General features: G+C 71.9%; 48 protein-coding genes (1 of these 48 cut by a window edge). 21 read left to right on the top strand and 27 right to left on the bottom strand.

Translation table 11 applies throughout. The features are described from left to right. Positions 1-448: the 5' end (the start) of a polyprenyl synthetase family protein gene (locus AB0E19_RS18960; protein WP_360601058.1), read on the bottom strand. The gene continues 563 nt to the left of window position 1, outside the view; the window shows 448 of its 1,011 coding nt (coding positions 1-448); its start codon is at positions 446-448; its stop codon lies off the left edge, out of view. 196 nt (positions 449-644) lie between these two features. Between AB0E19_RS18960 and AB0E19_RS18955 the strand changes: the two genes are divergently transcribed. Both AB0E19_RS18955 and AB0E19_RS18950 read left to right on the top strand, forming a co-directional pair. Then, positions 645-2,150: a peptide MFS transporter gene (locus AB0E19_RS18955; protein WP_362181011.1), complete on the top strand. Its 1,506-nt coding sequence runs from the start codon at positions 645-647 to the stop codon at positions 2,148-2,150. 9 nt (positions 2,151-2,159) lie between these two features. Beyond that, positions 2,160-4,169, top strand: a complete 2,010-nt coding sequence (locus AB0E19_RS18950) for a CocE/NonD family hydrolase (RefSeq protein ID WP_362181007.1) — start codon at positions 2,160-2,162, stop codon at positions 4,167-4,169. A gap of 31 nt (positions 4,170-4,200) precedes the next feature. Here the strand turns inward: AB0E19_RS18950 and AB0E19_RS18945 are convergent, their stop codons facing one another. Next, entirely contained in the window at positions 4,201-5,547 is a 1,347-nt protein-coding gene (locus AB0E19_RS18945) for a PT domain-containing protein (RefSeq protein WP_362181004.1), read from the bottom strand. A 285-nt stretch (positions 5,548-5,832) separates the two neighbouring features. On the opposite strand from AB0E19_RS18945, the gene fahA reads away from it, so the two are divergent. After that, entirely contained in the window at positions 5,833-7,062 is a 1,230-nt protein-coding gene (gene fahA / locus AB0E19_RS18940; protein ID WP_362181001.1) for a fumarylacetoacetase, read from the top strand. On the opposite strand, the gene AB0E19_RS18935 is transcribed toward fahA, so the two are convergent. Then, a complete protein-coding gene (locus AB0E19_RS18935; RefSeq protein WP_362180998.1) occupies positions 7,063-7,884 on the bottom strand; it encodes a carbohydrate-binding protein in 822 nt (273 codons plus the stop codon). 40 nt (positions 7,885-7,924) lie between these two features. Further along, positions 7,925-8,779: a helix-turn-helix domain-containing protein gene (locus tag AB0E19_RS18930; protein ID WP_362180995.1), complete on the bottom strand. Its 855-nt coding sequence runs from the start codon at positions 8,777-8,779 to the stop codon at positions 7,925-7,927. 292 nt (positions 8,780-9,071) lie between these two features. Here AB0E19_RS18930 and AB0E19_RS18925 point away from each other — a divergent pair, with 292 nt between their 5' ends. Beyond that, positions 9,072-9,635, top strand: coding sequence for a hypothetical protein (locus AB0E19_RS18925; RefSeq protein ID WP_362180992.1), 564 nt, complete (start codon positions 9,072-9,074; stop codon positions 9,633-9,635). 53 nt (positions 9,636-9,688) lie between these two features. Here the strand turns inward: AB0E19_RS18925 and nuoN are convergent, their stop codons facing one another. The 14 genes from nuoN to AB0E19_RS18855 are packed head-to-tail and all read right to left on the bottom strand — an operon-like array spanning position 9,689 to position 25,427. Next, complete coding sequence (gene nuoN, locus AB0E19_RS18920; RefSeq protein ID WP_362180989.1) at positions 9,689-11,338, bottom strand: NADH-quinone oxidoreductase subunit NuoN; 1,650 nt, start codon at positions 11,336-11,338, stop codon at positions 9,689-9,691. Further along, positions 11,335-12,921 carry an NADH-quinone oxidoreductase subunit M gene (locus tag AB0E19_RS18915; RefSeq protein ID WP_362180986.1) on the bottom strand — a complete coding sequence of 529 codons (1,587 nt, stop codon included), beginning with the start codon at positions 12,919-12,921 and terminating at the stop codon, positions 11,335-11,337. Before AB0E19_RS18915 ends, nuoN begins: the two co-directional genes overlap by 4 nt. A 5-nt stretch (positions 12,922-12,926) precedes the next feature. Then, positions 12,927-14,822: an NADH-quinone oxidoreductase subunit L gene (nuoL, locus tag AB0E19_RS18910; protein ID WP_362180983.1), complete on the bottom strand. Its 1,896-nt coding sequence runs from the start codon at positions 14,820-14,822 to the stop codon at positions 12,927-12,929. 11 nt (positions 14,823-14,833) lie between these two features. Continuing rightward, on the bottom strand, positions 14,834-15,133 hold the full coding sequence (gene nuoK, locus AB0E19_RS18905; RefSeq protein ID WP_360601036.1) for an NADH-quinone oxidoreductase subunit NuoK: 300 nt from the start codon (positions 15,131-15,133) through the stop codon (positions 14,834-14,836). Then, positions 15,130-15,954 (bottom strand): NADH-quinone oxidoreductase subunit J, encoded by an 825-nt coding sequence (locus AB0E19_RS18900; RefSeq protein WP_362180979.1) that lies wholly within the window; start codon positions 15,952-15,954, stop codon positions 15,130-15,132. The genes nuoK and AB0E19_RS18900 overlap by 4 nt, the downstream gene beginning before the upstream one ends. Continuing rightward, a complete protein-coding gene (gene nuoI, locus AB0E19_RS18895; protein WP_362180976.1) occupies positions 15,951-16,529 on the bottom strand; it encodes an NADH-quinone oxidoreductase subunit NuoI in 579 nt (192 codons plus the stop codon). The genes AB0E19_RS18900 and nuoI overlap by 4 nt, the downstream gene beginning before the upstream one ends. Beyond that, a complete protein-coding gene (nuoH, locus tag AB0E19_RS18890; protein WP_362181269.1) occupies positions 16,522-17,847 on the bottom strand; it encodes an NADH-quinone oxidoreductase subunit NuoH in 1,326 nt (441 codons plus the stop codon). The genes nuoI and nuoH overlap by 8 nt, the downstream gene beginning before the upstream one ends. Before the next feature lie 29 nt (positions 17,848-17,876). Continuing rightward, the gene (locus tag AB0E19_RS18885) at positions 17,877-20,366 is read right to left on the bottom strand and encodes an NADH-quinone oxidoreductase subunit G (RefSeq protein WP_362180973.1); all 2,490 of its coding nucleotides are present in this window, start codon (positions 20,364-20,366) and stop codon (positions 17,877-17,879) included. After that, positions 20,363-21,712 carry an NADH-quinone oxidoreductase subunit NuoF gene (nuoF, locus tag AB0E19_RS18880; protein ID WP_362180970.1) on the bottom strand — a complete coding sequence of 450 codons (1,350 nt, stop codon included), beginning with the start codon at positions 21,710-21,712 and terminating at the stop codon, positions 20,363-20,365. Before nuoF ends, AB0E19_RS18885 begins: the two co-directional genes overlap by 4 nt. Further along, positions 21,712-22,455 (bottom strand): NADH-quinone oxidoreductase subunit NuoE, encoded by a 744-nt coding sequence (gene nuoE / locus AB0E19_RS18875; RefSeq protein WP_362180967.1) that lies wholly within the window; start codon positions 22,453-22,455, stop codon positions 21,712-21,714. Before nuoE ends, nuoF begins: the two co-directional genes overlap by 1 nt. After that, positions 22,452-23,771, bottom strand: a complete 1,320-nt coding sequence (locus AB0E19_RS18870) for an NADH-quinone oxidoreductase subunit D (RefSeq protein ID WP_362180964.1) — start codon at positions 23,769-23,771, stop codon at positions 22,452-22,454. The genes nuoE and AB0E19_RS18870 overlap by 4 nt, the downstream gene beginning before the upstream one ends. Next, positions 23,768-24,499 (bottom strand): NADH-quinone oxidoreductase subunit C, encoded by a 732-nt coding sequence (locus tag AB0E19_RS18865; protein ID WP_362180961.1) that lies wholly within the window; start codon positions 24,497-24,499, stop codon positions 23,768-23,770. Before AB0E19_RS18865 ends, AB0E19_RS18870 begins: the two co-directional genes overlap by 4 nt. After that, entirely contained in the window at positions 24,496-25,050 is a 555-nt protein-coding gene (locus AB0E19_RS18860) for an NADH-quinone oxidoreductase subunit B (RefSeq protein WP_010041554.1), read from the bottom strand. Before AB0E19_RS18860 ends, AB0E19_RS18865 begins: the two co-directional genes overlap by 4 nt. 17 nt (positions 25,051-25,067) lie before the next feature. Then, positions 25,068-25,427: an NADH-quinone oxidoreductase subunit A gene (locus AB0E19_RS18855; protein WP_030494815.1), complete on the bottom strand. Its 360-nt coding sequence runs from the start codon at positions 25,425-25,427 to the stop codon at positions 25,068-25,070. 672 nt (positions 25,428-26,099) lie between these two features. Between AB0E19_RS18855 and AB0E19_RS18850 the strand changes: the two genes are divergently transcribed. Beyond that, the gene (locus AB0E19_RS18850) at positions 26,100-26,999 is read left to right on the top strand and encodes a C40 family peptidase (RefSeq protein ID WP_362180956.1); all 900 of its coding nucleotides are present in this window, start codon (positions 26,100-26,102) and stop codon (positions 26,997-26,999) included. 76 nt (positions 27,000-27,075) lie between these two features. Here AB0E19_RS18850 and AB0E19_RS18845 read toward each other — a convergent pair whose 3' ends face one another. From AB0E19_RS18845 to AB0E19_RS18835, 3 genes are all read right to left on the bottom strand, one after another. Continuing rightward, positions 27,076-28,362 carry a geranylgeranyl reductase family protein gene (locus AB0E19_RS18845; RefSeq protein ID WP_362180953.1) on the bottom strand — a complete coding sequence of 429 codons (1,287 nt, stop codon included), beginning with the start codon at positions 28,360-28,362 and terminating at the stop codon, positions 27,076-27,078. 80 nt (positions 28,363-28,442) lie between these two features. After that, entirely contained in the window at positions 28,443-29,033 is a 591-nt protein-coding gene (locus AB0E19_RS18840) for a hypothetical protein (RefSeq protein WP_362180950.1), read from the bottom strand. A 110-nt stretch (positions 29,034-29,143) separates the two neighbouring features. Continuing rightward, positions 29,144-29,839, bottom strand: a complete 696-nt coding sequence (locus tag AB0E19_RS18835) for a demethylmenaquinone methyltransferase (RefSeq protein WP_362180947.1) — start codon at positions 29,837-29,839, stop codon at positions 29,144-29,146. A 117-nt stretch (positions 29,840-29,956) separates the two neighbouring features. On the opposite strand from AB0E19_RS18835, the gene AB0E19_RS18830 reads away from it, so the two are divergent. Together AB0E19_RS18830 and AB0E19_RS18825 are read left to right on the top strand one after the other, a co-directional pair. Further along, positions 29,957-30,499 carry a SigE family RNA polymerase sigma factor gene (locus tag AB0E19_RS18830; RefSeq protein WP_362180944.1) on the top strand — a complete coding sequence of 181 codons (543 nt, stop codon included), beginning with the start codon at positions 29,957-29,959 and terminating at the stop codon, positions 30,497-30,499. A gap of 38 nt (positions 30,500-30,537) precedes the next feature. Then, positions 30,538-31,368, top strand: coding sequence for a hypothetical protein (locus tag AB0E19_RS18825; protein ID WP_362180941.1), 831 nt, complete (start codon positions 30,538-30,540; stop codon positions 31,366-31,368). Positions 31,369-31,372: 4 nt separating this feature from the next. Here AB0E19_RS18825 and AB0E19_RS18820 read toward each other — a convergent pair whose 3' ends face one another. The 3 genes from AB0E19_RS18820 to AB0E19_RS18810 form a co-directional block, all read right to left on the bottom strand. Next, entirely contained in the window at positions 31,373-31,972 is a 600-nt protein-coding gene (locus tag AB0E19_RS18820; RefSeq protein WP_362180938.1) for a hypothetical protein, read from the bottom strand. 8 nt (positions 31,973-31,980) lie between these two features. Further along, positions 31,981-33,180, bottom strand: a complete 1,200-nt coding sequence (gene mqnC, locus AB0E19_RS18815; RefSeq protein ID WP_362180935.1) for a cyclic dehypoxanthinyl futalosine synthase — start codon at positions 33,178-33,180, stop codon at positions 31,981-31,983. Positions 33,181-33,392: 212 nt separating this feature from the next. Next, positions 33,393-34,265: a menaquinone biosynthesis protein gene (locus AB0E19_RS18810; protein ID WP_362180932.1), complete on the bottom strand. Its 873-nt coding sequence runs from the start codon at positions 34,263-34,265 to the stop codon at positions 33,393-33,395. Between the two features lie 282 nt (positions 34,266-34,547). Between AB0E19_RS18810 and AB0E19_RS18805 the strand changes: the two genes are divergently transcribed. Then, positions 34,548-34,751 (top strand): cold-shock protein, encoded by a 204-nt coding sequence (locus AB0E19_RS18805; RefSeq protein WP_043227793.1) that lies wholly within the window; start codon positions 34,548-34,550, stop codon positions 34,749-34,751. Between the two features lie 107 nt (positions 34,752-34,858). Here the strand turns inward: AB0E19_RS18805 and AB0E19_RS18800 are convergent, their stop codons facing one another. Then, positions 34,859-35,719 carry a M23 family metallopeptidase gene (locus AB0E19_RS18800; protein WP_362180928.1) on the bottom strand — a complete coding sequence of 287 codons (861 nt, stop codon included), beginning with the start codon at positions 35,717-35,719 and terminating at the stop codon, positions 34,859-34,861. Between the two features lie 128 nt (positions 35,720-35,847). Here AB0E19_RS18800 and AB0E19_RS18795 point away from each other — a divergent pair, with 128 nt between their 5' ends. The 10 genes from AB0E19_RS18795 to AB0E19_RS18750 all read left to right on the top strand — a co-directional run bounded on the left by AB0E19_RS18795 (position 35,848) and on the right by AB0E19_RS18750 (position 54,339). Further along, on the top strand, positions 35,848-36,258 hold the full coding sequence (locus AB0E19_RS18795) for a DUF1992 domain-containing protein (RefSeq protein ID WP_362180925.1): 411 nt from the start codon (positions 35,848-35,850) through the stop codon (positions 36,256-36,258). After that, positions 36,258-36,767, top strand: coding sequence for a DUF664 domain-containing protein (locus tag AB0E19_RS18790; protein WP_362180922.1), 510 nt, complete (start codon positions 36,258-36,260; stop codon positions 36,765-36,767). The genes AB0E19_RS18795 and AB0E19_RS18790 overlap by 1 nt, the downstream gene beginning before the upstream one ends. Positions 36,768-37,285: 518 nt before the next feature. Further along, entirely contained in the window at positions 37,286-39,082 is a 1,797-nt protein-coding gene (locus AB0E19_RS18785; protein WP_362180919.1) for a VCBS repeat-containing protein, read from the top strand. Between the two features lie 180 nt (positions 39,083-39,262). Beyond that, positions 39,263-41,479 carry a VCBS repeat-containing protein gene (locus AB0E19_RS18780; RefSeq protein ID WP_362180916.1) on the top strand — a complete coding sequence of 739 codons (2,217 nt, stop codon included), beginning with the start codon at positions 39,263-39,265 and terminating at the stop codon, positions 41,477-41,479. Positions 41,480-41,516: 37 nt separating this feature from the next. After that, positions 41,517-43,700 (top strand): VCBS repeat-containing protein, encoded by a 2,184-nt coding sequence (locus tag AB0E19_RS18775; RefSeq protein WP_362180913.1) that lies wholly within the window; start codon positions 41,517-41,519, stop codon positions 43,698-43,700. Between the two features lie 72 nt (positions 43,701-43,772). Continuing rightward, entirely contained in the window at positions 43,773-46,043 is a 2,271-nt protein-coding gene (locus AB0E19_RS18770) for an FG-GAP-like repeat-containing protein (protein ID WP_362180910.1), read from the top strand. A 118-nt stretch (positions 46,044-46,161) separates the two neighbouring features. Then, entirely contained in the window at positions 46,162-48,279 is a 2,118-nt protein-coding gene (locus tag AB0E19_RS18765) for a hypothetical protein (protein WP_362180908.1), read from the top strand. A 46-nt stretch (positions 48,280-48,325) separates the two neighbouring features. Continuing rightward, on the top strand, positions 48,326-49,585 hold the full coding sequence (locus AB0E19_RS18760; protein ID WP_362180905.1) for a VCBS repeat-containing protein: 1,260 nt from the start codon (positions 48,326-48,328) through the stop codon (positions 49,583-49,585). Between the two features lie 89 nt (positions 49,586-49,674). Next, positions 49,675-51,879: a VCBS repeat-containing protein gene (locus AB0E19_RS18755; RefSeq protein WP_362180902.1), complete on the top strand. Its 2,205-nt coding sequence runs from the start codon at positions 49,675-49,677 to the stop codon at positions 51,877-51,879. 195 nt (positions 51,880-52,074) lie between these two features. Then, entirely contained in the window at positions 52,075-54,339 is a 2,265-nt protein-coding gene (locus AB0E19_RS18750) for a VCBS repeat-containing protein (RefSeq protein ID WP_362180899.1), read from the top strand. A 3-nt stretch (positions 54,340-54,342) separates the two neighbouring features. On the opposite strand, the gene AB0E19_RS18745 is transcribed toward AB0E19_RS18750, so the two are convergent. Then, positions 54,343-54,759 (bottom strand): ATP-binding protein, encoded by a 417-nt coding sequence (locus AB0E19_RS18745; RefSeq protein ID WP_362180896.1) that lies wholly within the window; start codon positions 54,757-54,759, stop codon positions 54,343-54,345. Between the two features lie 91 nt (positions 54,760-54,850). Between AB0E19_RS18745 and AB0E19_RS18740 the strand changes: the two genes are divergently transcribed. After that, positions 54,851-55,714, top strand: coding sequence for a helix-turn-helix transcriptional regulator (locus AB0E19_RS18740; RefSeq protein ID WP_362180893.1), 864 nt, complete (start codon positions 54,851-54,853; stop codon positions 55,712-55,714). Next, the gene (locus AB0E19_RS18735; RefSeq protein WP_362180891.1) at positions 55,711-55,956 is read left to right on the top strand and encodes a DUF397 domain-containing protein; all 246 of its coding nucleotides are present in this window, start codon (positions 55,711-55,713) and stop codon (positions 55,954-55,956) included. Before AB0E19_RS18740 ends, AB0E19_RS18735 begins: the two co-directional genes overlap by 4 nt. On the opposite strand, the gene AB0E19_RS18730 is transcribed toward AB0E19_RS18735, so the two are convergent. Next, positions 55,940-56,305, bottom strand: coding sequence for a hypothetical protein (locus AB0E19_RS18730; RefSeq protein ID WP_362180888.1), 366 nt, complete (start codon positions 56,303-56,305; stop codon positions 55,940-55,942). The two genes, AB0E19_RS18735 and AB0E19_RS18730, sit on opposite strands and share 17 nt — an antisense overlap. 173 nt (positions 56,306-56,478) lie before the next feature. On the opposite strand from AB0E19_RS18730, the gene AB0E19_RS18725 reads away from it, so the two are divergent. Next, positions 56,479-57,671, top strand: a 1,193-nt coding sequence (locus AB0E19_RS18725) for a serine/threonine-protein kinase (protein ID WP_362180885.1), incomplete at its 3' end; no start/stop codon positions are given.

Here is a 57,671-nt window from a genome sequence, read left to right as displayed (position 1 = left end):
GCTCGAACGCCTCGGCCTGGATCCGTACGGCCTCCGGGCCGAGGTCCGCAAGGGTGTGCGAGGCGCGGGCGAAGAGGAAGTCACCCGTGAGGACGGCGAGCGAGTTGCCCCAGCGGCTGTTGGCGCTGGGGACGCCCCGGCGCACGGCCGCCTCGTCCATGACGTCGTCGTGGTAGAGCGTGGCCAGATGGGTGAGCTCCACGACGACGGCCGCGGGCACCACACCGGGCGAGTAGGGGTCGCCGAACTGGGCGGCGAGCATCACGAGCAGCGGCCGGAACCGCTTGCCGCCCGCGAGCACCAGGTGCTGGGCGGCCTCGGTGATGAAGGGGACATCGCTCTTGGTCGCGTCGAGGAGGCCGGCCTCGACGGCCGCCAACCCGGTCTGGACATCGGCCTCGAGAGCCTGGTCCCGCACGCTAAGACCGAACGGCCCGACGACGGTCACGAGGGGATCTCCTGTCTGCTGACGCCTGCTGACGCTAGTCCTTGACGCTCCGGACCGTACGCCGTCGACTCGGATTGTCGATGTGTCGGTCCACTCACTCAAGCCAGCGTATCCGGTCACGTTTCGATCACCGTGGGCGCCTTCCCGTCACCCCCGGTATGTTCGGGATCAGCTCATACGATCAGGAGTAGGCGTTTTGTCCCGAACAACGATCGAGACCGATGCGAACGGGGAGCAGCCGCCCCCCGAGGACGACCGCGCCTTCCTCGGACACCCACGGGGACTGCTGACCCTGTCGGGCCTGGAGGTCTGGGAGCGCTTCTCCTTCCTGGGCATGCAGGCGATCCTCGTCCTGTACTTCGCCGCGAGCGTGTCGGACGGCGGCCTCGGCATGGCGGCCGGCACCGCCGCCTCCGTCTCCGCCGCCTACGGCACCCTCGTCTACCTGGTCTCGGTGGCCGGCGGCTGGCTCGCCGACCGCATCCTCGGCTCGTACCGGGCGGTCCTCTGGGGCGGCGTCCTGATCGCCTGCGGCCACTACTCCATGGCGGTGCCCACCGCCGCCATGACCTGGGTGGGCCTCGGCCTGATCAGCGCCGGCACCGGCCTGCTCAAGCCGAACGTCGCCACCATGGTCGGCAAGCTGTACCGCACCGACGACGACCGCCGCGACGCCGGATTCGCGCTCTACTACATGGCGATCAACATCGGCGCCTTCGCCGGACCCCTGATCACCGGCTGGCTCGCCGACCACCAGGGCTACCACTGGGGCTTCTCGGCCGCCGCCATCGGCATGACCCTCGGCCTGGCCCAGTACATCGCCGGCCGCCGCCACCTCGCCGGGAAGAAGCACGCCGCCGAGTTCCCGCTCGCCCCGGACGCCATGCGCCGCGCGGTGCTCTCCCTGACCGTCGGCGCCGTCGTGGCCGCCGCGGCGGGCGGAGCGCTCGCCGCGGCCGGCTGGCTCACCATGGACCGCTTCGTCGACCTGCTGACCCTGATCTCGGTGATCGCCCCGGTCGTCTACTTCCGGGTGATGTTCGCCAGCCCCCGGGTCACCGCCGAGGAGCGCGGCCGGCTCAAGCCGTACATCGTGCTCTTCCTGGCCTCGGTCGCCTTCAACTTCATCCTCTTCCAGGCGTACTCCACGATGATGCTGCTCGCCTCCACCAACGCGCGCACCACCCTCCTCGGCTTCGACTTCCCGGCGAGCTGGTACGCCTCCGCCCTCGGCGCCTTCGAGGTCGCCCTGGCGCCCGTGGTGGCCGCCGTCTGGGCCCGGATGGGCCCCCGCCAGCCGCACGCCTCCAACAAGATCGCCCTCGGGGTGGTCCTCGGCGGCCTCTCCTTCCTCCTGATGGTCCTGCCGACCTCCGGCCACGCGGACGACACGTACGAGATGGCCGCGTGGTGGATCGTCGGCTCCTACCTGCTGCTCGGCCTCGGCGACGTCCTCCTGGAGACCTCCGGCATGTCCGCCACCAGCAAGCTCGCCCCCAAGGCCTTCTCCAGCCAGACCATGTCGCTCTGGTTCCTCTCCCTGGCCCTCGCCAACGGCATCCAGGCCCAGACCGTGAAGCTCTACGACGACGTCTCCAAGCCCGCCTACTTCGGCGTCAACGGCGCCGTCGCCGTCGCCGTCGGCCTCGGCGTGATGGCCCTGGCGCCCTGGCTGCGCCGCACGATGCACCCCGTCCACTGAGGTGACCCGATGACGAAGATCCGGACCGACTTCCCGTACGAGACCCGGCACGAGGACCTCCGCATCCCGATGCCGGACGGCACCCTGCTGTACGCGCGCGTGTGGCGGCCGGTCACCGACGAGCCGGTCCCCGCCCTCCTGGAGTACCTCCCCTACCGGCTCACCGACTGGACCGCGCCCCGCGACTGGCAGCGCCACCCCTGGTACGCGGGCCACGGCTACGCCTCCGTACGGGTCGACGTCCGCGGCCACGGCAACAGCGAGGGCCTGCCCGGAGACGAGTACGACGCCACCGAGCTCGCCGACGGCGTCGCCGTCGTGAACTGGCTCGCCGAGCAGGAGTGGTGCACCGGCCGGGTCGGCATGTTCGGCATCTCCTGGGGCGGCTTCAACAGCCTCCAGATCGCCGCCCTCGCCCCCGAGCCGCTGAAGGCGATCGTCACCGTCTGCTCCACCGACGACCGCTACGACAACGACGTCCACTACATGGGCGGCTCGGTCCTCGGCGTCGACATGCACGCCTGGGCCGCCACCATGCTCGCCTTCGTCTGCCGCCCGCCCGACCCGCAGTACGCGGGCGAGGAGTGGCGCGACCTGTGGACACGCCGCCTGGAGGCCGTCGAACCCTTCGTCCACACCTGGCTCTCCCACCAGACCAGGGACGACTACTGGAAGCACGGCAGCGTCTGCGAGGACTACCCGGCGATCGAGGCCGCCGTCCTCGCCGTCGGCGGCTGGCACGACCCGTACCGCGACACCGTCCTCCGGCTGGTCGAACACCTCCCCCAGGACCGGGTCCGCGGCATCATCGGCCCCTGGTCCCACCAGTACCCGGACCGCGGCCTGCCGCCGGGACCCGCCATCGGCTTCCTCCAGGAGACCCTCCGCTGGTGGGACCACCACCTCAAGGGCGCGGAGAACGACGTCATGGCCGAGCCGCTGCTCCGCTCCTGGATCAGCGGGTCCCACCCGCCGGCCACCGTGTACGAGGAGCTGCCCGGCCGCTGGGTCGCCGACCCGTCCTGGCCGTCCCCGCACGTCACCCCCGTCACGTACGCCTTCGGCGGCGAGCCCGTCGTCGTCGACTCCCCGCAGCAGACCGGCATCGACGCGGGCCGCTTCTTCCCCTTCGGGAACGACGCCGACCTGCCGCCCGACCAGCGCGACGAGGACGCCCACTCGGCCTGCTTCGACTTCACCGTGCCGCCCGACGGCGGGCCGATCGAGATCCTCGGCCGCCCCCGCGTCGGCCTCCACGTCATGACGCCCGCGCCGACCGGCCAGATCGTCGCCCGGCTCTGCGACGTCGCCCCCGACGGCTCCTCCACCCTCGTCACCCGGGGCGCCCTGAACCTCTCCGCCCGCTACGGCCGCGACCGGGCCGTCGACGCGCAGATCGGCGAGTGGGAGAGCTACGACGTCGAGCTGAACGGCATCGGGCACACCTTCCCGCCCGGCCACCGGGTCCGGCTCGCCGTCTCCTCCGCGTACTGGCCGTGGCTCTGGCCCCAGCCCGACGCCGCCGGCTTCACCCTCGACCCCTCCGGCTCCTCCCTCACCCTTCCGGTCCGCGCCCACACGGACGACGCGATCGCCTTCGAGGAACCCGAACAGTCCGCGCCGCTCGGCGTGTCGTCCCCGAAGCCCCTGGAGACCCCGGAGGAGACCCGCCCCGAACGGCTCGTCCTCCGCGACGTCGCCAAGGGCGCCTGGACCCTCCAGGTCGACCCGAAGTACGGCGGCACGCGCGTGTACCCGGACGGCCTGGAGTACACCGAGGACGCCGTCGAGACGTACACGATCACCGAGGACGACCCGCTCTCCGCCCGCACCCGCTCCGAGTGGCGCATCCGGCTCCACCGCCCGGAACTCGCCTGGGACGTCACCGTCGACACCCGCTCGGAGATCACCTGCGACGCCGACGCCTTCCACACCTCGGACGAGGTCGTCTGCAAGGAGGGCGGCGAGGTCGTCTTCCACCGCACGTGGGAAAAGCGGATCCCCCGCACGGCGGGCTGAGCCCGGGCCGTACGGGGGATCACGGGGTTTCCTAGGCGTCGGCCTTCCGGCGGCGCGCCACGAACACGGCGCCCGCGCCGAGCACGACGACGGCACCGGCCGCCATGCCGAGCTGCGGCAGGACGTCGGACGAGCCGGTCTCGGCGAGCTCGCCGCCCCGGCCGCCCTGCGGGGCGGCACCGTTCGAGGACGGTGCGGGGGCGGGTGCGGAGGTCGACGGGGACGGGGCGGCGGTGGGCTGCTGCGTCGGCTCCGCCGTCGGCTGCTGGGTCGGCTCCCCCTTCGGCTCGACGATGTCGAAGGAGACCTTCGCGTACTGCTCGCTGATGCCGCAGGAGCCGTCGCCGTTGTCGTACTCGGCGGTGGTGAAGGAGATGCCCTCGCCCGCGGGGGCGTCCGCGTCCACGGTCAGACGCAGGGTGACGTCGGCCTTGCCGTCCTTGGCGATCGCGCCCAGCTCGATGGCCTCGTCCTCGAAGTCGAGCTCGGTCCACTTCGGGTTGACGGCGGACTTCCAGTCGATGGAGAAGTACCGGCCGAGGTCGGGGTTCTCCTCGTCCAGGATGTCCTCCCAGGACTCCGGCACGTGCGCGGCGAAGAGGTAGGAGCGCACCGAGTCGAGGTCACGGTCGGAGGTGTTCTCGACGGTGAGGGAGAAGTCGGCGCTGGAACCGATGGTGATGCTCTTGGGGCCCGTGAGGGTGGAGATGACGGAGCGGTCCTCGACGCAGTCCGCGCCCTCGTACGCCTCCAGGGCCGCCTCGGCGTCGGCGAGCTCCTGCTCGGCGGCCTCGATCTTCGGGTCCAGCAGGCTGATCTTCCGGGCGAGCGCCACCCGCGCGTCGTCTCGGGCCGTGCCGGCGGCGTCGAAGCGCGTCTTGGCGTCCGTCTCGGCGGTGAGGGCGGACGCGGCCGTCTCCTTGGCAGCGGTGACGGCCTGCTCGGCCGCGGCCTTGGCCTCGGCCGTGGCGTTCGGGTCCGCGAGGACCGCGTCGAGGTCCGCCTGCGCCTCGGTGACAGCGGTGTCGGCGGCCTCGCGGGCGGTCTTGGCCTCGCTGTACGCCAGCTTGGCGGCCTCGTACTCGGCCTTGACGGCCGGGTCGAGGTTGCCGGCATTGAGGTCGTCGACGAGCGCCTCGCGCTCGGCCTTGAGGGACTCCAGCTTCGCCTCGGCCGTCGCGACGGCCTCGATGAGCCTCTCGTACTCGGCGAAATCTTCCTCCTCGGGGCCGTCCGGGGCCTCGTCCTGCTGGGCAGTGGCACCCTTCGGGGCGGTCGGCTTCGGCGTCTCCGCGAAAGCGGGGCCGGCGGAGAGGAGCACGACCGGCGTCGTGACGGCGGCGGCGACGGCGGTCGCGAGCATGCGGCGAATCTTCACGGGCGGACCTTTTCCTGGTCAGGGAAGAGAGAAAGGGGGGCGCGCGCCCGCGGAACGGTCACGCGGGGGCGACGCCACCGTGATCGTAGGTCCCTGAAGTGCCCGCCGTCAGGGGCCGTTTCCCCAGCTCGGAGGCGGTACGCGCGCCTCCGGCGGCGCAAACCGTCCGCACCCGGACAGTTGCCCTCTTCCCGGTGACTTTCTCTGTGATCCATGTCATCCGCGCCCGCCGCCGCGCCCCGTAACGTGTCCCTCACCCATCACGCGAAAGCGAGGCACGTACCGATGTCCGAGCACAGCCCGCTCGACCTGGCCGAGGGCGATCCCTTCGGCCCGCACAACCTCCCGTACGGCGTCTTCTCCACCGCCGACGAGCCGGGACGGCGCCGGCTCGGCGTCCGGATCGGCGGGTACGTGCTGGACGCGGGGGCCGCGGCGCACGCGCTGGGGTCTCCGTACGCCTCCCTGCTCGCGCAGCCGAGCCTGAACCCGCTGCTCGCCGCCGGGCGGACCGCCTGGCGGGACGTGCGCCGCGCGCTGACGGCCTGGGTGACGGTCCCGGCCCACCGCGCCGACGTCGAGCCGCTGCTCCACCCGCTGGACGCGGTGACGCTGCACCTGCCGTACGAGGTCGCGGACTACGTGGACTTCTACGCGAGCGAGCACCACGCCACCAACGTGGGCCACATCTTCCGCCCGGACGGCGAGCCGCTGACGCCCAACTGGAAGCACCTGCCGATCGGTTACCACGGCCGCGCGGGCACGGTCGTCGTCTCGGGCACGGACGTCACGCGCCCCTCCGGGCAGCGGAAGGCGCCCGCCGACGCGGCCCCGGTCTTCGGGCCGTCGGTGAAGCTGGACATCGAGGCGGAGGTCGGCTTCCTCGTCGGCACCCCGTCGGAGCTCGGCACGCCCGTGCCGCTCGCCGCCTTCCGGGACCACGTCTTCGGCCTGTCGCTGCTGAACGACTGGTCGGCGCGGGACGTGCAGGCGTGGGAGTACGTGCCGCTCGGCCCGTTCCTCGGCAAGTCCTTCCAGACCTCGCTCTCGGCGTGGGTGACGCCCCTGGAGGCCCTGGACGCGGCCCGTGTCGCGCCGCCGGCCCGGGACTTCCCCCTCCTGCCGTACCTGGACGACGCGGCGGAGGAGGAGCCCGGCGGCTACGACGTGCGGATCACCGTCGAGATCAACGGCGAGGTGGTGTCCGAGCCGCCGTTCTCCACCATGTACTGGACGGCCGCGCAGCAGCTCGCGCACATGACGGTGAACGGCGCCTCCCTGCGCACCGGCGACCTCTACGGCTCCGGTACGGTCTCCGGCCCCGAGGTGGGCCAGCGCGGCTCGCTCCTCGAACTCACCTGGAACGGCCGTGACGCCCTCGCGCTCGCCGGCGGCAAGCGGACGTTCCTGGAGGACGGCGACGAGGTCGTGCTGACCGCGTGGGCGCCCGGCCCGGACGGCACCCGGGTGGGCCTGGGCGAGGTCCGGGGCCGGATCGCCCCCGCGGTGGCGTAGCTAGCCGACCCGCCAGAGGGCGGGCACGTTCGGCGGCTCCCAGCCGGCCATGGCGGTGTGGGCCTGGAGACAGACGTAGCCCACGCCGCCGTACGTGACCCGGTCCCCGGCGGCGTACGACCGTCCGGCGGTCCAGGTGCCGCCGGGCGGGGCGGTGGTGGCCGTGGCCGTCGGAGTCGGCCCCGGGTCCTGCGGCACGTCGATGACGAAGTCGAAGGCGGCCTCGCGGCCCCCGCCCGCGTCCCGCACGGTCATGAGCAGCCGCGGGTCGAAGATCGTGTCGGTGTTGTTGCGGGGCTCGTTCGGGAAGTACAGCTGGGTGGTGAGGATCGGCCGCCCGGGCGCCTGCACCTTCACGTGGAGGTGCCGGGTGCGGCCCGGGTAGAGCCCCGGGACGATGGTGTCGAGCCGGAACGCCCCGTCGGCACCGGTGAACTGGTGCCCGCGGAACCTGAACCCGGTGTTGTCGTACGCCCCGTTGGCATCGGCCTGCCAGAAGTCGAGGAGCACGCCGGACACCGGCCGGCAGGCCCTCCCGAACACGTATCCGCTGACGACGAGCCGCGTGCCCGGCCCGTCCTGCAAGCTGGTGCGCAGCGGCGAGTTGGGCTTGAAGTAGGGGCCCTCCATCTGCGGGACGGTCAGGTCGTCGCCGTCGTCGCACTCGGGCGTGAGCGCGAGGCTCTCGCTCCCGCCGAGCGTCCGGGCGAGCGCCGGAACGCCCATGAGCACGGCCGGTGCGGCCATCCCGGCCGCGAGCGCCGCCCGCAGCACGGCCTTGCGCGTGACGTGCCCGGTACCGGTGTTGCTCTCGCTCTCCATGTGCCTGGCTCCTCAGGTGGGGTCTGGGGTCGGCACGAACCTAGGTTTCTTCGGAGCCCGCTTCGATGGACGGAACAGGGCGCTCGTGGTGTTTTCGAAAGGCCCCCGGGCTGACCCCCGCCTCCCGCCGGAAGAACCGGCAGAAATAGGCGGGGTCCTCGAACCCCACCCGGGCCCCCACCTGCCGCACGGACAGCCCCGTGGCGAGCAGCAGCCGCTGCGCCTCCCGCACCCGCGCCTCCCGCAGCAGGGCGGCGGGGGTCCGCCCGGTGGCGGCCCGCACGACCTCGTTCAGGTGCCCCGGGGTGACCCCGAGCCGCCCCGCGCACTCCCGCACGGACAGCCCGCCGCCCCCGGCGTCGGCCGCGATCCGCAGGAACTCCCCGGCGACCCCCCGCACGGCCGGCCGGACCCCGGCCCCGGGTACCCGCGCGGCCCGCACGAGCAGCACGTGCAGCAGCGACCGCAGCACGCCCGCGAACCCGTCGTCCCCGCCCCGGTACTCCTCGGCGAGCTCCCCCATCAGCAGCGAGGTCCGCTCGTGCGCCGCCCCGTCGAGGTCCGCCCAGGGCCGCTCCCCGAGGCGTCGCAGCAGCTCCTCGTCCCCGGCGCCGCCCACCAGGAACTCCGGCGTGAACAGCACGAGCGACCCCTCCAGCCCCCGCACCCCCTCCCACCGGTGCACCTGCCCGGGAAGGATCACCCCGAGCTGCGGCGGCCGCAGGTCGTACCGCTCGGCGTCGATGACGTGCACCCCGGTCCCCTCCACGACGTGCACGATCTCGTAGAACGTGTGCCGATGCGGATAGTCCGCCCGCGACATGGGGCCCATCGCGTCGAACCCCCCGGCCGCGAACGGCACCCGGTCGGGCAGCCTCACCTCCAGCCGGTGCACCGGCGGCTCCCCGTCCCGGGGCGCTTCACACGGCACCCCGGGTAAGACGGTGGTCCCACGCACGGAGATCCCCCCCAACAGGTACAGACCATTCGGCCCTCCACCATCCCACGCGGCCCGCACCCTGTCAGGAGGCCCGGAGGTCACCCCCCGTAGCCACTCCGCTGGGTCAGTCCCGGGTGCGGGCGGGGTGGGGGCGTTCGATGCTCCTCGCGGTGGGCCTCGGGGAGGGGCCGCACCTCCGAAACGGCGCCCGGCGGGCGCCTTCCCCGTCCAGAGGAGTACATCCGTGATGTCCGCACGCCCCCGGGCCCTCAGGGCCGCCTTCGCTCTCGCCGCTTCCGTCGCGCTGGCCCTGGGGGCCGCCGCGCCGGCCGTCTCGGCCGGGCCCGCCGCCCCGGTGGCGGGCGGTGACCACGGGTGGCCGCACCCGGACCTGGCGAGGACGTACGAGGCGACGAAGAAGTACCGGTCCGAGGAGAAGGCGATCGCCGACGGGTTCCAGCGCACCGACGTGTGCGTCGAGGACACGAGCGACGCGAAGCTCGGCGGGATGGGGTACCACTACGTGAACCCCGCCAACATCGGCTCCACCGACCCGACGCGGCCCGCGGCCGTGATCTACGCGGAGGAGCACGGGAACGGGAAGCGGGAGCTGGTCGCCCTGGAGTGGATCGTGCCGGACACCGGGCAGCCGGTGCCGCGCGCCTTCGACCGGGACTTCGACGGTCCCGACCCGATCCCGGGGCTCGGAGAGGTGTACTCGCTGCACACGTGGATCTTCAAGAAGAACCCGGCTGGGGTCTTCACCCCGTACAACCCCCTGGTGCACTGCGGTCCCTGCCCGGAGAAGTAGCGGGTACGCGGAAGGGCCCGGCTCGCCCCCGAGCCGGGCCCTGTCCGTGAGGGTCAGCGCACGAAGACGCTCGCCTGGCTCGCCAGGTCCAGGAAGTACTGCGGCGCGAGGCCGAGGACCAGGGTGACGAGCACGCCCGCCGTGATGGTGACGGTGGTCAGGGCCGAGGGCACGGCGACCGTGGGGCCGTCCGCCTTCGGCTCGCTGAAGAACATCAGCACGATCACCCGGATGTAGAAGAAGGCCGCCACCGCGGAGGCGATGACGCCGACCACCACGAGCGCGCCCGCGCCGCCCTCCGCCGCCGCCTTGAAGACCGCGAACTTGCCGGAGAAGCCGGAGGTCAGCGGGATGCCGGCGAAGGCGAGCAGGAAGACCGCGAAGACCGCCGCGACGAGCGGCGAACGGCGTCCCAGGCCCGCCCACTTGGAGAGGTGGGTGGCCTCGCCGCCCGCGTCCCGCACCAGCGTGACGACGGCGAACGCGCCGATCGTCACGAAGGAGTAGGCGCCCAGGTAGAAGAGCACCGACGAGATGCCGCTCGGCGTGGCCGCGATGACACCCGCGAGCAGGAAGCCCGCGTGGGCGATCGACGAGTACGCGAGCAGGCGCTTGATGTCGGTCTGGGTGATCGCGACCACCGCGCCGCCCAGCATCGTGACGATCGCGACGCCCCACATGACCGGGCGCCAGTCCCAGGTGAGGCCGGGGAGCACCACGTAGAGCAGGCGGAGCAGGGCGCCGAAGGCGGCGACCTTGGTGGCGGCGGCCATGAAGCCGGTCACCGGGGTCGGGGCGCCCTGGTAGACGTCCGGCGTCCACATGTGGAAGGGGACGGCGCCGACCTTGAACAGCAGGCCCATGAGGAGCAGGGCGAAGCCGATCAGGAGGAGGACGTCGTTGCCCATGGTGTCGGCGAGCGCCGGGTTCACCGAGGCGACCGCGCCGTCGACGACGTCGGCGATGGCGGCGTAGGAGACGGAGCCCGCGTAGCCGTAGAGCAGGGCGATCCCGAAGAGCAGGAAGGCCGAGGAGAAGGCGCCGAGCAGGAAGTACTTGACGGCGGCCTCCTGCGACATCAGCCGCTTGCGGCGGGCGACGGCGCAGAGCAGGTACAGCGGGAGGGAGAAGACCTCCAGGGCGATGAAGAGCGTCAGGAGGTCGTTGGCGGCCGGGAAGACCAGCATGCCGGCGATCGCGAAGAGCGCGAGCGGGAAGACCTCGGTGGTGGTGAAGCCCGCCTTGACGGCGGCCTTCTCGTGGTCGCCGCCGGGCACGGCGGCCGCCTCGGCGGCGAAGGAGTCGACCTTGTGGCCGTGGTCGGCCGGGTCGAGCCTGCGCTCGGCGAAGGTGAGGATCGCGACGATCGAGGCGAGGAGAATGGTGCCCTGGAGGAACAGGGCGGGGCCGTCGACGGCGATGGCGCCCATGGCCGCGAGGCCGGCCTTGGTGGTGCCGTAGCCGCCGGCCGCGAGGCCGACGACCGCGGCGAACGCGGCGGCGAGGGCCAGGACCGACAGGAAGACCTGGCCGAGGTAGCGGCCCTTGCGGGGCACGAAGGCCTCGACGAGGACGCCGAGGACGGCCGCGCCGACCACGATCAGGACCGGAGCGAGCTGGGTGTACTCGATCTTCGGTGCCGGGATCTTGTTCAGCGGCTCGGCGGCCGTCGTCCACAGGCTGTGGACAGCGAGGGCGTTCACTTGGCCGCCTCCACGTTCTGGACGGGAACTTCGGGCTGGGGGTCGGTCCGCTGCACGTCCGACATGGTGTGCCGGACCGCCGGGTTCACGACGTCCGTCAGCGGCTTCGGGAAGACGCCGAGGAAGAGCAGGAGGGCGATCAGCGGGGCGACGACGGCGAGCTCGCGCGGCCGCAGGTCGGGCATCGACCGCACCTCCTCCTTCACCGGGCCCGTCATCGTCCGCTGGTAGAGGACGAGGACGTACAGCGCGGCGAGGACGATGCCGGTGGTGGCGACGATCCCGGCCACCGGATAGCGGGCGAAGGTGCCGACCAGGACCAGGAACTCGCTGACGAACGGCGCGAGTCCGGGCAGCGACAGCGTCGCGAGGCCGCCGATCAGGAAGGTGCCGGCGAGGACCGGGGCGACCTTCTGCACACCGCCGTAGTCGGCGATGAGCCGCGAGCCGCGCCGGGAGATCAGGAAGCCGGCGACCAGCATCAGGGCGGCGGTCGAGATGCCGTGGTTGACCATGTAGAGCGTGGCGCCCGACTGGCCCTGGCTGGTCATCGCGAAGATGCCCAGGATGATGAAGCCGAAGTGGGAGATCGACGCGTAGGCGACGAGCCGCTTGATGTCCCGCTGGCCGACCGCGACCAGCGCCCCGTACACGATGCTGATCAGGGCGAGGACGACGATCGCGGGCGTCGCCCACTTCGACGCCTCGGGGAAGAGACCGAGGCAGAAGCGGAGCATCGCGAAGGTGCCGACCTTGTCGACGACCGCGGTGATGAGGACGGCGACCGGGGCGGTCGCCTCCCCCATCGCGTTCGGCAGCCAGGTGTGCAGCGGCCACAGCGGCGCCTTCACCGCGAAGGCGAAGAAGAAGCCGAGGAAGAGCCACTTCTCCGTCGAACCCGCCATCTCCAGCGAGCCGTTCGCCCGCGCCTCGGCGATCTCGGTGAGCGAGAAGTTCCCCGCGACCACGTACAGGCCGATGACCGCGGCCAGCATGATCAGGCCGCCGACCAGGTTGTACAGCAGGAACTTGACCGCCGCGTACGAGCGCTGCGCCGCCGCGTTCTCGTCGGTGCCGCTGTGCGCGCGGTCGCCGAAGCCGCCGATGAGGAAGTACATCGGGATGAGCATGGCTTCGAAGAGGATGTAGAAGAGGAAGACGTCGGTGGCCTCGAAGGAGAGGATCACCATCGCCTCGACCATGAGGATCAGGGCGAAGAAGCCCTGGGTCGGGCGCCAGCGCTTCGACTGCGTCTCCAGCGGGTCGGCGTCGTGCCAGCCGGCCAGGATGACGAAGGGGATCAGCAGCGCGGTGAGCGCGATCAGCGCCACCCCGATGCCGTCGACGCCGAGCTCGTACCGCACCCCGAAGTCCCTGATCCAGGAGTGGGATTCGGTGAGCTGGTAGCGGTCGCCGCCCGGCTCGAAGCGGGCGAAGACGATCCCGGCGAGCACCAGGGTGGCCAGCGAGACGAGCAGCGCCAGCCACTTGGCGGCGGTGCGGCGGGCGGCGGGCACGGCGGCGGTGAGGATCGCACCGACCGCCGGCACCGCTGCCGTCGCCGTCAGGAGCGGGAAGGACATAGCAGTTACACCGCCCTCATCAGCAGGGTCGCGGCGATGAGGACCGCCGTACCGCCGAACATGGAGACCGCGTAGGAGCGGACGTAGCCGTTCTGGAGCTTGCGCAGCCGGCCGGAGAGCCCGCCGACGCCCGCCGCCGTGCCGTTGACGACGCCGTCCACGAGGGAGTGGTCGACGTATACCAGCGAGCGGGTCAGGTGGGTGCCGCCGGTGACGAAGACGGCGTGGTTGAAGTCGTCCTGGAGCAGGTCGCGGCGGGCGGCCCGGGTGAGCAGCGAGCCGCGCGGCGCGACCACCGGCACCGGGCGGCGCCCGTACTGGAGGTAGGCCAGGCCGACGCCGATCACCATCACGGCGACGGTGGCCGAGGTGACGGCCGCGGCGCTGATCGGCGGGTGCCCGTGCTCGAAGGAGGTGACGGGCTCCAGCCAGCTCACGAACCGGTCGCCGATGCCGAAGAAGCCGCCCGCGAAGACCGAGCCGAAGGCCAGCAGGACCATCGGGATCGTCATCGACTTCGGGGACTCGTGCGGGTGCGGCGGGTTGCCGTCGGCGTCGTTCTGCCAGCGCTTCTCGCCGAAGAAGGTCATCAGCATCACGCGCGTCATGTAGTACGCGGTGATGGCGGCGCCGAGCAGGGTGACCGCGCCGAGGATCCAGCCCTCGGTGCCGCCCTTGGCGAAGGCCGCCTCGATGATCTTGTCCTTGGAGAAGAAGCCGGACAGGCCCGGGAAGCCGATGATGGCGAGGTAGCCGAGGCCGAAGGTGACGAAGGTGACCGGCATGTACGTCCGCAGGCCGCCGTACTTCCGCATGTCGACCTCGTCGTTCATGCCGTGCATGACCGAACCGGCGCCGAGGAAGAGCCCGGCCTTGAAGAAGCCGTGGGTCACCAGGTGCATGATCGCGAAGACGTATCCGATCGGGCCGAGACCGGCCGCCAGGATCATGTATCCGATCTGCGACATCGTGGATCCGGCGAGGGCCTTCTTGATGTCGTCCTTCGCGCAACCGACGATCGCACCGAAGAGCAGCGTGACCGCGCCGACGATGGTGACGACGAGCTGCGCGTCCGGCGCCGCGTTGAAGATGTCGGCGGAGCGGACGATCAGGTACACGCCGGCGGTGACCATGGTGGCGGCGTGGATGAGGGCCGAGACCGGGGTCGGGCCCTCCATCGCGTCCCCGAGCCAGGACTGCAGCGGCACCTGGGCCGACTTGCCGCATGCGGCGAGGAGCAGCATCAGGCCGATCGCGGTCAGCTTGCCCTCGGAGGTCTCCCCCGTCGAGGCGAGCACGGGGCCGAAGGCGAAGGTGCCGAAGGTGGTGAACATCAGCATGATCGCGATCGACAGGCCCATGTCGCCGACCCTGTTGACCAGGAAGGCCTTCTTCGCGGCGGTCGCCGCGCTGGGCTTGTGCTGCCAGAAGCCGATGAGGAGGTACGAGGCGAGGCCGACGCCCTCCCAGCCGAAGTACAGCAGCAGGTAGTTGTCCGCCAGGACGAGCAGCAGCATCGCCGCGACGAACAGGTTCAGGTAGCCGAAGAAGCGGCGGCGCCGCTCGTCGTGCTCCATGTACCCGATCGAGTACACGTGGATGAGCGTGCCCACGCCCGTGATCAGCAGGACGAAGGTCATCGACAGCTGGTCGAGCTGGAAGGCGATGTCCGCCTGGAAGCCCTCGACGGGGATCCAGGTGAACAGGTGCTGGTGCATCGCCCGGTCCTCGGCGCTCTTGCCGAGCATGTCGGCGAAGAGCGCGAGGCCGATGACGAAGGAGACGGCCGCGAGGAGCGTGCCGAGCCAGTGCCCGGTCTTGTCGAGCCGGCGGCCGCCGCACAGCAGGACGGCCGCTCCGAGCAGGGGCGCCGCGATGAGCAGCGCAATCAGGTTGTCCACGGTTCAGCCCCTCACAGCTTCATCAGGCTGGCGTCGTCGACCGAGGCCGAATGGCGGGATCGGAAGACGGACACGATGATCGCGAGCCCGACGACGACCTCCGCGGCGGCCACGACCATCGTGAAGAAGGCGATGATCTGGCCGTCGAGGTTGCCGTGCATGCGGGAGAAGGTGACGAACGCGAGGTTGCAGGCGTTGAGCATCAGCTCCACGCACATGAAGACCACGATCGCGTTCCGCCGGATGAGCACCCCGACCGCACCGATGGTGAACAACAGGGCGGAGAGATACAGGTAGTTGACGGGATTCACCGGTTGGCCTCCTCTTCGTCCCGGTCGCGTCCGAGCCGCTCCTCGGAGCGCTGCTCCAGGGCCTTGAGGTCGGCGAGCGCCTCCGTCGACACGTCCCGCACCTGGCCCCGCTTGCGCAGGGTCGAGATGACGGTGAGCTCGGACGGGGTGCCGTCGGGCAGCAGGCCCGCGATGTCCACGGCGTTGTGCCGGGCGTAGACGCCGGGGGCGGGCAGCGGCGGCAGGTGCTTGCCGTCGCGCACGCGCTGCTCGGCCAGCTCGCGCTGGGTCCTGGCCCGCTCGGTGCGCTCCCGGTGGGTGAGGAGCATCGCGCCGACGGAGGCGGTGATCAGCAGGGCGCCGGTGATCTCGAAGGCGAAGACGTACTTGGTGAAGATGAGGGCGGCGAGGCCCTCCACGTTCCCCCCGTGCGCCGCGTTGGCCGCGCCGAGGCCGGCGAACTCGGTCAGCGCCGCGTTCCCGATCCCGGCGAAGAGCAGGACGCCGAAGCCGAGGCCGCAGGCGGCGGCCCACCAGCGCTGGCCCTTGATGGTCTCCTTCAGCGAGTCCGCGGCCGTGACGCCGACCAGCATGACGACGAAGAGGAAGAGCATCATGATCGCGCCGGTGTAGACGACGATCTGCACGACGCCGAGGAAGTACGCGCCGTTGGCCAGGTAGAAGACCGCGAGGACGATCATCGTGCCGGCCAGGCACAGGGCGCTGTGCACGGCCTTCTTCATGAGGATGGTGCACAGCGCGCCGATGACGGCGACGGTGCCGAGCACCCAGAACTGGAACGCCTCGCCGGTGGAGGTGGCGTACGCCGCGAGCGCGCTCATGCGTCCGCCCCCTCCGGCTCGGCCGTCTCTCCCTTGGAGACGGCGACCTGGCGCTCGGTCCCGGGCGCGGCCTCGGTGACCAGGCCCCGGTAGTAGTCCTGCTCGGTCATGCCGGGGAAGATCGCGTGCGGGGTGTCGACCATCTGCTCGTCGAGGCCCGCGAGGAGCTGCTCCTTGGTGTAGATCAGGTTCTCGCGGGAGGAGTCGGCCAGTTCGAACTCGTTGGTCATCGTCAGCGCGCGCGTGGGGCACGCCTCGATGCACAGCCCGCACAGGATGCAGCGGGCGTAGTTGATCTGGTAGACGCGGCCGTACCGCTCGCCCGGCGAGTAGCGCTCCTCGTCCGTGTTGTCCGCGCCCTCCACGTAGATGGCGTCGGCGGGGCAGGCCCAGGCGCACAGCTCGCAGCCGACGCACTTCTCCAGGCCGTCCGGGTGGCGGTTGAGCTGGTGCCGGCCGTGGAAGCGGGGTGCCGTCGTCTTCTTCTGCTCGGGGTACTGCTCGGTCAGCCGCTTCTTGAACATGGCCTTGAAGGTCACGCCGAAGCCGGCCACCGGATTCTGGAAGTCAGACACGGTCCGTCCCCCTTTCGTCGGTTTCGGTAGCGGTATCGGGGCCACCACTGACCACGAGGTCCCGCTGGTGTCGGGACCTGCGCCGGGGCACGGGCGGCAGGGACTGTCCGGGCTTGGGCGGTACGGGGAACCCGCCGGCCATCGGGTCGAAGGCGGCCCGCTCGGCCTCGCCCGCCGTCTCCTCCTTCCTCCGGTCGCGGAAGAGGTCGGCGACGAAGGAGAGCAGCAGCACCACGAGGACGGCACCGGCCACGTACAGCACGATGTTCGTGAAGGCGATGTTCTCGTTGCGCAGCGCCCGGACGGTGGCGACCAGCATCAGCCAGACCACGGAGACCGGGATGAGCACCTTCCAGCCGAGCTTCATCAGCTGGTCGTAGCGGACGCGGGGCAGGGTGCCGCGGAGCCAGATGAAGAAGAAGAGCAGCAGCTGCACCTTGAGGACGAACCACAGCATGGGCCACCAGCCGTGGTTGGCGCCCTCCCAGAAGGTGGAGACCGGGTAAGGGGCCCGCCAGCCGCCCAGGAAGAGCGTCACCGACACGGCGGAGACCGTCACCATGTTCACGTACTCGGCGAGCATGAACATCGCGAACTTGATGGACGAGTACTCGGTGTTGAAGCCGCCGACGAGGTCGCCCTCGGACTCCGGCATGTCGAAGGGGGCGCGGTTCGTCTCGCCGACCATCGTCACGATGTAGATGAGGAACGACACCGGCAGCAGGATGACGAACCAGCGGTCCTGCTGGGCCTCGACGATCGCCGAGGTCGACATGGACCCGGAGTAGAGGAAGACGGAGGCGAACGCGGCGCCCATGGCGATCTCGTACGAGATCATCTGCGCGCAGGAGCGGAGGCCGCCGAGGAGCGGGTACGTCGAGCCCGACGACCAGCCGGCGAGGACGATGCCGTAGATGCCGACGGAGGCGACCGCGAGGATGTACAGCATCGCGATCGGCAGGTCGGTGAGCTGCATCGTGGTGCGCTGGCCGAAGATCGACACCTCGTTGCCGGCCGGCCCGAAGGGGATCACCGCGATCGCCATGAAGGCGGGGATGGCGGCGACGATCGGGGCCAGGACGTAGACGACCTTGTCGGCCCGCTTGACGATCACGTCCTCCTTCAGCATCAGCTTGATGCCGTCCGCGAGGGACTGGAGGAGGCCCCAGGGGCCGTGCCGGTTGGGGCCGATGCGCAGCTGCATCCAGGCGACGACCTTGCGCTCCCACACGATGGAGAAGAGCACGGTCACCATCAGGAACGCGAAGCAGAAGACGGCCTTGATCGCGACGAGCCACCAGGGGTCCGTCCCGAACATGGACAGGTCCTCGGCGGCGAGGAGGGTGTTCACGCCTGCACCTCCGTCGAAGCCGAAGGGGCGGCCGGGCCGATGCGGACCAGGTCGCCGGGGTGGGCGCCGGTGTCGGCGAGGACGCCGTGGCCGGTGGAGTTCAGCGGGAGCCAGACGACGCGGTCGGGCATCTCGGTGACCTGGAGGGGGAAGGTGACGGAGCCCGCGGGGCCGCTGACCTCCAGGAGGTCGCCGTCCTTGACGCCGGTGTCGGCGGCGGTGTCGGCGGAGAGCCGGGCGACCGCCGCGTGGCGGGTGCCGGCCAGGGCGGTGTCGCCCTCCTGGAGGCGGCCGAGGTCGAGGAGCAGCCGGTGGCCGGCGAGGACGGCCTCGCCGTCGCCGGGCCGGGGGGCCGGGACCGCGTGGGCGGTGGGCTCGGAGGCCCGCTCCCCGGCGCGGCTGCCGAGCCGGTCCAGCTCGCGCCGGGCCGCCTTCAGGTCGGGCAGGGCGAGGTGGGCGTCCATGGCGTCGGCGAGCATGTGGAGCACGCGGGCGTCGGCGGGGGCGAGCGGGCGGGTCATCTGCTCCGGCTTGAGCGCGGCCTCGAACATCCGCGCCCTGCCCTCCCAGTTGAGGAAGGTGCCGGACTTCTCGGCGACCGCGGCGACCGGCAGGACGACGTCGGCGCGCTCGGTGACGGCGCCGGGGCGCAGTTCGAGGGAGACGACGAAGGCCGCGTCGAGTGCTTCGCGCGCGCGTGCCGGGTCGGGCAGGTCGTCGACGTCGACGCCGCCGACGAGGAGCGCGGCGAGTTCGCCGGAGGCGGCCGCCTCGACGATCTGGCCGGTGTCGCGGCCGTAGCCGTGCGGGAGTTCGCGGACGCCCCAGGCGGCGGCGACCTCCTCACGCGCGCGCGGGTCGGTCGCCGGCCGGCCGCCGGGCAGCAGGCCGGGCAGCGCCCCGGCCTCGATGGCGCCGCGCTCGCCGGCCCGGCGCGGGATCCACACGAGCTTCGCGCCGGTGGCGGCGGAGGCCCGCAGGGCGGCGGTGAGCGCGCCGGGCACGCCGGCGAGCCGTTCGCCGACGGCGATGACGGCGCCCTCCTCGCGGAGGGCCTCGGAGGCGGCCCAGCCGCCGGAGTCGAGGCCGACGCGGGAGGTGAGGGCGTCGAGCCACTCGGTCTCGGTGCCGGGGGCGGCGGGCAGCAGGGTGCCGCCGGCCTTCTCCAGGCCCCGGGTGGCGTGGGTGGCGACGGCGTAGGTCCTCTGCCCGTGCTTGCGCCAGGCCTTGCGGAGCCGCAGGAAGACGCCGGGGGCCTCCTCCTCGGACTCCAGGCCGACGAGCAGCACCATCGGCGCGGCTTCGAGCGAGGTGTACGTGACGCCCGACCCGTCCAGGTCCCGTCCCCGTCCGGCGACGTACGAGGCGAGGAAGTCGGCCTCCTCGCCGGAGTGGATCCGGGCACGGAAGTCGACGTCGTTGGTGTCGAGGGCGACGCGGGCGAACTTGGCGTAGGCGTAGGCGTCCTCGACGGTGAGCCGGCCGCCGGCGAGGACGCCGGTGCGGCCGCGGACGAGCCCGCGGGCGGCGGCCTCCAGGGCCTCGGGCCAGGACGCCGGTTCGAGGACGCCGACGGCGTTGCGCACGAGGGGGGTCGTCAGCCGGTCGCGCTGCTGCGCGTACCGGAAGCCGAACCGGCCCTTGTCGCAGATCCACTCCTCGTTGACCTCGGGCTCGTTCTGCGCGAGGCGGCGCATGACCTTGCCGCGCCGGTGGTCGGTGCGGGTGGCGCAGCCGCCGGCGCAGTGCTCGCACACCGACGGCGAGGAGACCAGGTCGAAGGGGCGGGAGCGGAAGCGGTACGCCGCCGAGGTGAGCGCGCCGACCGGGCAGATCTGGATGGTGTTGCCGGAGAAGTACGACTCGAAGGGGTCGCCCTCTCCGGTGCCGACCTGCTGGAGGGCGCCGCGCTCGATCAGCTCGATCATCGGGTCGCCGGCGACCTGGTTGGAGAAGCGGGTGCAGCGGGCGCAGAGCACGCACCGCTCGCGGTCGAGCAGCACCTGGGTGGAGATCGGGACCGGCTTCTCGTAGGTCCGCTTGACGCCCTCGAAGCGGGAGTCGGACTGTCCGTGGGACATGGCCTGGTTCTGCAGGGGGCACTCGCCGCCCTTGTCGCAGACCGGGCAGTCCAGCGGGTGGTTGATGAGCAGCAGCTCCATCACGCCGTGCTGGGCCTTCTCGGCGACCGGCGAGGTCAGCTGCGACCTGACGACCATGCCGTCGGTGCAGGTGATGGTGCAGGAGGCCATCGGCTTGCGCTGGCCCTCGACCTCGACGATGCACTGGCGGCAGGCGCCGGCGGGGTCGAGGAGGGGGTGGTCGCAGAAGCGGGGGATCTCGATGCCGAGCTGCTCGGCGGCGCGGATGACCAGGGTCCCCTTGGGGACGGAGATCTCGACGCCGTCGATGGTCAGCGTCACGAGGTCTTCCGGCGGTACGGCCGGGGAGCCGCCGCCCGCCGGGGTGGACGCGGTGACGGTCATGCGGTCACCTCCTTGTGGTTGTCCGCCCAGGCGGTCGACTTGGCCGGGTCGAAGGGGCAGCCCTTGCCCGTGATGTGCTGCTCGTACTCCTCGCGGAAGTACTTCAGCGAGGAGAAGATCGGCGAGGCGGCGCCGTCGCCGAGGGCGCAGAACGACTTGCCGTTGATGTTGTCGGCGATGTCGCCCAGCTTGTCGAGGTCGGACATCACGCCCTTGCCGGCCTCGATGTCGCGCAGGAGCTGGACGAGCCAGTAGGTGCCCTCGCGGCAGGGGGTGCACTTGCCGCAGGACTCGTGGGCGTAGAACTCGGTCCAGCGGGTGACGGCCCGGACGACGCAGGTGGTCTCGTCGAAGCACTGCAGGGCCTTGGTGCCGAGCATGGAGCCGGCGGCGCCGACGCCCTCGTAGTCGAGCGGCACGTCGAGGTGCTCGTCGGTGAACATGGGGGTGGAGGAGCCGCCGGGGGTCCAGAACTTGAGCCGGTGTCCGGGGCGCATGCCGCCGCTCATGTCGAGGAGCTGGCGCAGGGTGATGCCGAGGGGGGCCTCGTACTGGCCGGGCGAGGCGACGTGCCCGCTCAGCGAGTAGAGCGTGAAGCCGGGGGACTTCTCGCTGCCCATCGAGGTGAACCATTCCTTGCCGCGCTGGAGGATCGCGGGAACGGAGGCGATGGACTCGACGTTGTTCACCACGGTGGGGCAGGCGTAGAGGCCGGCGACCGCGGGGAAGGGGGGCCGGAGCCGGGGCTGGCCGCGGCGGCCTTCGAGCGAGTCGAGCAGGGCGGTCTCCTCGCCGCAGATGTACGCGCCGGCGCCGGCGTGCACGGTGAGTTCGAGGTTCAGTCCGCTGCCGAGGATGTTCCGGCCGAGGTAGCCGGCGGCGTACGCCTCGCGGACCGCCTCGTGGAGGCGGCGCAGGACGGGGACGACCTCGCCGCGCAGGTAGATGAACGCGTGCTCGGAGCGGATCGCGTGGCAGGCGATGATCATTCCCTCGATGAGGGAGTGCGGGTTGGCGAAGAGGAGGGGGATGTCCTTGCAGGTGCCCGGCTCGGACTCGTCGGCGTTGACGACGAGGTAGTGCGGCTTGCCGTCGCCCTGCGGGATGAACTGCCACTTCATGCCGGTGGGGAAGCCGGCGCCGCCGCGTCCGCGGAGCCCGGAGTCCTTCACGTAGGCGATGAGGTCGTCGGGGCTCATGGCGAGCGCGCGCCGGAGGCCCTGGTAGCCCTCGTGGCGTTCGTACGTCTCCAGCGTCCAGGAGTCGGGCTGGTCCCAGAAGGCGGAGAGGACCGGGGCGAGCAGCTTCTCGGGGCTGCTGGAGTTGATCTCGGCGGCCAAGGTCATCACTCTCCCTCCTGACCGGCTGCTTCGCCGCGCGGGTGGACGATCCGGGTCTGCTGCGGGGTCTCGCCCCTGGCCAGCCGGAGGCCGACGAGGGAGGCGGGTCCCGCGCCGCCGGTGGCCTCGACGGCGCCGGGGCGCTCGTCGGGGAAGCCGGCGAGGATGCGGGCGGTCTCCTTGAAGGTGCACAGGGGGGCGCCGCGGGTGGGTTCGACGGTGCGGCCCGCGCGGAGGTCGTCGACCATCTTCTTGGCCGACTCGGGGGTCTGGTTGTCGAAGAACTCCCAGTTGACCATCACGACGGGCGCGAAGTCGCAGGCCGCGTTGCACTCGATGTGTTCGAGCGTGATCTTCCCGTCCTCGGTCGTCTCGTCGTTGCCGACGCCGAGGTGTTCCTTGAGCTCCTCGAAGATGGCGTCGCCGCCCATGACCGCGCAGAGGGTGTTGGTGCAGACGCCGACCTGGTAGTCGCCGGACGGCTTGCGGCGGTACATCGTGTAGAAGGTGGCGACGGCGGTGACCTCGGCGGTGGTCAGGCCGAGCGTGTCGGCGCAGAAGGACATGCCGGTACGGGTCACGTGGCCCTCCTCCGACTGCACGAGGTGCAGCATCGGCAGGAGCGCGGAGCGGGAGTCCGGGTAGCGGTCGATGATCGCCTTCGCGTCCGCGGTCAGACGGGCGTGGACGTCCGCCGGGTACGGGGCCGCGGGGAGCTGGGGCATCCCGAGGCTGACGTTCTCCGTCATCGGTCGACGCCTCCCATCACGGGGTCGATGGAGGCGACGGCGACGATGACGTCGGCGACCTGGCCGCCCTCGCACATCGCGGCCATGGCCTGGAGGTTGGTGAAGGACGGGTCGCGGAAGTGGACGCGGAAGGGGCGGGTGCCGCCGTCGGAGACCACGTGCACGCCGAGTTCGCCCTTGGGGGACTCGACGGCCGCGTACGCCTGGCCGGCCGGGACCCGGAAGCCCTCGGTGACCAGCTTGAAGTGGTGGATCAGGGCCTCCATGGAGGTGCCCATGATCTTCTTGATGTGGTCGAGGGAGTTGCCGAGGCCGTCGGGGCCGAGGGCGAGCTGCGCGGGCCAGGCGATCTTCTTGTCGCCGACCATGACCGGGCCGGGCTCCAGCCGGTCGAGGCACTGCTCGACGATCCGCAGCGACTGGCGCATCTCCTCCAGGCGGACGAGGAAGCGGCCGTAGGAGTCGCAGCTGTCGGCGGTGGGGACCTCGAAGTCGTAGTTCTCGTAGCCGCAGTACGGGTCGGTCTTCCGCAGGTCGTGCGGGAGGCCCGCCGACCGGAGGATCGGTCCGGTGGCGCCGAGGGCCATGCAGCCGGTGAGGTCGAGGTAGCCGACGTCCTGCATGCGGGCCTTGAAGATGGGGTTGCCGGTGGCGAGCTTGTCGTACTCCGGCAGGTTCTTCTTCATGGTCTTCACGAACTCGCGCACGGCGTCGACGCCGCCGGGCGGGAGGTCCTGGGCGAGGCCGCCGGGCCGGATGTAGGCGTGGTTCATGCGCAGGCCGGTGATCAGCTCGTACAGGTCCAGGATCATCTCGCGGTCCCGGAAGCCGTAGATCATGATCGTGGTGGCGCCGAGCTCCATGCCGCCGGTGGCGATGCACACCAGGTGCGAGGAGAGCCGGTTGAGCTCCATGAGGAGGACCCGGATGACGCTGGCCCGGTCGGGGATGTCGTCGGTGATGCCGAGCAGCTTCTCCACGCCGAGGCAGTACGCCGTCTCGTTGTAGAACGAGGTGAGGTAGTCCATGCGCGTGACGAAGGTGGTGCCCTGCGTCCAGGTCCGGTATTCGAGGTTCTTCTCGATGCCGGTGTGGAGGTAGCCGATGCCGCAGCGGGCCTCGGTGACGGTCTCGCCGTCGATCTCCAGGATGAGCCGCAGCACGCCGTGGGTGGAGGGGTGCTGCGGGCCCATGTTGACGACGATCCGCTCGTCGTCGGCCTTCGCCGCGGACTGGACGACCTCGTCCCAGTCGCCGCCGGTGACCGTGTAGACGGTGCCTTCGGTGGTCTCGCGGGGGCTTGATGCGGTGTTCACGAGTACGACCTCCGCTGGTCCGGAGCCGGGATCTGGGCGCCCTTGTACTCGACGGCGATGCCGCCGAGCGGGTAGTCCTTGCGCTGCGGGTGGCCCTGCCAGTCGTCCGGCATCATGATCCGGGTGAGGGCGGGGTGGCCGTCGAAGACGATCCCGAAGAAGTCGTACGTCTCGCGCTCGTGCCAGTCGTTCGTCGGGTAGACGGAGACGAGGGACGGGATCCGCGGGTCGTCGTCGGGGGCCGAGACCTCCAGGCGGATCAGCCGCCCGTGGGTGAGCGAGCGCAGGTGGTAGACGGCGTGCAGCTCGCGGCCCTTGTCGCCCGGGTAGTGGACGCCGGAGACGCCGGTACAGAGCTCGAAGCGGAGCGCCGGGTCGTCGCGCAGGGTGCGGGCCACGCGGACGAGGTGCTCGCGCTCGATGTGGAAGGTGAGCTCGCCGCGGTCGACGACCGTCTTCTCGATGGCGTTCCCGGGGACGAGCCCCTGCTCCTCCAGGGCGCCTTCGAGTTCGTCGGCGACCTCGTCGAACCAGCCGCCGTAGGGGCGGGCGGCGGGGCCGGGGAGGCGGATGGAGCGGACGAGGCCGCCGTAGCCGGAGGTGTCGCCGCCGTTGTTCGCGCCGAACATGCCGCGCTGGAGCCGTACCTCCTCCCCGTGCTCACCGCGCTGTCCGGGCAGGTTCTGCTCGGACAGCTCCTTCTCGGGGTTCGGGGTTTCGTCGCTCAACGGAGCAGACCCTTCATCTCGATGGTCGGCAGCGCCTTGAGCGCCGCCTCCTCCGCCTCGCGGGCCGCCTCCTCGGCGTTCACGCCGAGCTTGGACGTCTGGATCTTCTGGTGGAGCTTGAGGATCGCGTCCATCAGCATCTCGGGGCGCGGCGGGCAGCCGGGCAGGTAGATGTCGACCGGCACGATGTGGTCGACGCCCTGCACGATGGCGTAGTTGTTGAACATGCCGCCCGAGGAGGCGCAGACGCCCATGGAGATGACCCATTTGGGGTTGGGCATCTGGTCGTAGACCTGCCTCAGGACGGGCGCCATCTTCTGGCTGACCCGGCCGGCGACGATCATGAGGTCGGCCTGGCGCGGGGAGCCGCGGAAGACCTCCATGCCGAAGCGGGCGAGGTCGTAGCGGCCGGCGCCGGTCGTCATCATCTCGATGGCGCAGCAGGCGAGGCCGAAGGTCGCGGGGAAGACGGATGACTTCCGGACCCAGCCCGCGGCCTGCTCGACGGTGGTCAGCAGAAAACCGCTGGGCAGTTTCTCTTCGAGTCCCATGGGTGCTCCTCAGCCCCTCAGTCCCATTCCAGGCCGCCGCGCCGCCACACGTAGGCGTAGGCGACGAAGACGGTGAGCACGAAGAGCAGCATCTCCACGAGCCCGAAAAGCCCCAGGGCGTCGAAGGTGACGGCCCAGGGGTAGAGGAAGACGATCTCGATGTCGAAGACGATGAAGAGCATCGCCGTCAGGTAGTACTTGATGGGGAAGCGGCCGCCTCCGGCGGGCGTGGGTGTCGGCTCGATGCCGCACTCGTACGCCTCAAGTTTTGCCCTGTTGTACCGCTTTGGCCCGATTAGCGTGGCCATGACCACGGAGAAGATCGCAAACCCCGCACCCAGGGCACCGAGCACGAGGATGGGCGCGTACGCATTCACGCTCCTCGCTCCTTCCAGTCGTCCTTGACCGTTGGACCGCACCGTCGGGTCCTTCGAAAGATCGCCCCCATGTGAGGCAGTTCACAAGCCCGACGTCCGCGTATCTTAAGCCCGCCCCTCTGTGATCTGCGACACGGGAGTCGCCAACGGATTTGTGATCTCTACCACCTGACGAAGGATCATGAAGTCGTACGAGCGGTGATCTTGTCGCGTGAAGCGCCCAGGTGATCACCAGGTGTGACATTCGGACCGGAAATCGCTGGTCGGAGGGGGTGGCGCTCTATCAAGCCGTGGGCCCTACAGGCAAATTGGCAGTGGACGCGTCCGGGTGATATAGGCATCCGCGTCGCCCGTCCGAGGGGCCGGCGGGATCGAAGTGGACGCCTCGACTCCGTGTGCACGCGTTCACGAGACGGAGATGTGACCTGCGTCACGCCATTCGAGCCCGAAAAGAACAGGGCTTGGCCATCGGCATGAAGAGGTGGTAAGCGAAGGGCAATTCGGGCATCTCATTGAAAACCCATGATCAAGGGCACAATGAGCCGTGCCCGAATTGCCCGTTACGGCGTCAATAAGGGCGACGGGGAACCGGATTGAAAGGTTCCGGTCGTAACTGTGGCGCAACCCACGTTTCTTGAAGGGAACCGTGAAGCCCTGATAGCGGTTGTACCCATGTCCCAGACCGCTCACATACCCAGCCACCGGAAGCCCCGCCGCAGCGCCTCGAAGCTCGCGCTCCGCGCCGGAGTTGCCGGTGGCGTCCTCAGCACCATCGCGGTGGCCGGTGCTGCCGGACCGGCGAATGCCGAGCCGGTGACCGAGACCATCGAGATGCCCACGCTGGGATCGCTCGGCACCGACCTCTCCAGCGCCGTGGCCGCCTCCGCCGAGGCCTCCGAGCAGGAGGCCCTCGACCAGAGCCTGGAGGCCCAGGAGGCCGCCGCCCTGGAGAAGGCCGCCAAGGACGCCAAGAAGGCCAAGGCCGAGGCCGACCGCAAGGCCGAGGCCGAGCGCGCCGAGAAGGCCCGCAAGGAGGCCGAGGCGAAGGCCGAGGCCGAGCGCGCCGCCGCCGAGGCCCGCGCCGAGGCCCGGGAGCGCGCCTCCCGCGACGCCGCCCGCACCCAGCTGACCGCCACCTCGGCGTCGGCCTCCTCGGACTCCTCCTCGGACTCGGACTCCTCGTCGTCGTCCGCCTCCGAGTCGACCCAGGTCGCCTCCGGCTCCGCCGCCGCCATCGTCGCCTTCGCCAAGGCGCAGGTCGGCGACGCGTACGTCTCCGGCGGCACGGGCCCCAACTCCTGGGACTGCTCCGGCCTCGTCCAGGCCGCCTACCGCCAGGCCGGCATCGACCTGCCCCGCATCTCGTACTCCCAGTCGAGCATGGGCACGTCCGTCTCCCTGAGCAACCTCCAGCCGGGCGACATCCTCTACTGGGGCAGCCGCAGCGGCTCGTACCACGTCGCCATCTACGTCGGCGGCGGCAAGTACGTCGGCGCGCAGAACCCGTCCACGGGCGTCGTCGAGCGCTCCCTGGACTGGGACCCGCCGTCGGGCGCCGTCCGCATCCTCTGATCCCCGCGATCGGAGCCGTACGAAAGGGCCGTCACTCCTCGGGGGAGCGACGGCCCTTCGGCGTTCGGGGGGGGCGTCAGGCCTTCGGGGCGACCTTCGACAGGCCGTTGATGATGCGGTCCATCGCGTCCCCGCCCGTCGGGTCCGTGAGGTTCGCCAGCATCTTGAGCGTGAACTTCATCAGGACCGGGTGGGTGAGGCCGCGCTGGGTCGCGATCTTCATGACCTTCGGGTTGCCGATGAGCTTCACGAAGGCGCGGCCCAGGGTGTAGTAGCCGCCGTAGGTGTCCTTCAGGATCTTCGGGTAGTTGTGCAGGGCCAGTTCGCGCTGGGCGGGGGTCGCGCGGGCGTGCGCCTGGACGATGACGTCGGCGGCGATCTGCCCGGACTCCATGGCGTAGGCGATGCCCTCGCCGTTGAAGGGGTTCACGAGACCGCCCGCGTCGCCGACGAGCAGCAGGCCCTTCGTGTAGTGCGGCTGGCGGTTGAAGGCCATCGGGAGGGCCGCGCCGCGGATCGGCGTCGTCATGTTCTCCGGGGTGAAGCCCCAGTCCTCCGGCATCGAGGCGCACCAGGCCTTCAGCACCTCGCGCCAGTCCAGCTCACGGAAGGCGGAGGAGGAGTTGAGGATGCCGAGGCCGACGTTGGAGGTGCCGTCGCCCATGCCGAAGATCCAGCCGTAGCCCGGGAGGAGACGGTCCTCGGCGCCGCGCTTGTCCCACAGCTCCAGCCACGACTCCAGGTAGTCGTCGTCGTGCCGCGGGGTCGTGAAGTACGTGCGGACGGCGACGCCCATCGGGCGGTCCTCGCGGCGGTGCAGGCCCATCGCGAGGGAGAGGCGCGTCGAGTTGCCGTCGGCGGCGACGACCAGCGGGGCGTGGAAGGTGACCTCGGTCTTCTCCTCGCCCAGCTTGGCGTGGACGCCGGTGATGCGGCCCGTGCGCTCGTCGACGACCGGCGCGCCGACGTTGCAGCGCTCGTAGAGCCGCGCGCCGGCCTTCTGCGCCTGCCGCGCCAGCATCTCGTCGAAGTCGTCGCGCTTGCGGACCAGTCCGTAGTCCGGGTACGAGGCGAGGTCGGGCCAGTCGAGCTGGAGCCGGACGCCGCCGCCGATGATCCGCAGGCCCTTGTTCCGCAGCCAGCCGGCCTCTTCGGAGATGTCGATGCCCATGGCGACGAGCTGCTTGGTGGCGCGCGGGGTCAGGCCGTCACCGCAGACCTTCTCGCGCGGGAACGCCGTCTTCTCCAGGAGCAGCACGTCGAGCCCGGCCTTCGCCAGGTAGTACGCGGTGGTGGAGCCGGCCGGGCCCGCCCCGACGACGATCACGTCTGCGCTGTGCTCGGAGAGGGGCTTCTCGGTCACGGCGAATCTCCCGAAAGGTCGGCGAAGAGGTCGTAGGGAAGTCTAGGACGGGCGGCCCGGGGCGAGGCGAAAGGGGCGGGTCAGAGCGCCGGAGGCGGAGGGGCCGGTGACCAGGCGTCGGGGTCGAAGCCGTCGGGGAGCTTCCCGCAGTCCGCGTACACGCTCACCTCGTAGGTGCCCGTCGCGCTCGACGGCCCGTACCAGTCGACCGTCACCTTGTCGCCGGAGTCCGGGTGCGCGAACTGGGCCCCCGGGTCGTGCTCGTCCTCCCAGCCGGGCTTCCACCCCGCGGCCGTCAGCCGGGCCCGGGTGCGTTCCAGGCCCGCGCGGGCCGCGGCCTCGGAGACGCCTTCGGTCCTCCAGGACAGGGAGAAGCCGCTGACGTCCGGGCGGGCCTGATCGAAGTGGGCGAGGTAGCGCAGGCCCCGGTAGTAGCAGCTGCTCGTCCCGATCCGGCCCCGCTCCGGGGCGGAGCCCGGCGGCAGCCCCGCCTCGTCGTACGTCCGCCGGACCTCCGCCTCCAGCCGGGCGGCGACCGCGTCGGGGTCGACGGCGGGATACGGGAAGCCGAACCACACGACCGCGCCGAGGAGGGCGAGGGCCGAGGCGGCGGTGCCGAGGAGCGCGCGGCGGACGGGACGGGAAGGGCGGAACGGGATACGGAGGCGCATGTGCCGATCGTCCGGCGGGCCGGGGCCTCGCCGCATCGGTGCGGGTACTCAGCCGCGTACTCGTGTGCGTACGCGCCGCGCGCTCCTCCCCCGCCCGTGGTCCCGCCCCGCTACTCCGCCTTGAAGCCGCGGTGGAGGGCGACGATGCCGCCGGTGAGGTTGCGCCAGGCGACCTTCGACCAGCCGGCCTTCCGGAGGAGGCCCGCGAGGGTGGGCTGGTCCGGCCAGGACTGGATGGACTCGGCGAGGTAGACGTACGCGTCGGGGTTGGAGGAGACGGCCCGGGCCACCGGCGGCAGGGCGCGCATCAGGTACTCCTCGTACACCGTGCGGAACGGGGCCCACGTGGGGTGGGAGAACTCCGAGATCACGACCCGGCCGCCGGGCTTCGTCACGCGGTACAGCTCGCGCAGCGCCTGCTCGGTGTCCTGGATGTTGCGGAGGCCGAAGGAGATCGTCACCGCGTCGAAGACGTCGTCCCGGAAGGGCAGCTTCGTGCCGTCGCCCGCCGTGAAGGGCATCCACGGGTGCCGCTGCTTGCCGACCCGGAGCATGCCGAGGGAGAAGTCGCAGGGGACGACGTACGCGCCCGCGCGCGCGAAGGGCTGCGAGGAGGTGGCCGTGCCGGCGGCGAGGTCGAGGATCTTCTGCGCGGGCCGCGCGTCGACCGCCCTGGCGACCTCCTTGCGCCATCTGCGGTCCTGGCCGAGCGACAGCACGTCGTTGGTGAGGTCGTAGTTGGCCGCCACGTCGTCGAACATGGAGGCGACTTCGTGCGGCTGCTTGTCCAGATTGGCTCGGGTCACGCGTCCCATTCAAGCAGCCGCCCGAATCTCTTCCCGTACCGCTTCAACCTTTCGGCGGCGCGGGTGCTCAAGGACGGTCGGACACACGCACACGACGGCGAGGAGAGCGGGAGTGCGATGGCAGTGACGACCGAGGTGGACCCACGGGCGGTCCGGGTGCCGGACGTGAGGTCGGCGGCCGGCTTCGAGGAGTTCGCGCGGACGGCGCAGCAGCGGCTGTACCGGACGGCGTACCTGCTCTGCGGGGACGCGGAGCACGCGCGGGACCTGACCCAGACGACGCTGGCGAAGCTCTACCAGCACTGGCGGAAGGCGGGGGCGGCCGAGCATCCGCACGCCTACGCCAAGACCGTGCTGACCCGGACCTTCCTGGCCGAGCGGCGCAGGCGGCTGCGGGACCTGCTGGTCCTCACCCGCACCGGCGGCACCGTGCGGGAGCCCGCCGCCGATCAGCCGGAGCTGCGGGTGACGCTGCTCGCCGCGCTCGCCGAACTGCCGCCGAGGGCCCGGGCCATGGTGGTGCTGCGCTACTGGGACGACCAGAGCGTGGCCTCCGTGGCCGCGCTGCTGCGGTGCAGCGAGGCGACCGTGAAGAGCCAGTGCTCGCGCTCGCTGGCCCGTCTCCGCGTGCGCCTGGCCGACGCCGGGCTCTCGCTCTGAGGAACCCGAGGAAGAAGAGGAAGAGGAAGAGGTCTGCTGTGAACGACGACACCACCGCCCTCCGGGACGCCTTGGACCGCACGGCGCAGGAGCTGCCGCCGCTGCCCGATCTGGTCCCGCTCGCCGTGCGCGAGGGGCGCAGGCGCCGGGCCAGGGCCCGGTTCGCCACCGCGGCGAGCGCTTTCGGCGTGGTCACCGCCGGGGCCCTCGGGCTCACGCTGCTGCCGGGGAACGGCCCGACTCCGGCGATGCCGGCCGCCCCGCCCTCGTCGCCGGCGGCGAGCGCGAGCCCGAGCGTGAACCCGGACGCGAGCTATCCCCCGGTGGTCGTGGAGGAGACGCCTGGCGTCACCCCGCCCGACAACCCGGACGGGCTGTCCGCCGCCGAGCGGGAGCGCCGGGCGGTCCACCAGCAGCGCGTGGCCGCGCTGCTCGACGAGCTGCTGCCGGCGAAGGTCACCGAGATCCGGCCGGTCAAGGACAAGGTGCACGCGTACCGGATCGCGGCGGGCGGGGAGTCCTTCTGGATGACCGTGTCGGTGCGGCGGAGCGACGACCTCGCCCTCGACGCGTGCCCGGAGAGGAAGGACCCGAGGATCGTGTGCGAGACCGCCGTCTTCGACGGGGACCACGAGGCGCAGCTGCTGTCGATGTCGGCGAACGAGCCGGGCACCTTGGCCGCGTACGTGCGGTTCCCGTACGGCGGGAGCCGCGTGCGGCTCTCCGTCGAGCCCGAGGGCGTGTCGTCGCCGGTGACCCCGCGGGAGCTGTTCGCCGTCGTCGAGGACCCGCGCTTCCTCGACGTGGTGAAGGACGCGGACGCGCGGCCGGTGGAGGAGAAGCTGGCGCCGCCCGTGGTGGGCGGCTGATCCTTCAGCGGGAGCGGTGGACCAGGCGCCCGTCGATGACCGTGGCGACGCAGGTCGAAGCCCCCCGGCGGACGAGGTCGGCCGGGGTGGGGACGTCGAAGACGGCGAAGCGGGCGGGGGCGCCGGGGGTGAGGCGCGGGAGGAGGATCAGGGGGGTCGGGGAGAGGGACGGGGGGCCGGGGAGGTTCGGCGGGCGCTGTCCGACCGCCAGGCCGGCGCGGCGGACCGCGTCCTGGGCCGCCCTCGACCGCAGCTCCCCCGCGACGGCGACCGTGCCGTGGGCGAGCATCCGCTGGACGCCCCGGCGGGCGCTGGCGCCGAGGCGGGCGGGGTCGGAGCGCAGGAGCTCCGCCGCCCGCTCGCCGGTGATCGGCGCGGTGCCGTACGTGTCGGCCTCGCGCGGGTCCGGGTGGTAGGTCCGCTCCAGGAGCTCGGGGGCGTACGGGTTGAGCAGGCCGGGGAGCAGGATGCCGGGCCAGCGGCGGAGGCGGGCGTCCTGGTGGAGCTCGGCCAGCTCCTCGTACGGGCCGACGGCGGCGATCCGCGCGCCGTCGACGAGGACGGCGGTCTCCGGCGACCCGTCGGCGGCGTGCAGGGTGAGCAAGGAGTGCCTCAGTTCGCGTCGAGGAGCTTGAGCTCGGGGTGGGCGGTGCCGCCCTCGATCGCCACGGACGAGATGTGGGAGGCGACGCGGTCGTCGACCGGGTCGTTCGCCGGGTCGTCGTGGACGGCGAGGTGCTCGTAGGTGGTGGAGCGCTGGGCGGGGACGCGGCCGGCCTTGCGGATCAGGTCGATGATCTCCAGGCGGTTGGAGCGGTGCTTGGCACCGGCGGAGGAGACGACGTTCTCCTCCAGCATGATCGAGCCGAGGTCGTCGGCGCCGTAGTGCAGGGAGAGCTGGCCGACCTCCTTGCCGGTGGTCAGCCAGGAGCCCTGGATGTGGGCGACGTTGTCGAGGAAGAGGCGGGCGATCGCGATCATCCGCAGGTACTCGAAGAGGGTGGCCTGGGTGCGGCCCTTGAGGTGGTTGTTCTCGGGCTGGTACGTGTACGGGATGAAGGCCCGGAAGCCACCGGTGCGGTCCTGCACGTCGCGGATCATCCGCAGGTGCTCGATCCGCTCGGCGTTGGTCTCGCCGGTGCCCATGAGCATGGTGGAGGTCGACTCGACGCCCAGCTTGTGGGCGATCTCCATGATCTCCAGCCAGCGCTCGCCGGACTCCTTGAGCGGCGCGATGGCCTTGCGGGGGCGCTCGGGGAGCAGCTCCGCGCCGGCGCCGGCGAAGGAGTCGAGGCCGGCGGCGTGGATGCGGGTGATGGCCTCCTCGACGGAGACGCCGGAGATGCGGGCCATGTGCTCGACCTCGGAGGCGCCGAGGGAGTGGATGACGAGCTGCGGGAAGTCCTTCTTGATGGCCGCGAAGTGCTTCTCGTAGTACTCGACGCCGTAGTCCGGGTGGTGGCCGCCCTGGAACATGATCTGGGTGCCGCCGAGCTCGACGGTCTCCGCGCAGCGGCGCAGGATGTCGTCGAGGTCGCGGGTCCAGCCCTTCTTGGTGTCCTTGGGGGCGGCGTAGAAGGCGCAGAACTTGCAGGCCGTCACACAGACGTTGGTGTAGTTGATGTTCCGCTCGATGATGTACGTCGCGATGTGCTCGGTACCGGCGTAGCGGCGGCGGCGCACGGCGTCGGCCGCCGCGCCGAGCGCGTGCAGGGGCGCCGAGCGGTACAGGTCGAGCGCCTCCTCGGGGGTGATGCGACCGCCTGCGGCGGCACGGTCGAGAACAGACTGGAGCTCGGCCTTCTCGGTCACCGTTTCGTCCCTTTCGGAGGCTTGTCGACGGACCGAACCAGCGTACGCCAGCGGCGGTGCGGGACCGGGCCGGGGTCCGTGCCCGCGTGAATTTCCGGTGAACGCTCAATTGCGCGATTCCCGTGGGAGGAATGGGAGCGCGCGCCGCGGACGCCGGGCGGGAATTGCCGGGGTGAATTGCCCGGGGTGGCGGAGTGCCCCGGGCGGGGTTCCTATTCCGGCGGCAGCAGATCGACGGCGACGTCCGCCGGAAAGCCGGTCGTGGGTCCGGTGCGGCGGGCGAACTCCCTTACTCCGGCGAGTTGCTCGGGGCCGAAGCGGAAGTCGAGCGTGCGGAAGTACCGTTCGAGCAGTTCCGCGTCGAATGCCTCCCAGCGGGCCGCCTGTTCCGCCACCTTGGTGACCTCGTCGAGGGAGAGGTCGCGGGAGGCGAGGAAGGCCCGGTGGACGTCGTGGACGGTCTCCGGCTCGCGCGCCAGGTAGTCCTTGCGGGCCGCCCAGACGGCGAAGACGAAGGGCAGCCCCGTCCACTCCTTCCACATGAGGCCGAGGTCGTGGACCTGGAGCCCGAGCCGGGGCGCGTCGTGCAGCGAGGCCCGCAGGGCGGCGTCGCCGATGAGCACCGCCGCCTCGGCCTCCTGCATCATCAGCCCCAGGTCGGGCGGGCAGGTGTAGTACGCCGGCTCGACCCCGTACCGCTCCGCGAGCAGCAGCTGGGCCAGCCGGACCGAGGTGCGGGAGGTGGAGCCGAGGGCCACGCGGGCGCCGTCCAGCTCCTCCAGGGGGCGCTGGGAGACGATCACGCAGGACATGACGGGACCGTCGCAGCCGACCGCGATGTCGGGGAGGGCGACGAGCTCGCCGGCGTTGCGGAGGTACTCGACGAGGGTGATGGGGCCGATGTCCAGATCGCCCCGGACGAGCCGCTCGCTCAGCTTCTCCGGGGTGTCCTTGGTCAGCTCCAGGTCGAGGAGCGTCCCGGTCCTGGCGAGGCCCCAGTAGAGGGGCAGGCAGTTCAGGAACTGGATGTGCCCGACCCGGGGCCGGCTGCGCGGGCTCTCGCCGTTCTCGTTTGCATGGTCCACATCGCGAGGCTAGCCCCGTCTCGTACGGTGGACATCGGCGGGGCACACCGGGACGGATCGGGTCGTCGCTTCAGCGCGTGAGAGATCGGATCAAACATGAGAGTGACGTGATCTTTCCCTCTATCGCTGCGTGCACACTGCGTGCTACGCTCGACGCAAGTTGCAGTTTGGTTTCCCTTGCAGTACAGAGCCTGCGGAGCATGTGACCCGCAGGCTTTTGTAGTTTTCAGACTTGTTTGCAGGTTCTGGAGCAGGGCGACCCTTTGGCCCATAGGAGGGCTCATGGCTACCGGAACCGTCAAGTGGTTCAACGCTGAAAAGGGCTTTGGCTTCATCGCCCAGGAAGGCGGCGGCCCGGATGTCTTCGTCCACTACTCCGCGATCAACGCGAACGGCTTCCGTTCGCTTGAGGAGAACCAGCAGGTGAGCTTCGACGTCACGCAGGGCCCGAAGGGTCCGCAGGCGGAGAACGTCACCACGATCTGAACGCCGTAGTGGCGATCTCGATCTTCTAGAGCAGTACCCAAGGAGCCCCGCTCCGTGCCGCAGGTGCGGCACGAGCGGGGCTCCTGCCCGTTTCGCTCCGGGACGGCTCAGCAGGTGGGGATCACGGTGCCGTTGTTGTCGCGTGCCTCGTCGTTGCCCCAGCGGGAGAGGTAGTACGCCGAGACGTACGCGCCGTAGCCGTTCTTGCCGGAGTAGACGGTGTCCAGGTCGGTGCGGAGCCACCAGTGGTTGTAGTTGCCGGAGGCGTCGCGGATCTCCTGGCCCCAGACCTTGCAGTAGACGTAGTTCGTGCCGGCGTTCAGGACGCCCTGGGGGTCGTTCGTGTTGGCGGCGGCGTAGCCGGTGGCGTTGGCGAAGGTGTCCACCCAGTACTTTCCGCCGCCCCCGCCCGAGCAGCCGTTGTCGCTGGTCAGGTGCTTGGAGCCGTACGAGCCCGGGTAGGGCGCGAGGGAGACCCCGTTGATCACGATGGTCTGGCCGACGCCGTTGTAGAGCTGCTCGTAGTGGATGTGGGCGCCGGAGCTGTTGCCGGTGGAGCCGGTGGTGCCGATCTGCTGGCCCTGGGCGACGGCGGCGCCGTTCGCGACCGAGTAGGCGTTCAGGTGGAAGTAGTACGTCTTCCAGCCGCCGCCGTGGTCGACCACGATGTAGTTCCCGGCGCCGGAGGGCTGCGCGTAGCGGTAGGCGGTGCCGGAGGCCGAGGCCAGGACGGGGGCGCCGGCGGTGGCGCCGCCGTCGGAGCGGACGAAGTCCAGGGCCTGGCGGACCTCGGCCGAATGGTGGCTGTACGTCCATTTCTGGCCACAGGGGAACGGGGCCTTGAAGAGCGGCGCGGCGTGCGCGGTGCCGGCCGTGCCGAGGACCGTGAGCAGCCCGGCGAGCAGGGCGAGCAGGGCGCCGACAGCGGGGATCCGGGCGGCGGTCTTCGTCGTACGCAGGTGACGCATGCGTCCTCCGGGACGTGAGGTGGCAGGGGTTTACGCGCGTTGACCGACCACAGGGTGCCGGAAGACCGGCCGCCGCAGTAGACGGCGTTCACCACATGCGACCCGGCCCCGATACGTACGCTGGACACATGACCGAACGGAAACCGCCCGGTGTCAGCTTCGAGTCCTTCGTCGACAAGCAGATCCGGGAGGCGGCCGAGCGCGGCGAGTTCCGCCGTCTCTCCGGCTTCGGAAAGCCCCTCCCCGACGACACCGCGCCCTACGACGAGCTGTGGTGGATCAAGCAGAAGATGCACCGCGAGGGCATGGCGGCGCTGCCGGCCGCCCTCCGGCTGCGCAAGGAGGCCGAGGAGGCGGCGGAGGCGGTCGCGGCGGCCGTCTCGGAGGCCCAGGTCCGGCGGATCCTCGGCGAGATCAACACCAAGATCGCGGAAGCCCTGCGCCGCCCGCCGGCCGGACCGCCGCTCCGTCTGACGCCCTTCGACGTCGAGGCGGAGCTGGCCCGGTGGCGGGAGGCGCGCGACCCCAAGGGGGCGTGATGAACAGTGCCGGTCTGCTGCTCGACTCCTTCGGCAGGATCCGGGAGGCCGTCCACGAGGCCGTGAAGGGCCTCGGCGAGGACGACCTCGCCGCCCGGATCGACCCGGACGCCAACTCGATCGCCTGGCTCGTCTGGCACCTCACCCGCATCCAGGACGACCATCTGGCGGGCGCCTACGGGACGGAGCAGCTGTGGCGCTCCGACGGCTGGCGGGACCGCTTCGGCCTGCCGTTCCCGCCGTCCGCGACCGGTTACGGCCATACGTCCGCGCAGGTCGGAGCCGTACGGGCGTCGGCGGAGCTGCTGCTCGGCTACCACGACGCCGTCCACGACCGGACGGCCACGCTCCTCGCCCCCGTCACGAACGCGGACCTGGACCGGGTCGTCGACACCGCCTGGGACCCGCCGGTCACCCTCGGCGTCCGGCTGGTCTCGGTGATCGCGGAGGACCTCCAGCACGCGGGGCAGGCGGCGTACGTGCGGGGGGTGGTGGAGCGGCGGGGCTGACGCGAGCCTCCCGGCGGCGCGGACGACCTTCGGTCCCGCCCGGCTGTCCGACCGATCGGCCCGCACCGGTGTGCGGGCCGATCGGCTGCCTCGGGCCGGTGGCCGACGGCGCCCTCCCGGGGGGGGCGCGTACGCCCTCGTCTCCTGACCGCCGGGGCCGGTGACGCGGCCGAGGGCGGGCTCGCGGGCGTACAGCCCTTTCCGCGGGCGTACAACCCTTTCCGTCCACCAGGAGTCAACCTCCCGTCCCCTCACGGCAGTACGGCTGCCGATCGGCTCCTGGAGGACCCTTGTCCATCGCCCGCAGCAGAGGTCGGCCCGGCGGCGGCAGAGGCCGACCCGACCAGGAAGGCCACGCCCCTCTTCAAGGTCCCGTGGCATCCGGACCGCGCGACGTACGACCTCCACGGCTGATCCGTCGTCCTTCCCGTACGGCCTTCCCGTACGGCCTTCCGCCCGACCGGAACGTCCGACCGGCACGGCACGTCCGTGCCCGGTCCTCTCCCCGGAGGTCTCCCTTGCACTACCGCACCGCCACCACCCGGCTCGCCACCGCCGTCGCCGCGGTCCTGGCGCTGACCACCGGCGCGGGCGTGCTCACCGCGCCCGCCGTGCTCGCCGCGCCGGCGGCGACCGCGTCGGCCGGTTCGACGACCGTGGGCCCGGTCCGCTCGATCCCGCCCGGCACCGTACTGCGCGGCGCGGGCGCGCAGGGCTTCATCGTCTACCTCGACCCCCGCGACCGCGACTACGGCGTTTTCCGCTGGATCCCGTACGCGGGCGGCAGCCACCGGGACTACACCTTCGTGTACTTCGAGGGGATCACCACGGCCTCCGGCGACATGGTGGTCCGGTCGGAGGACGGGTACTACGGGTCGGCCCGGAACATGGCGACGGGGGAGGGCTTCGGCGCGGAGCCGCTGCCCGACACCCTGGACGCCGAATACGCGGGCACCGCCGGTTCGGCCCTCGTCCAGCGCGGCACGGGCGGCCGCCTGTGGATCGACACGAAGGACGCCGCTCCCCGCCTGATCACGGGGCTGCCCGAGGGGGCCGTGTACGACGCAGTGCGCCCGGGCACCGACGCGCTCGGGCTGCTCGACCACCGGACCGCCGCCGGGGAGCAGCGGGTCGGGATCCTCGATCTGGCCACCGCGACCGTCAAGGAGACGTACGCGCGCGTGGAGGCCGTCTCGGCGACCCGGGTGGCGTGGACCGAGCCGGCCACCTCCACCACCCCGCGCCGCGTGGTGGTCCGCGACCGGGCCACCGGGGCGGACACCGTCGTCCCCGTGACCTCCACGACCGCCTCCCTTCCGCTCGGGCTGCTCGGCGACTGGCTCCTGTACGGGGGCTCGGCCCGGCACCTGAAGACCGGCGAGACGGTCGCCCTCTTCCAGCGCGCGGACACCGTGCTCGCCGCGCCCGACGGCACGGCCGTCGTCGTCCAGGGCAGCCGGGCGGGGACGGCCGGTGTCCACCGGGTCGCCCTCGACGCGCTCGGCAGGCCCGTCGTCGCGCTCCTGGCGCGCAGCGCCGCTCCCGGCGCGTTCGTCCACGACGTCGACGCCGACGGCTACCCGGACCTGCTCGGCCGGGACGCCTCGGGGACGCTGTGGCGGGACAGCGCCCACGACGGCCGGAGCCGGGCGTCCGTGAGCACCGGCTGGGGGACGTACAACAAGATCGAGGTCGTCGGCGACGCCGTCGGAGCCGGTTTCTCCGCGGACGTCGTCGCGCGGGACACGGCCGGCGTCCTCTGGCTGCACGAGTCCGACGGCAAGGGCGGGTTCCACCCCCGGACGAGGGTCGGCGGCGGCTGGCAGACGTACGACAAGCTCGCCGGCGGCAGCGACCTGACCGGGGACGGCAGCCCCGACCTCGTCGCCATCGACACGGCCGGCCGGCTCTTCCTCTACGAGGGCACCCGGCAGGTCGGCACCCCCTACAAGCCGCGCAGGCAGATCGGCACCGGGTGGGGCATCTACGACCGGCTCACCGCCGTCGGCGACATCGGCGGCGCGGCGGGCGGCGACCTCGTCGCCCGCGACAGGGCCGGCGTGCTGTGGCTCTACCTCGGCAAGGGCGACGGCACCTACGCCGCCCGCAAGCAGATCGGCGGCGGCTGGCAGGTGTACGGCCGGCTGGTCGGGGCGGGGGACGTCGACCACGACGGCCGGAACGACCTCCTCGCCCACGACCCGGCCTCCCACCGGGTCTACCTGTACAGCGGCACCGGGGACTGGCGTCGGCCCTTCCGCGCGAAGGCGCTCACGGACCTCCTCGCGGGTGCCGTGTACAACCACGTCGCCTGAGCCCGCCCGCACTCCGCCCGCACCCCTCCCGAACCTCGTCCGAACCTCGTCCGAACGAGAAACGAACGGTGAGCGGCGAGTCGCAGGGCGACTCGTACAACCACTCGATCCCCTCGTGAGTCTGACCGGGCACGGCACGTACGCACGTGCCGTGCCCGGTCTTCCTCGTGGGGGTTTCACTTGCTGCACCGCACCGTCGGCTCCGCCCGTCTCGCCACCGCCGTCGCCGCCGTCCTCGCCGTGACGTCGCTCGGCGCCGGTGTCCTGGCCGGCGCGCCGAGCGCCTTCGCGGCCGCGCCGGCCGCGGTCGCCGCCGGCGCGGCCGAGCAGACCGGGTCCCTGCCCGTCCTGCCGGAGGGCGCCGACCTCGGGGGCGTCTCGCCCGCCGGTTTCCTCACGTACTCCTTCGACCGCGACGGCAGCAGGAAGCTGCTGTGGACGCCGTTCGACGGAGGCGCCCCGACGCCGCTGGGCGAGCCCGAGGGATGGAGCCTCGGCGGCGGTGACGTGGTCGTCCTCGGCAATGCCGGCTGGACCGCCGAGATGACCGCGCTGACCCTGCGGAACATGGCCGATCCCGCCGCCCCCGCCGTCGACATCGACCTCGCCCCGCTGAACGGCCGCTACGTCGCCGTCGCCGGCCCGGACAGCGTGCTCGCGCAGCTGACGACCGCCGAGGGCGCGACGGAGCTCCACGTCGTGACCAAGCAGGGCGCCGAGACGACCCACCGGAAGGTCGAGGGCCTGCCGGCGGACGCCACCGAGTTCCTGGCCTCCGACGTCCAGGACGGCACCGCGCTCGTCGGGTACGCGACGGGGCCGGAGGGCGCCAGGACCGGCGGCCGGGCCGTCGTCGACGTGGCGGCCGGGACGGTGTCGGAGACGTACGAGTCCGCCGAGTCCGGCTACGACTTCAGCTCGCTGCAGTTCTCCGACTCCCACGTGGCCTGGCTCGACTACGACAGCGCCTCCGGCCTGTACATCACCTCGGTCGACCGGGCGACGAAGGAGCGGAGGAAGACCGTCCTCGGCGCCCGGGACAGCGAGGCCTACGCCGGACTCGCCGGCTCCTGGCTGGTGTACGGCGACCCCACGAAGCCCGTGACGGCGCTCGACCTGACCACCGGCGAGACCCGCGAGCTCGCCCCCCGGGGGTCCGCGGCGGCGCCCCTCGGCGACGGCACCCTGATCCTGCGGGGCGAGACGACCGCCGACGGCAAGGGCCTGTTCAGGGTCGCGCCGGCGGCCGACGGCACCTTCGCCCTCACCAAGGTGGCGGGCCCGGCGGTGCCGCTGTCCTTCGGCCTGGCCGAGGTCCCGAACGGCGTGGTGCAGCTGGACAGGACCGGCGGCCGGGTCGTGATGGCCTGGACCCTGTCCCGGCGCGACGCGTACATCGACGTCAAGCTCGTCCACCGGACCACCGGCAGGACGTACGCCGAGCGCCTGCAGGCTCCCGCCACCGGCACCCGCTTCCTCTTCGAGTGGAACGCGGTGGCCGGGAACAGGGACGCGCCGAACGGCGACTACGACATGGAGGCCAAGGCCGTCCTCCTCGACGGCAGCGCGGCCCCGGTCACCTTCCAGGGCGTCCTGAGCATCGGCCGCGACGCCAACCCGCACGACTTCACCGGCAACGGTTCCACCGATGTCCTCGCCCGCGACGCCAACGGCGTCCTGTGGCGCGACGACCTGTGGGACAAGCCGGTGGACGGCGTGACGAAGCCGTCCGAGCGCGTCGAGATCGGCGGCGGGTGGAACACGTACAAGCACATCGAGGCCGTCGGAAGCCTCGGCGGCATTCCCCACGGCGACCTGGTCGCCGTCGACGGCACCGGCATGCTCTGGACCTACCTCGGCATGGGCGACGGCACCTTCGGCCGGCGCGCCCAGGTGGGCGGCGGCTGGCAGATCTACGACAAGATCACCGGCGGGTCCGACCTGAACGGCGACGGGCGCGCCGACCTCGTCGCCACCGACACCTCCGGCGTCCTGTGGTTCTACGCGGGCACCGACGAGACGGCGAAGCCCTACAAGCCGCGCGTGAAGGTCGGCGGCGGCTGGCAGATCTACAACCAGATCACCGCCGTCGGCAACATCGCCGGCGCCTCCGGCGGCGACCTCGTCGCCCGCGACAAGGACGGCGTCCTCTGGCTCTACCTCGGCAAGGGCGACGGCACCTTCACCGCACGCCGCCAGATCGGCGGCGGCTGGCAGAAGTTCAGCCAGCTCGTCGGCGCCGGGGACGTCGACAACGACGGCCGCCCCGACCTGATCGCCTACGGAGCCGGCGGCACGTACGTGTACCGCTCCAACGGGACGGTCACCTCCCCCTTCACCCGGCAGTCGACCTCGCTGTACGCGGGCGAGGGCACCACGTTCACCAGCGTCTCCTGACGCCTTCCCCGATCACCGCCCCAAGGAGACAGCAGCCTTGTACCGCACCCGCACCCGCACCACCCGGCTCCGGCTGACCACCTCCGTCGCGGCCGTCCTCGCCGCGACGCTCGGTGCCGGCACGCTCGCCGCCCCGGCGGCGACCGCCGCCGACGCACCCGCCCCCGCCCCGCGCGAGGGTGTCCTGACGGTCCCGCACCACGCCGACGCCATCGGCGCCGGCGCGGCCGGGTTCTTCGTGGAGAACGCCTACAGCAGCGAGGAAGAGGCCTGGGTCCGGTACTCCGACGGCGCCCGGACGGCGCTCACCGGCATCTGGCAGGACACGGTCTTCGGCGACACCGTGCTCCGCTGCACCCTCCCGGACGCCACGGTGCAGAACGTGGCCACGGGTGCCACGGTCCTCACCGTCCCCGTGCAGACCGGCGAGACCTGCGGCGGGTTCACGGGCACGGCCGTGTTCCTCACCTCCTGGGGAAGCGCGCAGAAGCTGCGCATGTACACCGCGGAGCACGGCAGCCGCCCGGTGACCGGCATCCCGGCCGGCTCCACGTACATGCGGGTGACGCCGGGCACGGCCACCCACGCCCTGCTCAGCTACACGGCGCCCGACGGCGTCGAGCACCGGGGCACGATCGACCTCGCCACCGCCTCCGTCGCGGTGGACCACGCGGCGCCGCTCGCCACCAGGTCGGGCCTCGCGCTCTCCGCCACGCACCTCGCCTGGAACGAGTACGACCCGGCGACGCGCACGGCGCAGGTGGTGGCGCGCGCCCTCGCCGACGGCACGAAGAAGACCTTCCCGGCCGCCAGGAACAGCCTCGTCGCCTTCCTCGGCGACCGGCTCGTCCACTCCTATCCGGACGGCAGCCGGGCGCTCGCCCCGTCGCCGCTGCTCGCCCTGAACATCGTGGACCTGAAGACCGGCGGCACGACGCGGCTGCTCGACCACGTCCGGGCGATCACCCCCGCCCCCGACGGCGGCCTGCTGGTCAGCGGCGGCGAGATCGGCACCGGCGACGGCGTCTTCCACGTCTCGGCCGGCGCGGACGGCACGCCGACGGCCCGCCTGACGGCGGTCGGCGACTACCCCGCCGAGCTCGCGGAGGTGAGCGCCCCCGCCCTGCCCTCCGGGACGATCGACCTGGACTGGGAGTGGGCACACGTCCCCTTCACGCAGTACTTCAACCACCAGGGCGTGAAGTACAGCTGGACCATCACGCACACCCGCACCGGAAAGACGCACAAGAAGGAGCAGCTCTTCGAGGACGGGGGCGCCGACGGCCGCTTCCCGCACGGCATCCCGATGGGATACCAGTGGAACGCCGACCTCAACTCGGGGAACGCCACCGATCCGAAGGGGTCCCTCGCCGCCTACAACGGCGCGTACACCTGGGAGTCGACCGCCGTGTCCGGCGGCGGCTTCGGGGCGCCGATCAAGCGGTCCGGCTCGTTCACGCTGAAGCGCGCGCCGCGTCAGCACGACTTCGACGACAACGGCTCCTCCGACCTGCTGGCCCGGGACGCCTCCGGTGTCCTGCGGACGCACGACGCCGGGGCGGTGGGCGGCGGCTGGCAGATCTACGACCGGATCGAGGCCACCGGCAACATCGCCGGCACCACCCACGCCGACCTCGTCGCCCGCGACAAGGCGGGCGTCCTCTGGCTGTACCAGGGCAACGGCCGCGGCGGCTTCCTCGGCCGGGTGAAGGTCGGCGGCGGCTGGCAGACGTACGAACACATCGCCGGCGGCTCCGACTTCACCGGCGACGGCCGCCCCGACCTCGTGGCCGCCGACAGGACGGGAGCCCTGTACCTGTACCGGGCCACCGGCAACGTCGACGCCCCCTTCGCCGCCCGCAAGAAGGTCGGCGGCGGCTGGCAGGTCTACAACCAGCTCGTCGGCACCGGCAACATCGCCGGCGCCGCCCACGGCGACCTCCTCGCCCGCGACAAGGACGGCGTCCTCTGGATGTACCTCGGCAAGGGCGACGGCACCTTCACCGCCCGCACCAAGGTCGGCTCGGGCTTCGGCCGCTACGGCGAACTGGTCGGCGCCGGGCGGTTCGACCGCGACGGGTCGAACGACCTCCTCGCCCACGAGCCGTCCACCGGGAAGACGTACTACTTCCGGGGCCTGCGCAAGCGGGAGGCGCCGTTCGACCTGACGCGCATCCCCACCGGACAGTTCACGGGCGGGTCGTACAACCTCTTCTCCTGAGCCGCGGCACCGCCCGCCGCCCGGTTCGAGACCGACATGCCCGACCACCCGATCCCGTTCCAGGAGGAATGCGTGACGTCCACCCGTCCCACCCCCCGCCGCAGGCTCGGCGCCGCCGTCGCCGCCGTCCTCTCCGTGACCCTCGGCGCGGGCGCGCTGGCGGTGGCCCCCGCGGCCACGGCGGCGCCGGCCACCGGGTTCGCCGCCGAGGCCGCGACGGACGAGCCGGCGGCGATCCCCGGCGACCACTGGGTCCTCGGCGGTGGCGAGGAGGGCTTCTTCTCGATCGACGGCGGCTCCTACGGCGGCCAGGACCCGACCTTCGGCAGGCTGACCTGGACGCGGTACGCGGACAACGCCGTGAAGGAGTACGACCTGATCGGGACGGACTCCCGGCCCATGGTCTCCGGGGACGTCGGTGCGGTCGTCCGGTACGACGAGAAGACCGTCGTCCTCCTCGACGCGGCCGAGGGCACCTCCACCGCCCTGGAGCTCGACGGCTCCACGTACGACGCCGTCGACCCCCTGAAGATCGCCGGCAAGGGCCTGCTCGCCCGGACCCGTACCGGCGCCGTCCAGTACTACACGGCGGCCGAGGGTTCCCGGACGGTCACCGGCCTCCCGGGGACGTACGCGTCCCCCGAGGTGGAGGCCTCGACGGACTCCCACGCCGTGGTCCGCACCAAGGACGGGGCCGGAGCGTTCGTCTGGGCGCTCGTGGACCTGGCGGCGGCGAAGGTCGTGCGGACCTACCCCGTCCCGCCCGGCGCGGAGAACCTCGCGCTCTCCGACACGCGGATGGCGTGGGCCGAGCGCCGGGCGGACGGCACCACCTGGGCGGTCGTCCAGGACCGGGCCACCGGCAGGACCACCTCCGTGTCGCTCGGCCCGTACGCCGGTCACCGCCACGTCCAGGTGGCCCTGGCCGGCGACTGGCTGCTGTCCGGCAGCCCCGGCGGCATCGACGCGACCGCCCCTTCCGAGCTCCACGCGCTGACCGCCCGCCAGGTGTCGGCCACCGGCGCCGTCGGCCCGGCGGTCCGCCTGCTCGACCACTTCCAGGACGCGGTGGCCTTCGAGGACTTCAACCCGCTGGGCCTGGTGGTCCGGGGCGGCAGCGTCGCCGCCGGGGGCGAGGGCGTCTACCGGATCGTCCCCGGCGCGGACGGCGTGCCCCGGGCCGTGCCGGAGGCGTCCACCGGCGAGCCCACCGGGGTGCGCACCGGCTCCACCGTCCTCCCCTACCGGGGCGAGACCCTCCGCCCGGACGCCGTGCCCGGCGGCGCCCCCACCCGCTTCGCCTTCACGGTGAACCGGTGCGACGTGAAGGTCGACGCGGTGCTCCGGCACAGCTCCGGGAAGACGCTCCGGAAGACCTGGACCGCCGCCACCCGCCCGAACGCGTGGGACCCGTGCCCCAACGGCGTCACCTTCGACTGGGAGCACTACCTGGACGCGGGTACCGACCGCTACACCGGTGCCCCCGGCGGCAGCTACACCGCCACCTTCACCTTCACGCCGAAGAACGGCATCGGCACGGCGGCGACGGTCTCGGGCGGCTTCACGGTCGAACGCGCCAAGGGACAGCACGACTTCGACCGCAACGCCGACCCGGACTTCTTCGGCCGCGACGCCTCCGGCGTCCTGTGGGCCGACAGCACCGTCATGACGAACAAGGGCGAGCTGAACGCCCCGACGCGGCGGATCGGCGGCGGCTGGCAGGCGTACGACCGGATCGAGAGCGCCGGCGGCCAGACGCTGGTGGCCCGCGACAGGACCGGGATGCTCTGGTACTACCCGGGTGACGGCAACGGCGGGACGGGCACCCGAAAGGCGGTCGGCGGCGGCTGGCAGGTGTACGACAAGCTCGCCGGCGGCAGCGACCTGAACGGCGACGGGAAGGCCGACCTGCTCGCCGCCGACAAGGCGGGCGTGCTCTGGTACTACAAGGGCACCGGCGACAGCGCGGCGCCCTTCACGGGGAAGACCCGGATCGGCGGCGGCTGGGGGAAGTTCAACCACCTCACGGCGGTCGGCGACCTCGCCGGGGGCACGGGCGGCGACCTCGTCGCCCGCGACACGGACGGCGTCCTCTGGCTCTACCTCGGCAAGGGCGACGGCACCTTCACCGCCCCCACCCTGATCGGCGGCGGCTGGAACGCCTACACGGAGCTCGTCGCGGGCGGCGACGCCAACCACAACGGCAAGGCCGACCTGTTCGCGTACGACGCCCGCGAGAAGAAGGTCTACTTCTACGGCGGCACCGGCGACCGGACCCGCCCCTTCGTGACCAGGAAGGCGACCACGGTCTTCACGGGCAACGCCTACGACGGCCTCGCCTGACCCGTCCCCCTGCCGGAACGGACCCGCAACCGTACAACCATTCGATCTCCTCGGCGGTCTTGTGGGTGCGCCCGTCTCGGCCGCACCCGCAAGATCGCGTTCACCTGGAGGTCACCACGTGTCCCGTGTCCGTTCGAACCGACTCCGGCTGACCGCCGCCGCCCTCACCGCCGCGGCCGTGACCGGCACCCTGCTGGCCGCCCCGGCGGCCGTCGCCGCGCCGCCCGCCGCGCCCGTCGCCGCGCTCCCGGCGGCCGACCGGGACGTCGCCCCCTTCCCCAAGGAGGGCAAGCTCGTCAGCGCCGGGAAGACCGGCTTCCTGTACCAGACGGGCGTGGCCGAGGCGCCGTTCGCCTGGAGGGGCTACGACGGCACCGTCACCCCGCTGACCGGTGGCGGGTACGTCGGCGCCGCCGGGTCCGACATGATCGCCCAGGACGGCCCCGACGACACGCTCCTCCTGCGTGACATGGGCTCGAACGCCGAGCCCGTCGTCATGAAGGGCACCGGCACGCTCATGGGCGTCGCCGGCTCGACGCTCGTGATGGTCGACGCGAACGGGGTCTACCTGCTGGACAGGGTCGGCGACCAGGACGTCCGCCGCGACATCGCCGGTCTTCCGGCGGGGGCCGGCCACTTCCAGGGGCCCATCGGCGCCGAGACGTTCACCGTGACCAACCTGACCAGCAGCCTCTACCTGGTGGACATCGCCTCGGCCAAGGTGATCGCCAGTGCCACCGCCGACAACACCATTCTGGGCTTCGACGACGTCGCCGGTTCGAAGACCCACCTCGCCTGGTACGACTGGACGCCGGCGGACGACGGCGGCCACTTCCACCTCCTCGACGTGGCGACGGGCACGTCCCGGATCCTGGCGGAGGGCGGCGCCGCCTCCGATCCCGCCTTCTCGAAGGACTGGCTGGCCTTCCGCACCTGGAGCGGGATCAGCAAGGGCAACCCGCTCACCCTCTACTCGCTGACCGACGGCCGGCGCCAGTCCGTCCTCGACCGCGCCGACGAGGTGCGGACCGCCGCCGACGGCTCGTTCCTGGTGAAGGGCGCCCTCGCGCGCGAGGAGGGCGTCTACCGGGTGAGCGTCGACGCGGACGGCAAGCCCGTCGCGCAGCTCGTGGCGAGCAGCGGACGGCTCCCGGACCTCGCCCTGGTGAGCCAGAACGTGCCCGGCACCTTCACGCTCGACGAGCCGTACGACACCCAGAACCTGTCCTGGACGTTCACCCACCCGGTGTCGGGAAACCTCACGCTGGTCCACACCGCCACCGGCCGCGAGTACACCCGGTCCTCCTCCTCGAACAGCCCGACGCTCTCCATCCTCCTGAGGAACGATGACCAGGACGGCATGGGTCTCTACAGCGGCGCGTACACGTGGAAGCTGACGGCGACCGAGGTGTACGACGTCGGCCCGGACGTCGAGCTGTCCGGCTCCTTCACCGTCGAGCGCCCGACGGCCGCCCGCGACCACGACGAGAACGGCGTCGCGGACGTCCTCGTGCGCGACCCCGACGGCACGCTGAAGGCGTTCGACACCAAGCAGCTGCACGGCATCCCCGACTACTGGGACCGGCCGCTGGAGCCGACCGTCCTGCACACCGGGTGGAACACGTACACCCTGATGGCCTCGCCCTCCGAGCGCACGATCGTGGGCCGCGACCGTGACGGCGTGCTGTGGATGCACCAGGGCGCCGGCCAGAAGCTGCTGCCGCGCACGAAGGTCGGCGGCGGCTGGCAGGTCTACAACAAGATCACCGGCGGCTCCGACCTCAACGCCGACGGCCGGGGCGACCTCCTCGCCACCGACACCGCCGGCGTCCTGTGGTTCTACGCCTCCACCGGCGACACCACGACCCCCTTCAAGCCGCGCGTCAAGATCGGCGGCGGGTGGCAGCAGTACAACCTCCTCACCGCCCCCGGCGACATCGCCGGAGCCACCGGCGGCGACCTCCTCGCCCGCGACACCGCCGGCGTCCTCTGGCTCTACCTCGGCAAGGGCGACGGCACCTTCACCGCCCGCCGCCAGATCGGCGGCGGCTGGCAGCAGTTCACCCACCTCGCCCCCTTCGGCGACCAGAACAAGGACGGCCGGGTGGACCTCTACGCCATCGGCGCCACCACGGGCCGCTACTACGCCACCTGGAACTCGGTGGACACCCCCTTCAAGCCGGGCGTCACGCTCCACCACCAGCGGACCGTGATCGGCTCCGGCGTCGTCTTCTGACCGGCGCCCTCTCCCGCCGTTCCCCCAGCCCACCGAAAGGACCGACGTGAACGCGCACACCTCAAGGCGCCGCCTGGCCGCCGCCGTCCTCACCGCCGCCGGCGTCACCGGCACGCTGCTCACCGCCCCGGCGGCCTGGGCCGCGCCCGCGCCCACCCCCGCGACGGCCGCGGGGGCGGCGACCGGGGACCTCGTGGTGACGCGCATGGAGATGCCCACGGTCATCGACTTCGACGAGCCGGGCGACCTGGCGCCCATGGTCTGGGAGTTCGACCGGCCGGTGACGATCCGCCAGTTCGAGCTGTACCACTCCGGCACCTCCGGTCACATGTGGGCCCTCAGGACCAGCGTCGAGCCCTCCTCCAGCCACCGCTTCGAGCTGCCCAGTTACACCTCGAAGCGCATGTCGCCCCTCGCGGGCGAGTACACCTGGAAGATGACCGCCTACGACGCGGCCGACCCCGAGAAGTCCGTCGTCCGGGAGGGCGGGTTCACCCTCAACCGGCCGCCGGCGCCGCGCGACTACGACGCCAACAGCGTCCCCGACGTCCTCATGCAGTCCGCGGGCGGGGGGATGACCGCGTACGACACCGAGATGCTGCGCCGGCAGAAGGCGGGCTCGAAGGATCCGTGGTACGAGTTCCCGACCGGGCTGTCCGGCCCGGACTGGCGCCAGTACACGCTGGCGGCGGCCCCGGGCGACCTCGGCGGCTCCGGCGCGCCCGACGTCGTCGGGCGTGACGGCGACGGCGTGCTGTGGCTGCACCAGGGCGAGGGCCAGAAGCTGCTGCCGCGCACGAAGGTGGGCGGCGGCTGGCAGGTCTACAACAAGATCACCGGCGGCTCGGACCTGAACAACGACGGCCGGGGTGACCTGCTCGCGACCGACACCGCCGGCGTCCTGTGGTTCTACGCCTCCACCGGCGACGCCACGGCCCCCTTCAAGCCCCGCGTCAAGATCGGCGGCGGGTGGCAGATCTACAACCTCCTCACCGCCCCCGGGAACATCGCCGGAGCCGCCGGCGGCGACCTCCTCGCCCGCGACAAGGACGGCGTCCTCTGGCTCTACCTCGGCAAGGGCGACGGCACCTTCACCGCCCGCCGCCAGATCGGCGGCGGCTGGCAGCGGTTCACCCACCTCGCCGGACTCGGCGACCAGAACCGGGACGGCCGGGTGGACCTGTACGGCATCGGCGCCGCCGGATCCCGGTACTACCCGACCACGGGCCTCGTGGACGCCCCCTACGGCACCCCCGAGGAACTGGACCTGGACAACGCCGCCGGGACGTACGTGCACGTCCTCTGACGCGGACGTACAACCTTTCGATCTCCTCAGGAGTCATGCGGGCGTGGCGTGTCGCGCCACGCCCGCACTCCTGGGGAGGAACGTCTCCGTTGTCCCGTAACGCCCGTTCAGCCGCCGTCGCCGTCGCCCTCGTGCTCGCCGTGACGGCCGGCGGCGCCTCCGTCGCCCCCGCCGTGGCGGCACCCGCCGCGACCGGCCCGTCGGCGACCGCCGACCTTCCCCGGCAGCAGGCCGTGCGCGTGCCCGAGGACGGGCTCCTGCGCGGCGGCGGCCCGTCCGGCTTCCTGACCGTCCACGAGCAGGCGCGCGACCGCTTCACCTGGACCCGGTACGCGGACGGCTCCACCGTCGAGCTGCCGGCCGGCACGTACCGGGGCTCCGTCGACAGCGACGTCGTCGTGAAGCAGAACGGCCCCACCGCCTACGAGCTGCACGACATGGCCACGGGCACCGCGCCCGTCGCCGTCGACACCTCCTCCCTCGGCCCCGCCTCCGAGCTCCTCAGGGTGGTCGGGAAGACCCTCGTCATGACGGTCGAGAACGCCTCCGGCGGCACGGGCCTGCACCTGGTCTCCGTCGACGGGGACCGGGTCGCCTTCCACAAGGTCGAAGGCCTCCCCGCGGACGCCGACCTCGTCTCCTGGGGCCTGTCCGTGCCCGGCGTCTTCGCCCTCGGGTACACCCACACGGTCGACGGGACGCTCCGCAAGCGCCTCGTCGTCGTCGACCTGGCCACCGGCACGATCGTGGACGAGCGCGCCGTGCCCGCCTCCGCCGCGAGCGTCAACGCCTCCGCCACCCACACGGTCTGGTCCGAGAAGGACGCGCAGGGGCGGCTGACCGTGGTCTCGGCCCGCCGCGGGGAGACCGCCACGGTCCGGACCCCGGTCACGGGCACCTACGTCGACGTCACGGTGAGGGGCGACTGGGTCACGTACACCCGTACCGGCGGGGCCGAGGCCACCGAGCCGAACCCGCTGTACGCGATGATGGCCCGCCCGCTCGCGGGCGGGGACGCGATCAAGGTCATGGACAGCACGACGACCGTCCACTACGGCTCCGACGCGGTCCAGGGCGGCACCCTCGCGCACGGCGAGGGCGTCTACCGGATCGCCCCCGGCGCGGACGGCCGACCGGTCGCGACGCTGCGCGCGAGCAGCGGTCTGGCCACCGCGCTGACGCTGGCGTACGAGTCGGTCCCCGCCACCCTGAGCTTCCGTACGGACGCGCCGCAGCCGAGCCTGATCTGGCACGTCGGCCGGAACAACGCGATGGCGACCGTCGACCTCGTCCACAAGGCGACCGGCAAGCGGTGGACGTCGGGCCCTGGCTACGTCAACGGGGACGTGGGGCTCACCGCCGCCACCTGGGACGGTGTCTTCCCCGACTGGTCCGCCGCCCGCAACGGCGCCTACACCTGGACGCTGACCGCCAAACCCCGCAACGGCATCGGCCCCGACCTCGTCCGGACCGGCACCCTCACCGTCGACAGCGGCACCGCCCCGCACGACTACTCGGACAGCGGCGCCCCGGACCTCCTGGTCCGCAACGGCGAGGGCCGGCTGCTGTCGTACGACTTCCGGCAGATCCTCAGCCAGTACCTCCACGTGCCCGAGCGGACCGACCACGGCGGCGGCTGGAACACCTACGACCGGGTCGTCTCCACCGGCGACGTCGCCGGCTCCCGCTTCGCCGACGTGGTGGGCCGCGACCGCTCCGGCGTCCTCTGGTTCTACCAGGGCACCGGCACCTCGCTCGCCCGCCGGGTCCAGGTCGGCGGCGGCTGGCAGACCTACGACAAGATCACCGCCGGCTCCGACCTGACCGGCGACGGCCGCGCCGACCTGGTCGCGGCCGACAAGTCCGGCGTCCTGTGGCTGTACCGGTCCACCGGCAACGCCACGAAGCCCTTCGCGCCCCGCGTCCGGATCGGCGGAGGCTGGCAGACGTACGACCGGATCACCGCGACCGGCAACATCGCGGGGGCCAAGGGCGGCGACCTCGTCGCCCGTGACCGGGACGGCGTCCTCTGGCTGTACCTCGGGAAGGGCGACGGCACCTTCACCGCTCGCTCCCGCGTCGGCGGTGGCTGGCAGGAGTACGACGAGATCGTCGGCATCGGCGACGCCGACCGGGACGGCCGCGCCGACCTGCTCGTCGACGGGAAGGCGCTGTACCGGGGCTGGTCGCTCTCCTTCTACAAGGGCACGGGCGACGCCCGGGCCCCCTTCGCCCCGCGGAGGAAGCTGACGACCGAGAACACCTTCACCGACGACAACGGGCTGGTCTTCTGAGAAGGCGGCGGAACCCCCGGACCTGACGGACTACCGCGTTCTTCGGTCCGGGGCACAACCCCCGGGGCACCTCGTGAGTCATGCGGGCGTGGCGTGCCGCCCCCGCCGCGCCCGCAACCTGCCTGAAGGGAGGCTTCGTTGAACCGTTCGCTCGCGGCGCCTCCCCCTCCCCCGCTCCCTGAGAGGCATCCTTCCTTGGCCCACCCCGGATCCACCACACCCCGCCGTCTCGGCGCGGTCGTCGCCGTCGTCCTGATGGCCACCGCCGGCCCCGCCGTCCTCCCCGCCGGCGCCGCCACCGGCACCGGCTCCCTGCCCGTCGCCGCGCCCGCGGCGACGGCGGACGTCACGGCGCCCGTCCTCAAGCCCGGCGACAGGGTCCTGGGCATGGGCCGGACCGGGTTCCTGAGCCAGGACGCGGACGACTTCACCCTCCGGCGCTGGACCCGCCTGGCCGACGGGGCGGTGACCACCGTCCCGTACAAGCCCCGCATCTACCTCTCCCACGACTCGGACATCGCCGTCCTCCAGAACGGTGCCACCACCACCCTGAGGGACCTGGCCACGGGCACGGACCTCTTCTCGGTGCCAGTGGACTGGGACCGGTACGCGGGAGCCGTCGGCTCCCACCTCTTCGTCCGGGCCGACCTCTCGGGCCACGGCCCCCTGCACGTCTACTCCCCCGGCACGGACGGACCGGTGCGCCGGACGGTGGCCGGACTGCCCGCGGACGCGTCCGATCCGCACACGGTGGCGGGCGCCGGCGGCGAGGCGCTGGTGAGCTACCTCACGGGTGAGGGCACGACAGCGGTCGCCCGTCACCTGGCGATCGTGGACCTCGCCTCCGCCGCCGTCACCTCCTCCCGCCGGGTCCTGGCCGGAGGCTCGATCGAGGAACGCGACTACGCCCTCTCCGCCGGGCACGTCGCCTGGACCGAGTACGAGTCGGGTGTGGGCACGAGCGTCGTCGTCCTCGACCGGTCCACCCAGAAGGTTCAGCGCTTCCCGATGCCCGGATCGGGGAGACTGCTCATCGGCCTCGTCGGGGACTGGGTCACCTACTCCCGGCCCGGAGGGCTGCTGGCGGAGGAAGCGGGCCCGCTCATCCCGCTGACCGCCCGCAGCCTCACCGGCACCACCACGCGCAAGCTCCTCGACCACACGGTGTCCGGCTTCGGTACCGCCGGTGACGCGCACGGCTTCGTCGGCGGCACCGTGGCCGGCGGCGAGGGCCTCTACCGCGTCGCGCCCGGCACGGACGGCGTCCCGACCGCCACCCGGCTCGCCGCGACGGGCGAGCCGACGCAGGTCACGCTGCTCCGCCAGGACGTCCCCACGGCGGTGGACCTCGACCGCACCGGCGGCAAGCTCCCCATGTCCTGGGAACTCAGCCGGACCAACGTCAACATGTGGGTCACCCTCCGCAACACCCGCACAGGCGAGTCGATCACGGAGTACGTCGAGCAGCCGGCGCCGAGCAAGGATCCGCAGCCGTCCCGGTTCGACTGGAACGGCACGCTCAACTGGCAGGGAACCCCCAACTTCTGGACCTCCGCCTCCCCCGGCCCGTACACCTGGGAGATCAGGGCGAGCCCGCTCAACCACGTCGGGCCCACACTGAAGGCCTCCGGTTCCTTCACGGTCACCCGCAAGACCGGCGCACACGACTACGACAGCGACGGCTCCCCGGACGTCCTGGCCCGCGACGAGTCCGGCAACTTGTGGCTCCAGGACGTCCACCATGGCCCAGGCTGGAAGTACACCAACCAGAACCCGGAGTCGCTCGTCGGCGGCGGCTGGCAGGCGTACGACCGGATCGAGGCCGCCGGAAACGTCGCGGGCGCCGCCGCCCCCGAGATCGTCGCCCGCGACCGCAGCGGGGTGCTCTGGCTGTACCAGGGCACCGGCAACGGCAAGGCTCCTTTCGCCACCCGCACCCGGATCGGCGGCGGGTGGCAGGCGTACACCCTCCTGACGGGCGGCAGCGACCTCACGGGCGACGGCCGCCCCGACCTGGTCGCCACCGACGGGTCCGGCCGCCTCTGGCTGTACCGGAGCACGGGCTCCGCCACCGAGCCCTTCGCCGCCCGCCGGCTGATCGGGAGCGGCGGCTGGCAGACGTACGACCGGATCACCGCGACCGGTAACCTCGCGGGCGCCGCCCACGGCGACCTCGTCGCCCGCGACCGCGCCGGCGTCCTCTGGCTGTACCTCGGCAAGGGCGACGGCACCTTCGCCGCCCGGACCCGCGTCGGCGGCGGCTGGCAGCGCTACGACGACCTGATCGGCTCCGGCGACGTGGACCGGGACGGCAAGCCCGACCTGTACGCGCCCGACGTCAACGACGCCATCCCGTCACCGTTCCTCTACCGGGGCACGGGCGCGTGGCAGGGGCCGTTCCGCCCCGGCGAGGGAGTGGACCTCGTCCAGGACAGCGTTCGGTTCGACCTCTTCGCCTGACCCCTAGCGGCGCGGGACCGTCGCCCAGACCGTCTTGCCGACCGTCCGGTCCCTGACGCCCCACGCCGTCGCGAGGGTGGCCACGAGCAGCAGCCCGTAGCCACCCCCGTCCGGCTCCCGGGACGGTGACGGCCGGCACTCGCCGCGCGCGTCCGACAGCTCCACCCGTACGTGCCCGCCCTCCCGCTCCATCCGCAGCTCGAAGTCCCGCCCCGGCACCCGCCCGTGCCGCACCGCGTTGTTCGCCAGCTCGGCCACCACCAGCTCCGCCGCCTCCGCCGCGGGCCCCGCGAGCCCCCACGCCCGCAGCTGGTGCGCCGCAAGGAGCCGGGCCAGGCGCGCGCCCCGGGGCGTGGGCGTCAGACGGAGCGCGAACTCCGGCGCGTACTCACTTGTTGGAGTGGTGATTTCGGGCTTCATGACACCGAGAGTGGAGCCCGCGACCTACGCTGAACAGCAGCGACGCCACGACGCTGGGTAACTGTACGGGTACGCCAAGAGGGCGGTACGGATGTCGGGGAAAAACGAGGAGCGGCCTGAGAAGCCCTCCGAAGTGGACGGTACGGCGCACTTGTTCAAGGCGCTGGGGAAAATCATCAAGGTCCTACGCACGAACGCGGGCCTGAGCCAGGCGCAGCTCGCCACGATCACCCACTGCAGCGAGGACCTGATCTCCGCGATCGAGCGGGGCGTGCGGACGCCGCAGCCGGATTTCCTGCTGCTCGCGGATGGGGCGCTGGGGGGTACGGGGGTGCTGACGGCGGCGGTGGAGGACACCGAGAAGGCGATCTCGCGGGCGCGGACGCGGCACCCGGACTGGTTCCAGAGCTTCGCGAAGGAGGAGGCGCGGGCGCTGGCCGCGCACTACTACGAGGTGCAGGCGGTACCGGGCGTCCTCCAGACGCCCGCGTACGCGCGGTCGCTGTTCGAGCACCGTCGCCCCATGCTTGACGAGGAGACGATCGAGAAGCGGATCGCCGACCGTATCTCGCGCCAAGTGCTCTTCGAGCGCTGGCCGGCGCCCACGCTCACCTTCCTACTGGAAGCAGCAGTCCTGCTCCGCCCCTTCGGCGGGCGGGAGGTCCACCGCGAGCAGTTGCAGCGCATCCTGGAGATCGGCCAGAGGCGGACCGTCCAGCTCCAGATCCTGTCGCTCGACGGCGAGGAGCACCCCTATCTGGACGGCGCCTTCACCCTGCTGACGCCGCCGGGGCGGCGGGAGGTCGCGTACACCGAGATCTACGGGCACGCGCGCCTCATCACCGACCCGGAAGAGGTTCGCCAGCACTCCGAGCGTTATGGAATCCTGCGCTCACAGGCGCTCTCCAAACGGGAGTCCCTGACCTGGATCGAGAAACTGCTGGGAGAACGATGAGCACCGCGGATCTGGCCTGGTTCAAGAGCAGCTACAGCGACGCCTCCGGCGGCAACTGCATCGAAATCGCCTACGACTGGCGAAAGTCGAGCTACAGCAGCTCCGAAGGCGGCAACTGCGTCGAGGTGGCCGCCCATCCCACCCTCGTCCACGTCCGTGACTCCAAGGTCCCCCACGGCCCCCAGCTCGCCGTCGCCCCGGCGGCCTGGGCCGCCTTCGTCGGGGTCACCGCCCAGGCGTAGACGCGCCGCCGCCCCTTCCGAGAGCCTCCCTGAGCGTCGGCCAGGGGGGCTTTCCGGTGTCCAGGGTGTCGAGGACGACGTCCAGCAGCTCGCCCGGGAGGGTCTCCTTGTGGCTGACGACGTCCACGACGGGGATCAGGACGACCGCGTCCGGGTCCAGGCGGGTGTCGAGGACGCCGTACGGGACCGGGAGGACCTCGATCCAGTCGTTGCCGTGCTCGTCGGTGACGGACATGGGGTTCAGGCGCAGGACGGGGTGCTGGAGGCCGAGGCGGATGCTGAAGAGGCGGCGGGAGGGCGGTTTCGTCTTGCGGTAGCCGTAGACGATGTCGCCGGGCGCGGGTCGCATGGGTTCAGGGTCGGGGGCGGTGGTGGCGGAGGGAAGAACTCCGGGCGTCCGCCACGCCCCTTCACAGGACCTTCAACCACAGCCGGGTAACAACGCCTTGACGGCGATTCAGATGGTCGTCGCACTGGGCTACCCTGTGGCCCATGCAGGGGGAATTGGAAAACGACTCTAGTTTGGCCGGGAGCGGAGCGATACCGCTCGATGCGGACGATCCGCGCCGCATCGGCGCGTTCCGCCTGCTCGGAGTGCTCGGCTCCGGCGGGATGGGCCGCGTGTACCTGGGCGCGGTCCCGGGGACGTACGCGGCCGTGAAGAGGGTCCTGCCCTCACTCGCGGAGGACAAGGACTTCCTCAGCCACTTCGGGCACGAACTCGACAACCTGGCGCGGCTGCCCGGCGGGGCGAGCACGAAGCTGCTCGCGAGCGACCGGCTGGCGAAGCCGCCGTGGTTCGCGACCGAGTTCATCCCGGGCGTGACGCTCAACGACGCGCTGCGGCTCAACGGCGGGCCGCTGCCGGTGGAGGCGCTGTGGCGGCTGCTGCGGGAGGCGGCGGCGGGGCTGCGGACGGTGCACACGGCGGAGATGGTGCACCGGGACCTCAAGCCGTCGAACGTGATGCTCACCGGGGACGGGCTCTCGCTCATCGACTTCGGCGTGGCGCGGGCGGCGGACCAGAGCCGGCTGACCAAGACCGGCATGATCATCGGGACGCCCGCCTACATGGCGCCCGAGCAGGCCGTCGCGGACAAGGTGCTGACGGGCGCGGCGGACGTCTTCGCGCTCGGCAGCCTCGTGCTGTACGCGGCGAACGGGCGGCCGCCGTTCGGGGACGGCTCCGGGCACGACCTGCTATACCGGGTGGTGCACGGGGAGCCGGACTTCGGGCGGCTGCCGGACGTCGACCCGGACCTCGCGGACCTGGTCCGTACGTGCCTCGCGAAGGACCCGGCGGACCGTCCGACGGCCACCGAGCTCGTCGGGCACGCGGACGCGCGCGCGGCGGGGGTCGCGTGGCCGGAGGCGATCGCCGCCCGGATCGCCGAGCGGACCGCCTTCGCGGCCGGCGCGCCGACCGCCGAGGCGCTGGCCGAGCTGGAGGCCGCCGATCCGTCGAAGGACGTGGACACGGCCCCGCTGACCCCGCAGACCCCGGCGACGGATCCCGCGTACGTGCTCGCGGGAAAGCAGCCGGGCGGCAGGGAGCGCAAGCGGCGCAACCGGCTCGTCATGCTGGCCGTGCCGGTCGTGATCACCACGGGTACGACGCTGACGCTGACCCTGGGGCCGTACGAGATCGGCAAGGCGGGCGCGGACGGGCGGCCCTCCGCCTCGCCCACCGCCGTGCTCTCCCCGACGGGCCCGCA

This window comes from Streptomyces sp. NPDC047974 (assembly GCF_040653375.1).
Classification (GTDB): domain Bacteria; phylum Actinomycetota; class Actinomycetes; order Streptomycetales; family Streptomycetaceae; genus Streptomyces.
This window is presented reverse-complemented; position numbering and strand designations above follow the sequence as displayed.

What these genes read in the sequence shown, in the direction of transcription:
- AB0E19_RS18950 (WP_362181007.1), top strand. Translation starts at nt 2,160, where the DNA reads ATGACGAAGATCCGGACCGACTTCCCGTACGAGACCCGGCACGAGGAC.
- fahA (WP_362181001.1), top strand. Translation starts at nt 5,833, where the DNA reads ATGTCCGAGCACAGCCCGCTCGACCTGGCCGAGGGCGATCCCTTCGGC.
- AB0E19_RS18935 (WP_362180998.1), bottom strand. Translation starts at nt 7,884, where the DNA reads ATGGAGAGCGAGAGCAACACCGGTACCGGGCACGTCACGCGCAAGGCC.
- AB0E19_RS18925 (WP_362180992.1), top strand. Translation starts at nt 9,072, where the DNA reads ATGTCCGCACGCCCCCGGGCCCTCAGGGCCGCCTTCGCTCTCGCCGCT.
- AB0E19_RS18915 (WP_362180986.1), bottom strand. Translation starts at nt 12,921, where the DNA reads ATGTCCTTCCCGCTCCTGACGGCGACGGCAGCGGTGCCGGCGGTCGGT.
- AB0E19_RS18900 (WP_362180979.1), bottom strand. Translation starts at nt 15,954, where the DNA reads ATGAGCGCGCTCGCGGCGTACGCCACCTCCACCGGCGAGGCGTTCCAG.
- nuoH (WP_362181269.1), bottom strand. Translation starts at nt 17,847, where the DNA reads ATGTTCGGGACGGACCCCTGGTGGCTCGTCGCGATCAAGGCCGTCTTC.
- AB0E19_RS18885 (WP_362180973.1), bottom strand. Translation starts at nt 20,366, where the DNA reads ATGACCGTCACCGCGTCCACCCCGGCGGGCGGCGGCTCCCCGGCCGTA.
- nuoF (WP_362180970.1), bottom strand. Translation starts at nt 21,712, where the DNA reads ATGACCTTGGCCGCCGAGATCAACTCCAGCAGCCCCGAGAAGCTGCTC.
- nuoE (WP_362180967.1), bottom strand. Translation starts at nt 22,455, where the DNA reads ATGACGGAGAACGTCAGCCTCGGGATGCCCCAGCTCCCCGCGGCCCCG.
- AB0E19_RS18860 (WP_010041554.1), bottom strand. Translation starts at nt 25,050, where the DNA reads ATGGGACTCGAAGAGAAACTGCCCAGCGGTTTTCTGCTGACCACCGTC.
- AB0E19_RS18850 (WP_362180956.1), top strand. Translation starts at nt 26,100, where the DNA reads ATGTCCCAGACCGCTCACATACCCAGCCACCGGAAGCCCCGCCGCAGC.
- AB0E19_RS18840 (WP_362180950.1), bottom strand. Translation starts at nt 29,033, where the DNA reads ATGCGCCTCCGTATCCCGTTCCGCCCTTCCCGTCCCGTCCGCCGCGCG.
- AB0E19_RS18830 (WP_362180944.1), top strand. Translation starts at nt 29,957, where the DNA reads ATGGCAGTGACGACCGAGGTGGACCCACGGGCGGTCCGGGTGCCGGAC.
- AB0E19_RS18805 (WP_043227793.1), top strand. Translation starts at nt 34,548, where the DNA reads ATGGCTACCGGAACCGTCAAGTGGTTCAACGCTGAAAAGGGCTTTGGC.
- AB0E19_RS18800 (WP_362180928.1), bottom strand. Translation starts at nt 35,719, where the DNA reads ATGCGTCACCTGCGTACGACGAAGACCGCCGCCCGGATCCCCGCTGTC.
- AB0E19_RS18795 (WP_362180925.1), top strand. Translation starts at nt 35,848, where the DNA reads ATGACCGAACGGAAACCGCCCGGTGTCAGCTTCGAGTCCTTCGTCGAC.
- AB0E19_RS18790 (WP_362180922.1), top strand. Translation starts at nt 36,258, where the DNA reads ATGAACAGTGCCGGTCTGCTGCTCGACTCCTTCGGCAGGATCCGGGAG.
- AB0E19_RS18745 (WP_362180896.1), bottom strand. Translation starts at nt 54,759, where the DNA reads ATGAAGCCCGAAATCACCACTCCAACAAGTGAGTACGCGCCGGAGTTC.
- AB0E19_RS18740 (WP_362180893.1), top strand. Translation starts at nt 54,851, where the DNA reads ATGTCGGGGAAAAACGAGGAGCGGCCTGAGAAGCCCTCCGAAGTGGAC.
- AB0E19_RS18735 (WP_362180891.1), top strand. Translation starts at nt 55,711, where the DNA reads ATGAGCACCGCGGATCTGGCCTGGTTCAAGAGCAGCTACAGCGACGCC.
- AB0E19_RS18730 (WP_362180888.1), bottom strand. Translation starts at nt 56,305, where the DNA reads ATGCGACCCGCGCCCGGCGACATCGTCTACGGCTACCGCAAGACGAAA.